The organism is Streptomyces sp. NPDC005533 (assembly GCF_042871845.1).
Lineage (GTDB): Bacteria > Actinomycetota > Actinomycetes > Streptomycetales > Streptomycetaceae > Streptomyces.
Map to the genome: position 1 here is coordinate 1 of NZ_JBIAJH010000041.1, position 57,671 is coordinate 57,671.

Here is a 57,671-nt window from a genome sequence, read left to right on the forward strand (position 1 = left end):
CGGCGCCGCGGGCGCCCCCCCCCCCCCCCCCCGGGCCCCGGCCCCCGCCCCCCCCCCCCCCCCCCCCCCCCCCCCCCCCCCCCCCCCCCCCCCCCCCCCCCCCCCCGACCCCGCCCAAGCGGCGCAGCCAAAGGGCGCCCGCCCCCACCCCAACCGACCCCCCTATCCGGCTAGGCCACGGTGCAACCGGCCCCCGTAGCCCGCCCGAGCGGCGCAGCCACACCGCAGCCAAACGTCACGTCGGGGTGGTGCGGGGGGTGCCTGGGTGGAGGCGGGTCAGCCAGTTGCGGAGGGCGCCGCGACGGACGCGGCCCCCCTCGTCGCGGGGCAGTGCGCCGACGATCTCCAGCCGCGTCGGCAGGAAGGCCTCCGCGACGCCCAGCGCGGCGAGGTGCTCGCGCAGTTCGGCCGGCCCCGGCGGCCGGTCCAGGGCCGTCGGGACCACCACGGCGCAGGGCAGCTCCCCGTGCTCGGGATCGGTGTAGGCGACGACCGCCGCCTCCCGCACCCGCGGGTGGGCCAGCAGCCGCTCCTCCACCTCGGCGACCGGGACCATGAAGATGGCGCCGGTCCGCGTGCCGGCCCGGGCCAGGACCCGTATCCCGCCGTGCCGGTCGGTGGTCGCCAGGTCACCCGTGTCGAGCCAGCCGTCCCCCCGCTCCCAGGTCGCCACCGGCGCCGGGGCGCCGTGGCGCCAGGTGGCCAGGCAGACCGACGGTCCGCGCACCTCCAGCGGCGATGTCGCGTCCGCAGCCGACACCTCCAGCCCGCGCAGCGGGTGGACGCCGTCACCGTCCTCTGGGGTGTCCCCGGAGTGCCCCGAGTCCCCGGAGAGCGCACCCATGCCGAGCTCCGGCGCCCCCCACACGGAGAGCACGGGTACGTCGAACACCGCGCGGAGCTCGGCGGCGAGCGGCGCCGGTGTGCTGGTGCGCCCCCCCGACAGGACCAGCCGCAGCCGGTCCGTCTCCCGCGGGCGCCGGCGCTGCGCGGTGACCAGTTCGGAGAGGTAGGCCGGCTCGGCGTAGACCTGGTCGACGCCGGCCGTGGCCATCAGGTCCAGGCACCGGCCCGGATCCCACACGTCCTGGAGGACTCCTGTCCCGCCCACCGCCAGCGGCCAGCACACCGTGTAGAGCAGTGAGGCCAGCGAGGTGAGCGGCAGTGTGCTGAGGAAGACCTCGCCGGGCCGCCGCCCCGGGCCGTCGGCCCCGCTCTGGGCGGAGATGTTGGCGTACAGGGTGTTGGGGGAGTGCAGCACCGAGGTGTACGCGTCCCGCAGGCCCATGACGCTGATCAGCAGCGCGGGCCGGTCGGCCTGTCCGCCGCGCGGCCGGCTGCGCAGGCCCGCCTGGGTGCGCTCATGGGGGGTGCGCTGGAAGTACGCGGCGAAATCGACCGCTCCGGTCGCCGCCGCGTCTCCCAGCACGACCCGGTGGCGCAGCCACGGCAGTCGCCCGGCGAGGTCCGCGAGGGCCTCGGCGTGCGCGAAGCCCTCCCAGACGTCCGGCACCACGCAGACCCGGGCCCGGGTGCCGTCCAGGATCCGGTGGAGTCCGTGGGCCCGTACCGTCGGCAGTACAGGAACGGCGACCGCGCCGACCCTCAGGCAGGCGAGGGTGAGGGCCGCGGTCTCCCACCAGTTGGGCAGTTGGAAGGCGACCGGATCGCCGGGGGCGACCCCGAGCGAGGTCAGGGCGCCGGCGAAGCGGTCGACGTACCGGGCGAGCTGGGCGTAGCCGAGGGTGACGCGGCGCAGGCCGGCGGGCCGGTGCGCGCGCTCGGAGACGAGGGCGGGGCGCCCGGGCGTGCGGGCGGCCGTACGGTACAGGTCGTCGAGGAAGGTCTGCGGGCGCCACCAGCCGGCCGCCCGGAACCGGGCCGCGACCTCGGGGGGCGGGAGCACGTCCAGTGGCCGCGCCGGGGTGGGCCCGGGGCGCGTGCCCGCCGTACCGCGCGCGGTGGAGCCGGTCAGGCCCATCGGCCCACCGCCCCGGCCACCTGTACCCGCGAACTGCACCCGAGCCGGCGCATCACGTGCCGGACGTGATTGACGACGGTCCACTCGGAGATGTCCAGCTTGGCCGCTATCTGGCGGTTCGTCATGCCTTCGGAGACCAGCAGGGCCACCTGGACCTGCCGTGGGGTGAGCGACTGCGCCTCGGGGGCCGTCCCGGCGGCGGCGCGCCGCGAGGGCGCGGGCGCCGAAAGGGCCTCCGTCACGGCCGTGGGCACGCTCATCCGGACCCCCTCCGCCCAGGCCACCGCGAAGTCCGTCCAGCCGAGGCGCGCGCTCAGCTCCGTACGGGCCCGCTCGGCCGCGGACCGCCACTCGTCCGGCACCTGCGCGCCGCTCTCGCCGCGCAGGGTGTCCGCCGCCGCCAGCAGGCGTACCGCACGCGGCTGCTGGGCGGGCGCGGTGCGGAGCAGCAGCAGCGAGAACTCCTCCAGCGCGTCCGGCAGTTCGGTGCGCTCACCGTAGGCCCCGTACAGCCGCAGGCTCTCCCGCAGCGCCCGGTCCGCCGGGTCCGGCTCGTCGCCCTCCAGGGCGAGCGCGGCCGCGGTCCGCAGGGCGCCCGCGAGCCCCCGCCCGTCCCGGATCCGCCGGAACGTCTCCACAGCCCGGTCCAGCAGCTCCCGCGCCTTGCGCCGGTCGCCCTCGGCGCGCAGGACGGCGGCGAGCGAGCCCGCCGCCTCGGCCGCGCCCCCGGTGACGCCCATCGACTCCAGGGCGTTGAGGGCGGTCACCAGGACCGCCCGCGCGCCCGCCGGATCGCCGGCCCGCAACAGGGCCGCGCCGAGCCGGGCGGAGACGAGCGCGTTCTGCCTGCGGTCCCCGACGGCCTTGCCCAGGGCCAGCGCGTGCCGGTGGCGGCGGACGGCCTCCTGCGGATCGCCCAGGGCGAGCGCGAACACGCCCGACGTGTCGGCGAGCCGGGCCCGTACGGCCTCGGGCAGCGCCGCCCCGCCCGCCTCGGCGGTGTCGTCGCACCACTCCAGGCCCTCCCGCAGCCGCCCCTGCGCCAGCCACGGGAGTCGACAGCCGAGCACCAGGGCGGCTGCCGCCTCGCTGTCGCCGCGCTCGCGCAGTCGCCGCAGGGCGACGCTGACGTTGTCGCCCTCGGCCGCCAGCTCCCGCAGCAGCCGGTCCTGTCCGGTGCCCCGCAGGCCCGGCAGCGCGGCGGTGACCAGCAGCCGGTAGCGCTCCGCGTGCGCGTCGAGCGCCGCCCCCTCGGCGCCCGAATCCGCCAGCTCGGCGCGGCAGTGGGACCGTACGGGCTCGGGCACGGCCAGCCGCGGCTCTCCCTGCTCCTCGCCCACCACGGCGAGCAGCCCGCGGTCCAAGAGGGTCTCGACGGCCGCCTCGGCCGACAGCCCGGCCGCCGACAGGCCGAAGCCGGGCTCGTACACGCAGAGCCGGCCCAGCAGTGCGCGGACGCCGTCGTCCAGGCCGCGGCAGCTCCACTCGGCGAGCGCGGCGAGCGAGCGGTGCCGCTCGGGCGCGTTCGCCGGGCCGCCCGACAGCACGGTCGTACGGCCGCGCAGCCGCCCGGGCAGCAGGTGCGCGGGGAACAGCCGCAGCCGCCGCGCGGCGAGTTCGACGGCCAGCGGCAGGCCGCCCAGCAGCGTGCAGATCTCGGCGACGGCCCCGGCGTTCTCCAGGGTGAGGGCGAAGGAGGGGTCGGCGTCGCGGGCCCGGCGCACGAACAGCGCGACCGAGGCCGCCTCCTGCACCTCCTGCGGATCGACGGCGCCGCCGGCCGTCCCCCGCCGGGGCGCCGGTACGGGCAGCGGCGCCAGCGGCAGCAGCTGCTCCCCGTACACCCCGAGCGGCTCCACCGCGGTGGCCAGCACCACCACCCGCGGATCGCCGGCGAGGGCCTCCACGGTCGCGGCGGCGGCCGGACGCGCCTCGTGGTCGCAGCCGTCGAGCACGACCAGGATCCGGCCGGCCGGACCGTGCACACCGGCCGGACCGTGCGGTTGCGGCAGGTACGGGCGCACGGCCGCCGGGTCCGCGTGCTCCACGCGGGCGAACTCCCCGCCGATCTCCCGTACGACCTCCACGGCCAGCCTGCTCTTGCCCACGCCGGCCCGCCCGGTCACCGTCATCAGCCGCACCGCCGGGTCCCGCAACCGCTCCCGCAGCGCGGCGGCTTCGAGCTCGCGGCCGACGAGCTCCGTCACCGGACCCAGCGGGTGCCCCCACGCCTCCTGCCTCCCGCTCATGCGCGGATCCCGGCCGGATGGATCCGCCAGAGCCCCGGACGGATCTCCACGGCACGCGCCGCAGCCGCGCCGGAAGCGGAACCGGCACCCGCGCCGGGACCGGAGCCCGCGCCCGGCCCGGACGGGGTGCTCAGCGCGCGCAGCGAACGCAACGCGTACACCTCCAGCCGGTGGTCGCGCAGCGTGCCCGCCAGCTCCAGGCACTCGCCGAACCAGGCCCGGGCGCTCTCCGGCCCGTCCTGCGCCAGCGCCAGCAGCGCCCGCGCGCGGCTCGCCTCGTACCGGCCCCGCGTGCGGCCGGGCGCCGACAGGGCGGCGAGGGCCGGCTCCAGCAGGGCGGCCGCGTCCGCCGACTCCCCTGCGTCCAGCCGCAGTTCGGCCAGTCCCACGAGGGCGCGCGCCGCCTCCTCCTCGTCGTCCGCGGCCCGGGCGAGGGCCAGTGCCCCGGAGAACAGCTCGTGGGCCCGCTCCACGCGCCGGTACTGCCAGGCGAGATCACCGAGCGAGCGCAGCATCCCGCTGGATCTGGTCCGCAGGCTGACCGCCTCGGTGCGTTCCACCGCCGCCGAGGCCGGCGTCACGATCGCCGCCGTCGACACCCAGGTCGTCCGCGCCGGCGAGGCCGACCGGGTCTTCGTCACCGCGACCGCCTTCGGGGTGCTCGGCCCCGGCGCACCGGTCCTGGACCTCGACGCGGTCCGGCCGGGGGACCACATCGTGGTGACCGGGCCGCTCGGCAGCCACGCCGCCCACCTGGTCTCCCTGCGCGACGGCCTCGGCTACGAGCACCACGTCCCCAGCGACTGCGCCCCGCTCGGCGGCATGCTGCGGGAGGTGGGCGCCGACCTGCACCACGCCCGCACCGTGGTCGCCGGAGGCCTCGCGGAGGTGCTGCGCCAGTGCGCCGCGGGCCGCGGCCTGACGCTGTGCGTCGACGAGGCCGCCCTGCCCGTACGGTACGAGGCCCGCGTGGCCCTGGGCGCCCGCGGCCTGGCCCCCCTGGACGCGGCCTGCGCGGGCTGCCTGTGCCTGTTCGTCCCGCCGGAGCACACCGGCCGGGTCCTGACGGCGCTGCGCGCCCACCCCCACGGCCGGCAGGCCGCCGTCGTCGGCGAGGTCACGGCCGACCCGATGGGGGACGTGGAGTTCCGGGCCCCCGACGGCCGCCTCCACACGCGCACCGTCCCGGCCGGCTCGGTTCCCGAGCGGCTCCTCTGAACCAGGGAGAGAACCGGCCAAATCCGCTACGGGGGCGGTTGGTTGATCCACCCGTGGGGTGCCCCGCCGACGCATATGCTCGGCTCGTACGGACGTGCGTCCGTGCGTCCGTGTGTCCGTATGTCCGTCCGTCCGTATGCCTCGCGAACCGTAAGGGGACCGCGCCGTGAGCGTCCGCATCCAACCCTCCTCCCAGGTCGACGAGAGCGCCGAGCTCGGTGAGGGGACCACGATCTGGGATCTGGCGCAGATACGGGAGGAGGCCCGGCTCGGACGCGGGTGCGTCGTGGGACGCGGGGCGTACGTCGGTCCCGGCGTGCGGATCGGGGACCACGTGAAGCTCCAGAACTACGCGCTCGTGTACGAGCCGGCCGAGCTCGGCGACGGGGTGTTCATCGGCCCGGCGGCCGTCCTCACCAACGACTTCTACCCGCGCGCCGTCGAACCCGACGGCCGGCTCAAGCGCGACGGGGACTGGGAGCCCGCCGGGGTCGTGGTCGCCGAGGGGGCCTCGCTGGGGGCCCGTTCGGTGTGCGTGGCCGGGGTGCGGATCGGGCGCTGGGCGCTCGTGGCGGCCGGCGCGGTGGTGTCGAAGGACGTACCGGACTTCGCGCTCGTGGCGGGAGTGCCGGCGCGGCGGACCGGCTGGGTGGGCCGGGCGGGCGTCCGGCTGGTGGAGCGCGCGGACGAGCCCGGCGTGTGGGAGTGCCCGCGCACCGGCGCCCTGCACGACGAGAAGGACGGCACGCTCCTCGAGCGAACCTGACGCAACGTCGGCAAACTCCGTCACCGGCATTTCCTCAAAACCGCAATCAACGAACATCCGTGGGCATACCTTGTCCCTGTATACGGGATCTGAGCACGCAACAGGCTGTGCTCAGTGGGGGGTTGTACCACGACGAGGGCATCGCCGGCAGTGTGACGGCGGGCGCGCACACCACGCGCCCACCCGCACTGGCGATCACGCATGCTCCGGTCCGAGGCATCGCTGGGGGGTCCAGACGCAGCCTGCGGACGGCTCGTGACGCCGGTGGGACGACACCGGCGGCACGGGCGTCGCCGTCACGCGCAATCCCCTCCGAGGAACGATCAGAGGGGGTAGGTGTCTTGGTGCCGTACGGCTCGGACATACGGAGTGCGCTGAGCACCCGGGGAATCGGGGTGGGGACCCGATGACCAGCACACGATTAGCGGCACTGGCCGGCGAGGACCTGCCGCTGCACGCACTCGCCGAACGACTCCTCGCGCTGGCCGAGGCGGGACTTCCCGCGATGTACCTGCCGGGCGCCGAGACCTTCGTCTTCACCAGGGCGGGCACCGTCTCGCCCGACGGCACCCGCCGCCTGGAGCAGCGGGGGACCAGCACCCGGTACGCGGCCATCACCGCGCTGGGCGCCCGGTTCCTGCCCGAGGACCGCCAGCGCGCCCTGTTCGGCGGACGCACCGCCGGGGAGTTCGCCGGCCTGCTCGTGGAGCGGCTGCCGGGGGTGGTGAACCTAGGCGACGCGGCCCTCGTCACTTGGGCCGCCGCCGAGACCGGTCACCCGAAGCTGTCCGACGCCCTCGACCGGGTGGCGGAGCTGGACGCGCCCGGGCGGCCGCAGTACACGGTCGAGGCGGCCTGGGTGCTCTCCGCCCTCACCGCCGCGCGCGCCGCGGTGGACGTGGAGGACCGCCTCGCGGCCGCCCGCACCCGGCTGCTGGCGGCCAGGACGGGCGACAGCCCGCTCTTCCCGCACGCCACCGCGCCGGGACTGGTCCCCGGATACCGCTCCCACGTGGCCTGCTTCGCCGACCAGACCTATCCGCTCCAGGCACTGGCCCGGCTGCACGCGAGCGGCGACGACGAGCAGGCCCTCGCGGCCGCCGACGCCTGCGCCGCCCGCATCTGCGCCCTCCAGGGCGACGGCGGACAGTGGTGGTGGCACTACGACGCCCGCCGCGGCGACCTGATCGAGGGCTACCCGGTCTACAGCGTGCACCAGCACGCCATGGCCCCGACCGCCCTGCTCGACCTGGCCGAGGCAGGCGGCACCGACTTCGGCGCCGCCGTCCGCAAGGGCCTGCGCTGGATGACGGACGTGCCCGAACTCGCCGGCCCCACCGGGAGTCCGCGGGAGCCGATGATCCGCGAGGACCACGGCGTCACCTGGCGCAAGGTCCACCGCGGCGACCCGAAGAAGGCCGTGCGCGCCGCCCGCGGACTCACCACCCGGGTCGTGCCGGGCGCGCGCCTGACCCCGCTGGACCGGATCTTCCGGCCCCTCGCGGTGGACCGCGAGTGCCGCCCGTACGAGTTCGGCTGGATGCTCTTCGCCTGGCTCGGGGGGCTGCCGAGATGACCCAGCGGCCCTTCCTCTTCGGGATCGCGCTCGATCCCCTGACCATGGACGAGACCGTGCAGCGCTGCCTCGACGCGGTGCGGCGCGGCGAACAGATCGAGATCGGCATGGTCAACGCCGCCAAGCTGGTCAACATGCGGCGCGACCCCCGCCTCGCCGCGGCGGTCGCCGGCTGCGACCTCGTCCTGGCCGACGGCCAGGCGGTGGTCTGGGCCGGCCGCGTCCTGGGCGTCCGGCTGCCCGAACGGGTCGCGGGCATCGACCTGTTCATGCGGCTGCTCGCGGCGGCCGAGGTGGCGGACATCCCCGTCTACCTGCTCGGCGCCGAACAGTCCGTGCTGGAGAAGATGCTCCGGCAGATCTCCGAACGCTTCCCGCGCCTGCGGGTGGCCGGCAGCCGCAACGGCTACTTCGACGACCGCGACCAGGAGCCGATCGCCGACTCCGTCGCGGACAGCGGCGCCCGGATGCTGTTCCTCGGGATGACCTCGCCCAAGAAGGAGATCTTCACCGCGGGCTACGGCAAACGCACCGGCGCCCACGTCGTCCACGGAGTCGGCGGCTCCTTCGACATCCTCGCCGGCATCACCAAGAGGGCTCCCCTGGTGTGGCAGCGGATGGGACTCGAATGGTTCTACCGCACCCTCCAGGAGCCGCGCCGCCTCGGCAAGCGCTACCTCACCACCAACGCCGCCTTCCTGGCCATGACGGTCCGGGAACTCATCCACCGCACACCGTCTGCCGGTTCCGCGAACAGGAGTCACTGATGCGCGTCGTCGTCGTGGGACAGGGATACGTCGGACTGCCGCTGGCCATCCGCGCCGCCGAGGTCGGACACCAGGTGATCGGGTACGACGTGGACGCGCGGCGGGTCAAGAGCCTCGCCGCCGGCGAATCGTACGTGGAGGACGTCTCCTCCGAACGGCTGAGCCGGGCACTGGCCAACGGCACCTACCGCCCGAGCGAACTGGCCCGGGACTGCGGCGGCTTCGACGTCGCCGTCGTCACCGTGCCGACCCCCTTACAGGACGGCGCCCCCGACCTGCGCTACATCGAGGAGTCGGCCCACACCCTGGCCCGCTTCCTGCGCCCGGGCGCGACCGTCGTCCTGGAGTCCACCACCTACCCGGGCACCACCGAGGAGCTGTTCGCACCGATCCTGGAGGACGGCTCCGGACTCACCGCGGGCGAGGACTTCCACCTCGGCTACAGCCCCGAGCGCATCGACCCGGGCAACACCGTCTGGGGCTTCCAGCAGACCCCCAAGGTGGTCTCCGGAGTCGACGCCCGTTCCCTCAAGGCGGTCGAGGCCTTCTACGGGGAACTCGTCGACACCACCGTCCCGGTCCGCTCGCCCAAGGAGGCCGAGCTGGCGAAACTCCTCGAGAACACCTTCCGGCACGTGAACATCGCGCTGGTCAACGAGATCGCGATGTTCGCCCGCCACCTCGACATCGACGTCTGGCAGGCCATCGAGGCGGCCTCCAGCAAGCCCTTCGGCTTCATGAAGTTCACCCCCGGCCCGGGCGTCGGCGGCCACTGCCTGCCGATCGACCCCTCCTACCTGAACTGGCGGGTCCAGCGCGAACTCGGCCAGAACTTCCGCTTCGTCGAACTCGCCAACGACATCAACAACCACATGCCCGAGTACGTGACCCGCCGGGTGATCGACGCGCTCAACGCCAAACGCCGCTCGGTCAACGGCTCCAAGGTGCTGCTGCTCGGGCTCGCGTACAAGAAGAACACCGGCGACGCGCGGGAGTCGCCCGCCGTCCGCATCGCCCAGCTGCTCCTCGACATGGGAGCCAAGGTCCGCGCGGCCGACCCCCACGTGGTGGAGAGCATCAAGGTCGACGCCCGGCTCGTACGGGTCGAACCGACCCGCAAGGAGCTGGCCGCCGCCGACGTGGTCGTCCTGCTCACCGACCACGACTCCTTCGACTACGCGATGGTGACCGAGCACGCCTCCTTCGTCCTCGACTGCCGCAACCGGGTCTCCGGACCCACGGTGGAGGTGCTCTGACCCCATGACCAGGATCGTCTGCGTGGCCGGGGCCCGGCCCAACTACATGAAGATCAAACCGGTGATGGACGCACTGGAGCGCCGCGGCGCCGAGGTGATCCTCGTCCACACCGGACAGCACTACGACGAGTCCATGAACGACGTGTTCTTCCGCGACCTCGGCATCCGCCCGCCCGACCGCTACCTGGGCGCCGGATCCGGCACCCACGCCCAGCAGACCGGGCGGGTGATGGCCGCCTTCGAGCCGCTGCTCGACGAACTGGCCCCGGACGCCGTGGTGGTGGTCGGCGACATCAACTCCACCCTCGCCTGCGCCCTGGTCACCGCCAAGGCCGGCCCGCTGCTGGCCCACGTGGAGTCCGGGCTGCGCAGCCGGGACTGGAGCATGCCGGAGGAGGTCAACCGGGTCGCCACCGACCGCCTCAGCGACTACCTGCTGGCCCCCTCGCCCGACGCGGCGGCGAACCTGCGCGCGGAGGGCTACCGGGAGGACCAGATCCACGTCGTCGGCAACGTCATGATCGACACCCTCCTCGCCAATCTGGACCGCGCCAGGGCGTCGGACGTGCTGGACCGGTACGGACTCACCCGCGGCGGATACGGCCTGGTCACCCTGCACCGGCCCGCCAATGTCGACGACCCGGCCGCCCTGCGCGGCCTGCTCAAGGCCCTGGGCGAGATCGCCGACCGCTGCCCGCTGCTGCTGCCCGTGCACCCGCGGGCCGCGGAGCGGCTCGCCGAACTGGGCGTGCCCGGCGGCATCCGGCTCGTACCGGCCGCCGGATACCTCGACTTCATCGCCCTGCAGGACTCTGCGCGCCTGGTGCTCACCGACTCCGGCGGTGTCCAGGAGGAGACCACCGCACTGGGCGTGCCCTGCGTGACCCTCCGGGAGAACACCGAGCGGCCCATCACCGTCGACGAGGGCACCAACGTGCTCGCGGGCACGGATCCGGAGCGCATCACGGCCACCGTGAACCGGGTGCTCGACCACCCGCCCGCACCGCGCTGCCCCCCACTCTGGGACGGCCGGGCGAGCGAGCGGATCGCCGCGGTCCTGCTCGACGGGCCGCCCGCGCACACCCGGCCGCGCCCGACCGACCTCGTCCCGCGCGGGGCGGCCACCGATCGACAGCACGTGCTGTAAACGCAATGCGAAGGGGAAGACCATGGATCTCGCGGAGATCTGGCGGGTCATGCGCAGACGCTGGTACGTGCTGCTGCCCGGACTGCTGATCACGGCGGCGCTCACCGCCGCCGTGTACCTGCTGGTCCCGGTGGAGTACCGGTCGCAGAGCACGGTGACCCTGCTCAACTCGAAGAAGGCCACGGTGGCCTTCGACGGCAACCCCTTCCTGAGCACCCAGGCCTCGCTCACCGGGATGGCCGACGGCCTGGCCCGCAACCTCAACTCCGACGGCGCCAAGGCCGACCTCAAGGCCCTCGGCGTCACCGGGGTGCACGAAGCGAAGATCGCCGACAACGCGCTCGGCCCCTACATGTGGCTGAGCGTCGTCGGGACCGACCCGGCCGCCGTGCTGAAGTCGGACGAGATCCTCACCGGCTACGCGGAGAAGCGGCTGCTGGACTTCCAGAGCCAGCAGTCGGTGGCACCCGACGCCATGATCCGGATGTCGACCATCGTGCCGCCCCAGAAGCCGGAGGCCCAGACCAAGGCCAGGCTCCAGTTCCTGGTCATGGCGGGCGCGCTGGGCTTCGTACTCAGCCTGGTGGCCACCTTCTTCGTGGAGGCCCGCAAGCGGCAGCGGTCCTCGCCGGGCCGGCACCGGCCCGCCCCCGGCGAGGGCGGCGAGGCCGGCGGACCGGCCGGGGCCGGCGGGGGGCGCACGGAGGACGCCGGTGACCCGACGGCCACCCTGCGCATGACCGTCGCCCACCCGGCCGGCTCCGGCGCGGCCGGCTCCCGTACGGGCGGCTCGCCGTGACCGCCGCCGGAACGGACACCGGGACCGCCCCGCAGGCGGCGCCGTCGCTGGGACGGAAGGTCGGCTCCGCGGCCAAGTGGAGCCTGGTCAACACCGTGGTCATGCGCCTCGGCAACTTCGTGACCGGGATCATCCTGGCCCGCTTCTTCCTCGGGCCCGAGGCCTGGGGCGTGTACGGGATCGCGCAGACGGTTCTGCTGGTCCTGCTCTCCGCCAACGAACTCGGCGTCTCGCTCGCGATCGTCCGCTGGGAGGGCGACCCGCGCCGCTTCGCCCCGACCGTCCTCACCCTGAGCGCCCTGTCCAGCGGCCTGCTGTACGTGGTGCTGTTCGCGGTGGCCCCCGCGGTGGCCGGCGTACTCGGCTCGCCCGAGGCCGCGGGCGTGCTGCGGGTCATGTGCCTGTGCGTGGTCCTCGACGGTCTCGCCCAGGTGCCCGCCGGCTTCCTCACCCGGGAGTTCGCCCAGGGCCGGCGCATGGCCGTCGACGGCCTCAACTTCGTCCTCAGCACCGCCGTGACCCTGCTGCTGGCCATCGACGGCTGGGGCGCCATGAGCTTCGCCTGGGGCTCCGTCGTCGGCAACGTCGCCGCGCTCATCGGCTGCTGCCTCGCCGCGCCCGGCACCCTGCGGTTCGGCTGGGACCGGGAACAGGCGAAGGCGCTGCTGCGGTTCGGGCTCCCGCTCGCCGGCGCCAGCATGCTCGCCCTCGGCGTGGTCAACGTGGACACCATGGTCGTCGGCTCCGCCCTGGACGCCCTGGCCCTGGGCTTCTACGTGCTCGCCTTCAACATCTCCGGCTGGCCCGTACGGATCATCTCCGAGGCGGCGCGCCGCGTCTCCTTCGCGGGCTTCTCCCGGCTGGCCGACTCCCCGCAGGCCCTGGCCGCCGGATTCGGCCGCGCCCTCGGCGTCGTGATGACGGCCACCGTCCCCCTCTGCGTCCTGCTCGCCGCCCTCGCCGGACCCCTCGTGGAGCTGATCTACGGCGCGCGCTGGCTGCCCGCCGCCCGCGCCCTGCCCTGGCTGATGGCGCTCGGCCTGGTCCGGATCGGCTGCGAACTGGCCTACGACTGCCTGGTGGCCATCGGCCGGCGCCGTTCGCTCATCGGGGTCCAGGGTCTGTGGCTCGCCCTCCTGCTCCCGGCCCTCGTGGTCGGTGCCCGCACCGGCGGGATCGTGGGGGTGGCCCAGGGACACGTCCTGGTCGCCGTCGCCGTCGTGGTTCCCGTCTTCCTCCTCGCCCTGCACCGCGGCGGCATCCGCCTGGGAACCGTCGCCCGCGCCTGCGCCTGGCCGTTCCTCGGCGGGGTGGCGATGACCGTGGTCGTCCTCGGCCTGGCGCGCCACCTCGGCGACGGGGTGCTCCCGCTCCTGGCCGCCGGGACCGCCGGCACGCTCGTCTACGGCCTGTGCGTCCTGCCCAGCCGTTCGTCACTGCGGGGGCGGCCGGCGTGACACAGCACCGGAGGCGTCTGGCCGCCTGGCTGCTCGCCGGGGTCGTGCTGGTCGTCGTACTGACCCTCTACCAGGCGGACCGCACCGGCGTGAGCGATCCCGCCGCCGCGCCGCCCGCCACACCGACCGCCGCACCCTCCGGTACGGCGGCCCCCGCGCCCACCGCCACGCCGAGCCCCTCGGCGACACCCTCACCGACGCCCCGACCGGGGACGGCCGAACCCTCGCCCTCCGGCGCCGCCTCCTCCTGTACGTCGCCCGGAGCCTGCGGATTCCCCGACGAGAACAGCACCGGCCCGCGCATCGCCCTGGAGCGGCACGACACCGGCAACATGTCGGTCAAGAAGGACGGCACGGTCATCAAGGGCTGGGACATCCGCGGCTCGCTCGACGTCTACGCCAACGACGTCACCGTCATCGACAGCAGGATCACCTCCACCAACTGGTGGGGGATCAACCTGCGCCCCGGCTTCAGCGGACTGAAGGTCCTGCACACCACCATCACCGCCGTGCCGGGCAAGGGCCCCGACAACGGCGGCGTGAACTACGCCGTCTCCAACATGGGCGCCAGCTCCGTCGAGGTCGGCTGGTGCGACGTCTCGGTCTTCGGCAACGCCCTGTCCATGGGACAGGGGAACCTGCACGACAACTACGTGCACGACCTCGTGGCCTTCCGCAACCAGGGCGGCGAATGGCAGCACACCGACGCCGTCATCAGCGGCGGCGGCAACAAGGGCCGGCTGGTCCTGCGCCACAACACCCTGCTGAACTCCACCCCGGTGGACCGGGGAGCCACCGCGGCCGTCGGCCTGTTCGCCGACACCGGGGTCGTCTCCTCCGTCGTCGTCGACGGCAACTGGCTGGCCGGGGGAGCCTACGCGCTCTACGGCGGCGGCCCGGGCGCCACCGGCATCGAGGTCACCGACAACGTCTTCTCCACCGAGTACCACCCCGGCGCCGGAGCCTACGGCCCGGTCGCCGCCTGGAACGCGGGCGGCGCCGGGAACGTGTGGAAGGGCAACCGCATGTCCGACGGGCGGCCCCTGACCCCCGAACCACCCGGCTGAGGACGGAGAGTTCATGATGCGTCGGATCGCGCGGGCCCCCTGGGAGCTGCTCAAGCGGGCCTTCGGCTGGCTGGTGCTCTTCGAAGCCAGGAACAAGGTCCTGCTGGCCCCCTCCGCGCTGCGGCTGCGGCGTTTCGAGGACGCCGAGACCGCCCGCCTCGCCGCCGTCCTGGGCCGCCCCCCGGCCGCGCTCGTCGCCACCGTCATCCCCACCCACCGGCGCCCCGAGGGACTGGTCGCGGCGGTCCGCTCGGCGCTGGCGCAGACCGTCACCGACCAGGTGGTCATCGTCGTCGACGACGGCGCCGGCCTGCCCGAACTCCCGCGGGATCCACGGCTGTTCGCGGTGTCCCTGGCCCGCAACACGGCGACCGCCGGAGTGGTGCGCAACGTGGGCATCCGGCTCACCCGTTCCCGGTACGTGGCCTTCCTCGACGACGACAACCTGTGGGAACCCGACCACCTGGAGCAGGCCCTGGCGGTGCTGGAGCCCTCCGGCGGCCCCGACGCCGTCTACACGGCGCTGCGCAGGGTGCTGCCCGACGGCACCGAACGGGACGTCCTGTCGGTGCCCTTCGACCGCCGCCGCGCCGCCCACGAGGCCTTCCTGGACACCAACGCCTTCGTGGCGCGCCGCACCCGGTCCCTGTACTTCAGCCGGCTGCGACGCACCCCCGAGGTGCTGCCCCGCGAGGACTGGGAGCTCGTCCGCCGCTACGCCCGCCGCCACGAGGTGCGCCACCTGCCCCGCCCCACCGTCCGCTACCTGGTCAACCCGGACAGCTTCTGGACCGCCTGGGAAGAGAAGGACTAGGGGCCGGGGGTGGTGCGCAGGGCGGACGGGCTGGCGAGGGCGCGGGCGGCCGCAAGGCTGGCGGGGCGGCCGAGGACCGCCCGGGAGGACTCCCGCAGCAGGACCGCAGCCCGGAAGGCGGCCGTCGCCGCGGCGCCGTGCCTGCGCCCGTAGAGCCGGACCCGGTTGAGCGTCAGCAGGGTCCACAGGCGCGGCGAGACCTGGGAGTCCCCGCCGAGGTGGGTGGCCGAGGCCGCCGGCTCCAGCCGGGTGACGAAACCGCGGTCCCGGGCCCGCAGGCAGTACTCGGTCTCCTCCGAGTACAGGAAGAAGGACTCGTCCCAGGCCCCGCAGGCGTCCAGGCACTCCCGGGACAGGGCCATCAGCGCGCCGGTGGCCCAGTCCGCGACCGTCGCCCGCTCGTACGCGGCCGGGTCGGTGACCAGCTCGCTCCAGCGGGGGAAGCGCCCGGCCCGGCGGTTGCCGATCACCGCCTCGCCGAGGGCCCGGGTCACGCGCGACTCGCGGCGCAGCGAGTGCAGCAGGGTGCGGCCGTCCTCCTCGTACAGCAGCGGGACGCTGATCCCGACCCGGGCGCCCCCGGGAGCCGCGGCGCCGAGCGCGTCCAGGAGCGGCGCGGCGCAGCCCCGCCGCATCCGGACGTCGGGATTGCACACCAGGGCCGCCCGGAAGCCGCCCTCCCAGGCGGCGGCGGCCCCGAGGGCGGCGTTCACCCCGGCCGCGTACCCGGCGTTGCGGCCGGTCTGGACGACCGTCGCCTCCGGGGCCAGGGCTGCGATCACGTCGACGGTGTCGTCGGCCGAGTCGTTGTCGGCGACGACCAGGCGCCAGTCGAGCCCGGCCATGCCCTCCGGCAGCGAGGCGAGGAACTGCGGCAGCACCGGTGCGCTGTTCCAGGTGACGACGACGACGGCTACCGGACCGGAGCCGGGGCCGGGGCCGGGGCCGGGGCTGGAGTCGGCTCCGGGGAGGGGCCGAGGGGGGACGGGTCGGCGGGAAGACATGGGAACTCCACGGATCGGGGCTTCGGCGCCGCGCGCCGGATGAAGCCGAGGTAGCTGCCTCCGGCGGCGATCGTCAGGAAGAACATCCCGGCGAACATCGGGAAGCTGAGTGCGTCGAAGGTGGCGCTGACGACCAGGGCGACGACGGCGGACGCGAAGAACGCCTGCCCGAGCTCGCGGTCGGACTCGCCGACGGCCAGCCGGCGGATCGCCCCGCCCTGGTGGATGCCGGTGAGGAAGAGGAACAGGAGCGCGAACAGCCCCAGGAAGCCCATCTCGGCGAGGGTCAGCATGTACTGGTTGTCGGTGAAGAAGTACAGCTCGGGGATGAAGGTGCCCAGCCCCCGCCCGACGAACGGGCGCTCGTCCAGGTACGGGACGATCGCGCTGTACTTGACCGTACGGGCCTGGGTGCTGCTGTCGGAGTTCGTCAGGAACGACGCGAACAGCGCGGTGATGGTGCCGATCAGCCCCGGGATGATCACCTTGAAGCAGGCCACCGCGCCCAGCAGCACACCGATCGCGCTCCACCTGCGCTGCGGCTTCCAGCGCGGCACCATCACCAGGATCACGAGCAGCGCCCCGATGATCGAGGTCCGCGACACCGTCAGCGGCAGCGCCCCGCCCATCAGCACCACCGGCCCCCAGCGGCGCCACGCCCGCAGGTGCCGGCGTACCGGATCGAAGGCCTGCTGCACGGCGAAGGGCAGCAGCAGCGCCAGCATCCCGCCGAACTCCAGCGGCTGCGCCGTGGTGGACCGGGGCCGGGTGAACGCCCCGCGGTCCAGGGTCGCGATCTGCGGGACGCTCGACTGCAGCCCGGGGATGCTGATGCTGTCGGCGATGTTGGTCGCGGTGAAGAAGTCGTAGAACCCGACGGCGGCCACGATCGTCCCCATCACCACGGCCCGGCGCAGCAGTACGTCCAGGCGCGAGCGGTCCTGGACGCCGGCGGAGACCAGCACCACCAGCGACACCCACACCAGCAGGGCGATCAGCCCGCGGTCCGCGCCGAGCAGCTCCTTGCGCACGCTCCCGCGGCCCGCGTTCGCGATGTAGGAGGCCAGCACCGACACGGCGAGCAGCCACATGGCCACCCGCGGCAGGCGGGTCCCGGGCGCCGGCCGGATCCGGCCGGTGAGCCAGGTCGCCAGGTACCAGAACAGGGCCAGCAGGGCGAACACGTTGGCCGGGGTGCCCACCCCGCCCAGGCCCGGCAGGGTCAGGTTCGACGGGATGAAGAAGGCGAGCGCCAGATACCCGGTGAGCAGCGCGGTGGCGTCCATGTGGCGGCCCCGGGACCTGCGGCGGCCGGCCTTCCCGAGCGCGGTGGCTCCGGCCGTGTTCTCGCGCCTGCGGCGGCGGGCCGCCAGCAGGGCGTCGGCGACGAAGGAGAGGGTGAAACCGCCGCTGACGCCGAGGATGAGGACCCCCAGCACCTGCTGGTAGCGGCTCTTGAGCTGCGGCACCGGGGTCTGCGGCAGCACGACGGGCGCGGTCTGCACGAAGTAGGCGGGCTGGACCTTGGCCGCCGCCTGGAGCGCGTTCAGCTGCTCACCGGCGAAGGCCGTCAGCGTGTTCGTCTCCTCCAGTACCCGTCCCCGGTCGGTGCCCGTGACCGTCATCGTCAGCAGCGGTCCCGAGGTGTTCGCGGCGAAGCCGACCGTGTACGGATCGGTCACGCCCAGGCTGTGCAGGTCGCGGGCGGCATCGGCCCCGGACAGCGTCCTGATCAGGACGTCCGCCGTCACGACCAGGCTGCCGCCGGCGTTGGATATGGGATTGCCGAAGGCGGGCGGCAGCTGGGAGGCCGCGTTGGAGTCGAGCAGCGCCACCGAGCTCTGCGACTGGTACGCCACCGGCACCGACCGGTACAGGTGGAGCGCGGCCAGCACGCTGAGCAGGATCGCCGGCACGATCACGTACCAGCGCCGGCGCAGCACCGCGCCCATGTCACGAAGGCTCACGAACACCCCTGCCGGGTGGCGGATTTGATGGCGGACCTACCCGGGTCCTGCAAAGATCGGTCATGAAGGAAAGGAACCCCGTGTCGCCTGGTGAGTTGGTCCGTGCGCTCCGTCGGCGCTGGTACGTCCTGGTCGTGGCGGTCCTGCTGGCGGCCGCCGGAGCGGCGGCGGTGCTGCGGCCCGAACCGGTCTACTTCAGCTCGGCGATCGTGGTGCTCAAGCCGCCGGTGACCAGCACCCAGCCGAACCAGCTCGCGAACCTCCAGCCGCCGCTCGCCGCCGTCTCGTACGGGGTGGTGCAGCAGCTGGACTCGCCCGCCGGAGCGGCCGAGCTGAAGGCCGCGGGGGTCACCGGTACCTACCGGATGACACCGCGCAACAGCGGTACCAGCGTCACCCCGCGGCACCTGATCCCCTCGCTCCAGATCCAGGTGGAGCACTCCGACCCGGCGGCCGCGGACGCCTCCGTACGGAAGGTCATCGAGGTCTACACCCGCCACCTGAACGATCTCCAGACCCAGCAGGGCATCCCGGCCGGGGCGCGGATGAGCGTGGACCTGCTGGTGCAGCCGCACGCGGTCGCGCGGACCGGCGACCGGGTCCGCGCCCTGGCCGGAGTGGCCCTGCTGGCCGCGGTCGGCGGCGTGGCGGCGACCCTGTGGAGCGACCAGCTCCTGACGCGCCGGAACCGGCGCCGGCGCGAGCGCGCCGACGCCGGCCCGCAGGACCCGCCGGGAGAACCGGTGGAGACGGGGCATCAGATCCCTCGGCGCTTCCACGACCGCCACCACAGCCACTCGCGCCCCCTGTCGGCCACGGCCGACAGCACCAGCGGCTGAAGGTAGGGCATGACGCGAACGCCGACGCGCCGACGCCTGCGCAGCGCCCGGTACTCGGCCAGCGCGGTGTAGCGGCCGGGCAGGCATTCGGCGGCGAACTCCACCAGCTCGTCCACCGGTACCACCGCCGTGCGCCCCCGGTCGTACGCCCGGTAGGCGCGCCGCAGCGCGTACCGGGCGAGCCGGGTGCGCGCCGCCAGCGACAGCTGGTCGGCCCCCGGCAGCAGGTCGGCGCACTTGTCGAGGACCGAGTCGAAGGCGACCAGGCGCTGGCGCAGGTCGTCGAGCTGTCCACCGAAGTCCGTGGTGGACATGTTGCTGCCGTGGACCCGGTAGAAGGCCTGGTCGGCCCCCTGGACGTAGCCCACGTCGGCGTGGGCCGCGAGCCGCATCCACATCTCGATGTCACCGGCGTGCGGCAGCTCGGGATCGTAGCCGCCGACCTTGCGCTGGAGACTCGTGCGGACGACCACTTCGGGTGAGGTGATGCATCCGGTTCCCTCCCGGAACCGCCGGTCCAGCCACCACCGGCCGGGGTAGACGACCGACCCCGTGCTGTGGGTGCGGGCCGCGGGCAGCGGGCCGCCGTGCCGGAAGCGCAGCGGCCGGCCGTAGGCGAAACCCGCCTCCGGATGCGCGTCGAGCAGGGCGGCGGCGCGCACCAGCGCCCCGGGGACCAGGCGGTCGTCGGCCGAGAGCAGGGCCACGTAGTCCCCGTCGGCCCACTCCAGCAGGCCCTCGTTGTAGGTGGCGATGTGGCCCCGGTTCTGCTCGTGGACCCGGACCTCGATCCGCGGGTCGGCGGCCGCCAGGGCACGCGCGACGTCCGCGGAGTCGTCGGGGGACGCGTCGTCGATGATCAGCACCCGGACGTCGACGCCCTCCTGCTCGTCCAGGACGCTCTTGACGCAGTCGGCCAGGAAGTGGCCGTACTTGTAACAGGGGATCACCACGCTGACCGTGCTCACTGGCCGGCCACCTCCGTGGAGCCGTCCGACTGGAGTCCGTTCGGCGCGGTGGTGGTGAAGAGCGGGCCGACCCAGTAGTTCACGGACCCGAAGGTGTTCGTCGGGAACGTGGTGGTCGCACCGTACTTGTAGAGGCCGTTGGCGCCGCCCGTTCCGTCGGCCGGTGCGACCAGCGGGTAGGAGCGGTGCGCTGCGGTGAAGTAGCCGCCGTCCACCGAGTAGTTGCCGTTCGGCGCGTGGTAGGAGGCCACGTACGAGGTGCCGGCGGTGACGGGCACCGGGGTGGCGAACTTGAGCTGCTGCCAGCCGGTCAGGGTCTCGCTGCCGAAGGTTCCGGTGGCGAGCAGGGTGCCGTTGGCGGCCCACAGGCTTCCGGTGTGGCTGCCGGTGTTGCCGGGGCCCTTGTAGAAGGTGACACCGGTGACGTAGCCGGTCACCGCCGACTGGAAACGGGTGCCCAGTTCGACGGAGTTGGCGTCGTCCACCACGTTGGCGGTGCTCGGCGTGGCGGTGTTCGGCCACAGGCCGCACGGACAGTTGACGGCGGGCGGGTGGGGACTGGTGGTGAAGTTCCACGTGACCGGGGCGGTCATCGCGTTGCCCCACAGGTCGCTCACCTGGACCGACAGGGTGTACGTCGCGTTCAGGGCGAGTTCGCTGGAGGGCGTGAAGGTCGCGCTGTTTGCCGCGCCCATCACCTTCGTGCCCGGGACGTTGGCGCCGCCGGAGTCCTTCAGGGTGAACACCAGGGTCTCGGAGTCGACGGCCGTGGAGAAGGTCGCCGTCGCCGAGGCCGTGATCTGGGTGCCGGTCGCCGCGGACTGCGGCGAGGTGGAGGTGACGGTGGGCGGTGTGGTGCTCGCGGCCGAGGTGTCCAGGACCGCGTCGACCCAGTAGTTGCTGCCGCTCGCCGCCGTGTTCGGGAAGCCGCCCGTGCCGCTGTAGCGGTAGACGCCGTTGCCGCCGTCGGTACCGCTCTTGAGCGCGGTCAGCGGGGCGAGCCCCGCGGACCCGGAGGCGAAGGTGTTGTCGAAGGAGTACCCGCCGTGCGGGGCGAAGTACGAGGCGACGTAGGTGGTGTTCGCCTTGACCGGCACGGGGGTGGCGAAGTTCAGCTGCTGCCAGCCCGACGCCGTCTCGTTGGTGAACGTGCCCGTGGCCAGCCGCTGACCGGTGGAGCTCCACAGGCTTCCGGTGTGCGTGCCGGTGTTGGCCGGGGACTTGTAGAAGCGGACGCCCGTGATCGAGCCGGCAGCCGTGGTACGGATCTTCACGCCGAGCTCCACCGCGCTGCCGTCGCCCGCGTTGACGGTCCCCGGTACCGCGGCCGCGGGCCAGACGGTGCAGGGGCACTGCTGGGGACCGACGGTCAGCGGCACCGTGGTGACGGCGCCGATGTTGACGCTGTCGTCCACCGCGCGGACCTTGATCTGCACGGAGCCGGGAGCGGTCGGCGTCCACGTGTAGCTCCACGAGCCGACGCCGTTGGTCGCCTTCCAGGTGGTGCCGCCGTCCGTGGAGACCTCCACCCGGGCCACCACGCCGCCACCGCCGTCGGCCGCCGTGCCGGTGACGGTGACCGGCCGCAGGGCCGGCACGGTGGCGCCGGACGCGGGGCTCGTCACGGTGACGGTCGGCCCGGTGGCGTCGGTGGACGCGGTGGCCGGGAGCAGGTTGCCTTGCAGGCTCTTGGGTTGCACCCCCATGTCGGCGAAGACGTTGACGGTGGCCTGCTGCATCCGCTTGTCCTCGGTGACCACCGCGTCGTCGGGGTTGCCCGTCGGCATGTTGGTCAGGCCCCACGACCACTGCACCGTGCCCGTGCCGAAGACCAGGGCGTGCGAGGTCGGGTCGCGGAAGGCCACCAGGCTGTGCGTCGCGGTGCCGTTCCCGTAGGTGTTGCCGTAGTCCAGCCGGTACTTGCCGTCCTCGATGTCGACGGTGGTGGAGGACATCTTGATCTGCCCCGGCGGCCGCGCCGCGTCCTCGACGTCGGAGTCCCATTCGTAGCCGAGGGTTCCGGTCGGGAAGGTCGCGGTCTGCGAGGGGGTCAGGTTCGCGACCGTGGTGTTCCGCCACAGCCGCATCCTGGCGAAGGCGCCCGGCACGGTGATCGCGTCCGCCCGGTAGCCGTTCACCGTGAACAGCGTTCCGGTCAGCTGGTTCTGGGGCTGGTACGGACGCCCGTTGGTGGCGCTGGCCGGGTCCATGAAGGTGCCCGTCCAGGTGCCGCTCGGGTCGGGGACGCCGTTGGGCACCGGGAAGGAGAGCTTGGTCTCCTTGTAGCAGACCAGTGTCCGGTTGGGGGTGTTGGCGCCGTCGATGCTCGGCGCCAGCCGGGTCTTCCAGAAGATCTCGTTCCCGGCGAAGTACGTCTGGTGCTGGCCGGCGCGCCGGGCGTTCAGGGCGTTGGTGAACTGCTCCTGCGTCCAGTACTCGTCGTGCCCGGAGGACATGAACACCTTGTGGTTCTGCATCAGGGAGGCGCCGCGCACCGACATGTCGATCCCGGACATGTAGCTGAGGTCGTAGCCGTTGCGCTCCAGCCACGAGATCATCTGGTACTCGGAGCCGTAGATCCCGTTCTCCCCGCCGATGTCCATCGGCCGGTTGTAACTCACCTCGTACGCGCGCCCGTCCGGTGCGGGGCCGCCGCCGTCGTAGAGGTCCTGGCCGCCGTAGTTGTTGTACGCCTGCCAGGTCTGGTCGCTCGTCTGCACGAGGATGTCGGAGTGGCTGGAGTCGTTGCGGACGACGAACGGGTACGGCATCAGGCCGTTGCCGTCCGCCTGGTCGAAGTTGGCGATGTACAGGCCGGAGACGGCGTTCGACGGCACGCTCCACGTCGCCGTCACGGGCCAGTTGCCGCAGTCGACCAGGCCCGTCGACGCCTTGGTCGTGCAGCTCTTCGGATTCCCGCCCTGGGAGAAGTTCGCCGGGTAGGTCTGGGCGGCCTGGGCCTCCGTCGACAGCAGCCGGGCCCCGTCGCCCCCGTAGTAGCCCAGCCGGTAGACCGAGACGCGGTACGGGGAGGGGGACTGGACCTTGAACTGCACGGTGTCGCCGGCCTGGACGCTCATCTGGGCGCTGAATCCCTTGATGTCGCCCCAGGCGCTGGGCGCGAACCACTGCGACATCGGCGTGCCCGGCTTGGAGTTCTCGCAGACGACGGCGTTCGACGTCGGACCGCAGGGGTCTGCGGCACCGGCCACGGAGGCCGGTGAGAGGACCGTGGCCACCAGGGCGGCGACCACGGTGAAAAGACCGTACCGGAACCGGAGCAGCCTTCTCCGCTTGTTCATCTGTACCTCATTTGTTTGCGTGAACCGGGAGGCGTCAGCGCAGGGCACCGCTGAGCGCGTCCACGACCCGCTGCTGCTGGTCGGCGGTGATCTGCGGGAAGAGGGGGAGGGAGAGCATCCGGTCCGCGGCCTCCTCGGCGTGCGGGAAGGCGCCGCGACCGTGCCCGAGGTGGGCGAAGGCCGGAGTCAGGTGGACCGGGGCCGGATAGTGCACGCCCGCGCCGATGCCCTCCGCGTTGAGCTTGCCGACGACGGCGTCGCGGTCCGCTCCCGCGACCCGTACGACGTACAGGTGCCACACGTGGACGTTGCCCTGCGCCGTGACGGGCAGGGTGACCCGGCCGGCCGCCGCGAGCTCGCCGAGGAGGCCGTCGTAGCGGGCGGCCGCCGCCCGGCGGGCCGCGTTCCCCTCCGCCAGCCGGGCCAGCTTCGCCCGCAGCACCACGGCCTGCAGGCCGTCCAGCCGGCTGTTGAAGCCGGCCACGTCGTGCCGGTACTTGGCGACGCCGCCGTGGTTGGCCAGGGCCCGGACCAGGTCCGCGCTCTCCTCGTCGTCGGTCACCACCGCGCCCGCGTCGCCGTACGCGCCCAGGTTCTTGCCCGGGTAGAAGCTGGTCGCGGCGATCCCGCCGCTGCCGGGGGAGCGCCCGTCACGCGTCGCGCCCTGGCTCTGCGCGGCGTCCTCGACGATCCGCACGTGCGCCGGCAGCCCCGCGGTCAGCTCGGCGGTGGCGGCGCACTGCCCGTACAGGTGGACCGGGACCACCGCGCGGGTGGCCTTGCCGACGGCGTCCAGCGCGGCCCGCGGGTCCATCAGCAGGGTGTCGGGAAGGCAGTCGACCAGCACCGGCCGGGCACCGATCCGGGCGACGGCGCCGGCGGTGGCGATGAAGGTGTTCGCGGGCAGCACCACCTCGTCGCCCACCCCCACCCCACTGGCCCGCAGCGCCAGTTCGAGGGCGTCGGTGCCGTTGGCGACGCCCACGCAGTGCCCCACCCCGGCGAACTCGGCGTACTCGCGCTCGAACGCGCGGACCTCCTCACCGCCGATGAAGGCGGTGTTCGCGAGGACCCGGTCGAATCCGGCCTGTAATTCCCCCGCCACCTCGGCGTGCGCCGCCTTCAGGTCCACGAGCGGTATCTGGTTCATGCGACTGGGCTCTCCATCCGTGTCCCCGGCCGGCGGCCGGTCATCTCCCCATCGGTCCGCAGCTCGTCGAGCGCCGGAGCGTCCGCGGCGCGCAGCCGGCGGGCCGGGCTCCCGGCCCACACCTCGCCGGCCGGCACATCGGCCAGGACCGTGCTTCCCATACCGGTCAGCGACCAGGCGCCGACCGTCGTGTACTCGCGGACCAGCGAGCCCGCCCCCACATAGGCGCCCCGGCCCAGCCGCACCCCGCCGCCGAGGCGCACCCCCGAGGCGAGCGTGGCGAAGTCCCCGACCACGTCGTCGTGGGTGAGGACGACCTGCGGCATCACCGCCACGTGCGACCCCACCCGGACGGCCGCCGTCAGCACGCAGTGCGCGAGCAGCACCGAGCCCGCGCCGAGCACCGAGGACCCCGACACCACCGCCGTCGGGTGCACCACCGTCGCGTAGCGGGTCACGGGCAGCCCCAGCCGCCGCACGAGGCGGGCCCGTACGGCGTAGTCGCGCGGGCTGCCCACGCAGACCACCACCCGGGCGGCCCCCAGCTCGTGCACCCGGTGGCTGCCGCCGAGGACCGGCGCCCCGTCCACGTCCCGGCCCGCCAGGGCCGGATCGTCGTCGAGGTGCCCGGCGAGCCGCCACCGCGGCGGCAGCCCGCGCGCCACGTCGGCGGCGGCCACGTCCCGGACCGCCTGCGCGGTCTCCCGGGCGAACCCGCCCGCGCCGACGATCAGCAGGTCCTCGGTGTGCCGCGGCCCGTTCATCCGCCGGCCTGTTCCCGCAGCACCGTCACCACCCGGTCCTGCTCGGCTTCGGTCATGGTGTGGAACAGCGGCAGGATCAGCGAGTCGCGGCTGAGCCGCTCGGTCACCGGCAGCGGCGCCGCCCCGTGCCCGGCGTACGCCGGCTCCAGGTGCGAGGCCATGATCCCGCGGCGGGCCGAGACGCCCGCCTCGGAGAGCGCCGCGAGCAGCGCGTCCCGGCCCACCGGGAAGTCCTCGGCGGGCAGCACCCAGTACGACTGGAAGTTGCCCTGGCCGTGGGCCGGGTCCCGGACCGGGGTGATCCCCGGCACCTCGCGCAGCAGCTCCTCGTACCGGGCGGCCAGCGCCCGGCGCCGGGCGACGATCGCGTCCAGCTTGCCGAGCTGCACCAGGCCGACCGCGGCCTGGATGTCGGTCATCCGGTAGTTGTAGCCGACCTCCAGGTAGCTCTCGACGATCGGCTTGCTGCTCGCGTGCCGCTGCGCCGCGGACACGTTCATCCCGTGCTCGCGCAGTCGGCGCAGCCGCTGCGCCCACCGCGCGTCGTCCGTGGTGAGCATGCCGCCCTCGCCGGTGGTGATCACCTTGCGGGGGTGGAAGGACCAGGCGGCGAGCAGCGCGCCGTGGCCCACCGACTTGCCGCCGACCGTCGCGCCGATGCCGCAGGCGGCGTCCTCCACCAGGGCGAGGTCCCAGTCGGCGCAGGCCGCGCGCAGCGCGTGCACGTCCGCGGGCACCCCGCCCTGGTGGACGGCGAGCACCGCCTTCGTACGGGGCGTGCGGACCGCGTCCACGGTGGCCGGCGTGAGGTTGCCGGTGGCCTCCTCGACGTCCGCGAAGACCGGCCGCGCCCCTACGTAGCGGACCGCGTTGGCCGTGGCGATGAAGGACAGCGAGGGGACGACCACCTCGTCGCCCGGACCCAGGTCCAGTGCGACGAGGGCCAGGTGCAGGGCGGTGGTGCAGGAACTCACCGCGATGCCGTGCTCGGCGCCCACCCGCTCCGCGAAGGCCCGCTCGAACTCGGCGACCCGGGGCCCCTGGGCCACCCAGCCCGAGAGCACGGCGTCGGCCGCGGCCTTCGCCTCCTCCTCGCCCAGCCACGGCACCATGACCGGGATGCGGGCGGGCGGTACGGGATCCTGCGCGCTCATCGGCCGGCCTCCCCGGCCGCGGTGTCGGACGCCGCTGCCGCCGCTGCCGCCGCGGCGTCGGCGGTCCGCTCGGCCCGCCACCAGTCGACCAGGTCCCGCAGCCCGGCGCGCAGGTCGATCCCGGCGGTGAAGCCGAGCCGCTCCGCGGCCCGCGCGGTGTCCGCGAGCCGGCGGGTCACGCCGTTCACGGCGCGGGCCGGACCGTGCTCCGGAACCAGGCCGTCCGCGCCCATCGCCTCCAGCAGCCCGTTCGCCAGCTCCAGCAGGCTGGTCTCGGTCCCGCTCGCGATGTTGAACACCTCGTCGGTCAGGTCCGATTCGGCGGCCAGCAGGTTGGCGCGCGCGATGTCCCGCACGTCGACGAAGTCCATGGTCTGGAGGCCGTCCCCGAGGATCAGCGGCGGCTCGCCGGAGGCGATGCGCTCCATCCAGCGGATCAGCACCTCGGTGTAGAGGCCGTGGATGTCCATCCGAGGCCCGTACACGTTGAAGTAGCGCAGGGCGACGTAGTCCAGCCCGTACATGGAGTGGAAGCTGCGCAGCATCCCCTCGTTGAACGCCTTCGCGGCGCCGTAGAAGGTGTCGTTGTTGTACGGGTGGTGGCGCTCGGTGGTCGGGAAGGTCTCGGCCAGCCCGTAGACCGAGGCCGAGGACGAGGCGATCACCTTGCCGACCCCGGCGGCGGCCGCCGCCTCCAGCACGTTGAACGTGCCGTCCACCATCACCTCGTTCGCCAGCCGCGGCTCCTCCGCGCACTGGGTGATCCGGATGGCCGCCAGGTGGAACACCAGCTCGGCGCCCTCGGTCACCTTGCGCACCGCGGCCAGGTCGCGGATGTCCCCCTCGACGACCTCCACCACGCCGCTCGGCAGGGCGCGGGCCAGGTTGGCGGTCCGCCCCCGCACGAAGTTGTCGAGCACGACGACCTCGCGCGCCCCGTTGTCCACCAGCAGGTCCACCACGTGCGAGCCGATGGTGCCCGCTCCGCCGGTGACCAGAATCCTCTTGCCTCGTACGCTGCTCAACGCCGTGCCCCCACTGAGTCGTTCATCGTCATTCGTGTCACGTGACCCGCGAACGGTCAGCGGCCGGTGCGCAGTCCGACGACCGCGCCCTTGAACTCCAGGCTCCGGGAAGCCGCTTCCAGGATGTCCAGCACCTTCAGGCCCGCCCGCCCGTCGGTCAGCGCCGGCCGCCCCGAGCCGATCGCCGCGGCGAACTCCTCGACCATGCTGCGCAGGGCCTCCTTCTCGCCGATCGCGGGCGCCACCATGTCGCCGGTCCGGTAGGAGACGAGCATGTCGCGGCGCTCGTCCGCGCCGATCTCCTGCGGGGTGCTCAGCTCCACGCCGCGGTCGAACACCGCCACGCGCTGGGAGGGGTTGAGGTCGTCCCACACCAGGGTGCGCTTGGACCCGCCGACCATGGTGGTGCGCACCTTCGTCGGGGAGAGCCAGTTGACGTGCACGTGCGCGATGGCGCCGGTGCTCAGCTGGAGCGTCAGATAGGCCACGCAGGACTGTCCGGCCCCGATCGGGTCGGCTCCGTGCGCGGCGACCGCGACCGGCTGCACGTGGTCCGGGAGGATGAAGTCGAGGACCGACAGGTCGTGCGGGGCCAGGTCCCACAGGACGTCGACGTCCTTCTGGACGAGCCCCAGGTTGATCCGTACCGAGTCGACGAAGTGGATCTCGCCGAGTTCGCCGGAGCGGACCATCTCCCGGATGCGGCCCACGGCCGGGGTGTAGCAGTACGTGTGGTCGCACATCAGCGTGAGACCGCGTTCCTCGGCCTCGTCGACGAGCCGCAGCCCGTCCTCGTACGTGGCGGCGAGGGGCTTCTCCACGAGGACGTGCTTGCCGGCGCGCAGGGCGGCCAGCGCGACGTCCAGGTGCGTTCCGGCCGGGGTGGCCACGGCGACCGCGTCGACCGCCGGATCGGCGAGGACCGCCGCGTAGTCCGAGGTCGCCTGGACGGTGGAGTAGCCGCCGAGCACCTGCCGGGCCCGGTCGACGTTCAGATCACAGAGCCAGCGCAGCCGGAACAGCGGACTGGACTGGAAGTTGCGCACGAGGTTGGGGCCCCAGTAGCCCGCACCGACCACGGCGACGCCTAACGGCTCCGCCCGACCGGCGGCCTGCGCGCCGGTGTCCTTCACAGTGTTGGGCTTCACAGCGTTCCCCTTCGTTCCACGCACGCCGACCGGCGTGCAGACAACTCGTGGCCGGGGCGCGTGGAATGGAGGGAAGGCCGTCGAGGGCACGCCGGACGCCTGCGCGACCCGTGCATGACCTGCTCAACGGCGATGGCCCCCCACAACCGATGCTTCGCGTGATTGCGCGTACTACCCCCCGGCCGGCTGCATGTTCCCCCAGGCAGCCGAACCCGTACCTCCTGCCGAAACCGCTCGGCGCCGCTCAATCTAGTCCACCGGGCGTACCCCCGGGCAGAGTTGACGGAATCGCCTGGCTCGGGTGTTCGACCGTGCATACTGCCCGGGTGACCAGCATCGTGATACCGGCCCACAACGAGGGCCGGGTCATCGGCCGGCTCCTGGACGCGCTCCTGGCCGACGCCGACTTCGACTCCCACACCGGCACCGGCACCGACAGCCGCACCCGCGCCCACACCGCCGTAGGCGCCGACGCCCCGGCGGACGGCCCCGACATCGTCGTGGTGTGCAACGGCTGTACGGACGACACCGCCCGGGTGGCGGCCGCACGCGGCTCCCGCGTGCGGGTCGTGGAGATCCCGACTCCCTCCAAACACACGGCACTCCGCGTCGGGGACGAGCACGCACGGGGCTTCCCCCGGCTCTACGTGGACGCCGACGTCGTCGTCGGGGCCGCCGACGTACGGGCCCTGACCGGTGCGCTCGCCGGGAGCCCCGGCCTGCTCGCCGCCGCCCCCGGCCGCGACATCCCGCTGGCCGGCTGCGCCTGGCCGGTCCGGGCGTACTACCGGGTGTGGCAGCGGCTCCCGGCCGTCCGCGAGGGCCTGTTCGGGCGGGGGGTCATCGCGGTGACCGAGCCGGGGCACGCGCGGATCGCCGCGCTGCCCCCGCTGATGGCCGACGACCTGGCTGCGTCCCTCGCCTTCGGGCCGGGGGAGCGGCGCGTGGTCGAGGCGGCCCGGGTCGTCGTGCACCCGCCGCGCACCTGGTCCGACCTCGTCCGGCGACGGATCCGCGCGGCGACCTCCTCCGCCGAGTTCGAGCGCTTCCAGGCCTCGCGGCGGGCGGGTGCGGCCGCGCCGTCCGCCCGTACGGGCACCTCCGACCTGCGGGCCCTCCTCCGGGAGCAGCCGCGGCTGCTGCCCGGGGTGCTGGTCTTCGTGGTGGCCGCGCTCGCCGCCCGCAGGGGGTCCCGCAAGGCCATCCGGAACCAGGACTTCTCCACCTGGCTGCGGGACGAGAGCAGCCGGCAGGGCTGACCGGGGCGATCGGGGTGTCCGGCCGAATCGGGCCGTACGCCCCACCGTTGGCCAGTACAGCCATTAGGGTGCCACTCGCACGTTCGAGTGACTCAGACCGTCGCCACCGGGAGCTCCAGAGCATGTACCTCGCGGACCGCTCCGCGCCCTCGCCCTCGTCCTCAGCCGGGGACACGCAGACCGCGCCGGACGGCAGCCGCTCACGGGCCCGCGCCGTCGGGCCGGCCGTGCTGGCCCTCGGCACGGTCAGCCTGATCACCGACGTCTCCTCGGAGATGGTCACGGCCGTCCTGCCGCTCTACCTGATCGCGGGGCTGGGCCTGAGTCCGCTCGGTTTCGGCGCGCTCGACGGCCTCTACAACGGAGTCAGCGCCCTGGTGCAGCTGACCGGCGGCCACCTCGCCGACCGGGTCCGCAACCACAAACTGATCGCCGGCATCGGCTACGGCCTCTCCGCCCTGTGCAAGCCGCTGTTGCTCTTCGCCCACAGCCTCGGCCCGATCAGCGTGCTCCTCGCGCTGGAACGCACCGGCAAGGGCCTGCGCACCGCCCCGCGCGACGCCATGATCTCCCTCTCCACCCCGGCGGACGCACAGGGCCGCGCCTTCGGCGTGCATCGGGCCATGGACACCACCGGGGCGCTGCTCGGCCCGCTCGCCGCGTTCCTCGTGCTGAGCGTCGCGGTGGACGGCTACGACGCGGTCTTCGGCGTCAGCGCGTGCGTCGCGGTGCTCGGAGTCGTGGTGCTCGTGCTGTTCGTCCCGTCCGGCGGCGGCGGGGCCCTGCCCGCTCCGGCCGGCGCCGGCGGCGCCGCGGCCCGCCCGGACCCCGTAAGGCTGCGCGACGCGTCGGCCCTGCTGCGGCTGCCCCGGCTGCGCGCCCTGGCGCTCTGCGCCGTCCTGCTGGGCCTCACCACCGTCAGCGACGCCTTCGTCTACCTGCTGGTGCAGCGCCGCACCGGCATCGACGACCAGTGGTTCCCGCTCCTGCCGCTGGGCACGGCCGCGGTGTTCCTGCTGCTGGCCGTCCCGGCCGGGAGCCTCGCCGACCGGATCGGCCGGCGCACCGTGTTCCTCACCGGGCACGGCCTCCTGCTGGCCGGGTACGGGCTGCTGCTGTGGGCTCCCGACTGGCCGCCGCTGCCCTACCTCGTCCTCGCGCTGCACGGCATGTTCTACGCCGCCACCGACGGGGTGCTGCCCGCCGCCGTGGCCGCCACCGTCCCGGGGCGGCTGCGCGCCACCGGCCTGGCCCTGGTCGGCACCGGCCAGGCACTCGCCCGCTTCGGCTGCTCCCTGGCCTTCGGCGGGGCATGGAGCCTCTGGGGCACCGGCCCGGCACTCGCCGGCGCCGCGGCCGGGCTGCTGTGCTGCGCGGCCGTCGCCGGACGCGTCCTGCGTCCCGAGGCCCCCGGCGGCGCCCCCGCCGACACGCCCGTCCTTCCGGACCCGACCCGAAGCCCGTGAGGCCCCTCGTATGACGTTGTCGTTGTCACGCCGCCTGCTCGTTCTCGCGGCGGCGGTGCTGCTGCTCGCGGGCCTCGCCGCCGCGCTCGTGGTACGCGCCGCCGACCGCGCCGAGCGGCCGGGGACGGGCGGCCCGGAGATCGCCGCGGGCGGCGGCGTCACGCTCTCCCGCCAGGGCGAACTGCTCTTCCTCAACAGCGGCCAGGGCCCCCGTCGCGGAGCCCTCGCCGCCGTCCCGGCCGGTGCGCCGCAGTCCGCGCGCACCGCCTCCGACCTCGACTGCCGGCGCTTCTACGCCGCCGCGGGCACCGGGGTGTGCCTGCGCTCCTCCCCGGGCGCGCTCGCCCAGGACAACAAGGCCCTGATCGTCGACGCCGATCTGCGCACGGTGCGCAGCCTGCCGCTCGCGGGCACCCCGAGCCGCGCCCGCGTCTCGCCCAGCGGCCGGTTCGCCGCCTGGACCGTCTTCGTCTCGGGCGAGTCCTACGGCTCCGCGTTCTTCTCCACCCGGACCGCGATCCTGGACACGCGCACCGGGAAGCTCGAACCCAGCCTGGAGGAGTTCGCCCTCTCCATGGACGGCCGGGACCACCGCGCCGCGGACGTGAACTTCTGGGGCGTCACCTTCTCCAAGGACGACGACACCTTCTACGCCACCCTCGCCACCGCCGGCCAGACCCATCTGGTCAGGGGGTCGATCTCCCGCCGCACCGTCACCACCCTGGCCCAGAACGTCGAATGCCCGTCGCTGTCGCCGGACGAGACCCGCATCGCGTACAAGAAGCGGGTGCGGCCCGGAGCCACGTTGTGGCGCGAACACGTCATGGACCTGGGCACGCTCCGGGAGCACGCGCTCGCCGAGAAGCGCAGCGTGGACGACCAGGCCGTCTGGCTCGACGACCGGACCCTCGCCTACGCCCTGCCCACCGACGGGGCCGCCGACAGCACGGACCTGTGGACCGTGCCCGCCGATGGCACCGGCGCCCCCCGGCTGCTGACCTCCGGCGCCTCCTCCCCGTCCCGCCCGGGCTGACGGGCCCGCGTACGGACCCGTCACCCCGGGGCGGGGGCGGTCAGATACGGTCCACGAAGGTCCTGACCCGTTCGACGAGCGAGGCGTGGTCCCGGATCCAGTCGTAGTGCCGGCTGCCCCGCACCCCCTCGCCGAGGACCAGCTCCCAGTGCGTCACCCGAGCGCTCGTGAGCTTGTCGCTGAGCCCCCGCACCCCGGCCGGCGGGGCCATCCCGTCGCCCCTGACGGTCACCGCGAGCACCGGCAGGTCCAGCTTGGCCAGCCAGGGCTCGAAGTCCACCGGGGAGGACGGAACGTCGTAGCGGCCCGTCCGGACCTGGGTGGCCATGTCCCGCAGGATCTGCGCGGAGTCGTCGCCCAGCACGCCGATCCGCCGGCCGGGGAAGTACCCGTACGCCGAGGAGAACGCGGCGGCGATCTGGAAACCCGCGAGCATCCCCAGACCCAGGGGGAACGGCCAGCCGCGGTAGTGGCAGGACGGGGCGCCCACCAGGACCGCGCCCGCGGCCATGTGCGGCTCCTGGCTGAGGTAGAGCGTGCCGAGCTGCCCCCCGAGGCTGTGCCCCAGGAGATGGCGCGGCGCTCCCGGGAACGCGGCCGCGACCGTGCGGAACAGCGCGGGGAAGTCGTACGCCACGATCTCGTGGTAGCCGTAGCGCACGCCCCGCCCCGGTCGGACGGAACTGGTCCCCTGCCCCCGCAGCTCACCGACGGCCACCTGGAACCCCGCCCCGGCGAGGGCCTCCGCCAGCGGGGTGTAGGAGGCGGCCCTGGTTCCCATGGCGGGCATGCACACCAGCACGGGAGCCGACGGCTCGTCGGGCCTGCGGTACAGCCGGACGTCGGCCGTGGCGCCGTCCTCGGCGCGCACGGTCTCCGTGGTCGGTTCTGTGGACGGAATTACAGGCCTCCCTCGCTCGTGGCCATCCGGCGCATCTCCCGGAACACGTTCAACAGCTGGATCTCGCTGGACCCTTCGAAGATCGTGAGGGCGCGTGCGTCGCGCCAGCGCTTCTCCACCCCGTAGTCGGCGGCGATGCCGCGCCAGCCGTACAGCTGCAGTATCTCGTTCGACGCGCGTACGGCCAGCTCCGTCGCGGCGTACTTCGCCATGGAGCTCTCCTTGCCGAACGGCAGCCCCTGATCGGCGAGGGCCGTGGCCTCCTCCAGGAGCCGCCGTGCCGCGCAGAGCTCCACGTACAGCCGCCCCAGGGTCAGCTGCACGTGGCTCAGGGTGTCCATGCGGTCGTCGGGGTACACCCGGCGCTCGCCCACCCACGTCAGCGCGTCCGTGAGCATGGCGGCGACGAGCCCGGTGCCGCAGGCGGCCCCGCCGATGCGGATGGTCGCGAGGAGCTCGTTCAGCAGGAACTCGCCGTCACCGGCCCGTCCGATCAGGCTGACCGGCTCCAGGACCACGTCCCGGAAGGTGACCGAGGGCGTGGGAAGGCAGCGGAAGGCCGCCTTCTCGATGTCCTCGCTCACCGTCACACCAGGAGCATCGCGCGGGACGGCGAAGAACGACAGACCGCGTTTGCGGTTGTCCGTCACCGTGTTGGCCAGGACGAGGAACACGTCGGCGACGGTCCCGTTGCCGGACATGCACTTGCCGCCGTTGAGCAGCCACCCCGAGTCCGTCTGCACGGCGCGGGTGGTGGCCGCCAGCAGGTTCGAGCCGTTCTCGGGCTCGGTGAGCCCGAGCGCCGCGTACCCGTTGTCCTTCAGGAGCCGGGTGACGAAGAGCTCCTTCTGCTCCGGGGTGCCGGCGGCGACCACGGGATGCAGGGCGCCTCGGTTGAACACCAGCGTCCAGGTCATCCCGGGGCAGACCGCCGACAGCTCGGCGATGCCCTCGGCGAACTCGGTGTACGAGAGCCCGGCGCCGCCCAGTTCCTCGGGGAAGGCCGCGTTGAGGATGCCCTGGGCCGCCGCCCGTTCGTGGATCGGGACGGGGAACGTCCGCTCCTCGTCGTAGTGGCGTACGTGCGGTGCCATCACCTCGTCCGCAAACGTGCGGAATATCTGCTTCCACTCTGATCGACTGCGCGGTTCTTCCACGACCATCCTAAGAAACGGTGATGACGAACTTGCCGATGTTGTCCCGGTTGCGGAGCCGGGTGATCGCCTGCGGGGCGTCCTCGAGGGCGAAGACCCCACCCACGGCGGGACGGAACACACCCGTGTCGATCAGCTCGACGAGGCGGTCCATCAGGGGCCGGAGCCTGGCCGGATCACGCGCCAGCGCACCGACGTTCACCGTGCAGAACGAGCGGCTGCTCATGAACAGGTCCCGGCCGTTCACGGCCAGGTCGAGCACGCCCGCCGCCCCGATCTCGACGAAGCGGCCCCCCGACCGCAGCAGGGCGAGGCCCTTGCCCACGGCGTCCCCGGAAAGGGAGTCCACGATGAGGTCGAGCCCCTGGTCGGGGGTGATCTCCCGGACCGCGTCGGCGAAGTCCGCCGCCGCGTAGTTGATCGGGTGCTGGACGCCCAGCGCCCGCAGGTGCTCCAGCTTGGCCTCGGTGCTCGCCGTACCGAACACGGTCGCACCGTGGTGCAGGGCCAGCTGCACGCACGCCGTACCCGTCGCCCCGGCCGCGGCCTGCACGAGCACCCGGTCGCCCGCCTCCACGCGCGCCTCGCGCTCCAGGCACGCGACGGCGGTCAGGCCGCTGATCAGCATGGCCACCGCGTCGGTGAAGGAGACACCGGCGGGCAGCGGAGCCACCGTGTACGCCTCCGTCGTCACGCGGGCCGCGTACCCACCCTGCGGGGTGAGCGCGATGACCGCGTCGCCGGGCCGGACGTGCTCGACCGCGTCACCCACCGCGTGCACGACACCGGCCACCTCGTGCCCGGGGACGAACGGCGGGCTGGTGAGGAACGGGTGGAAACCGGTGGAGGCCAGGACGTCGATGAAGTTGACGCCGACCGCGTGCACGTCGATGACGACCTCGCCCGGCGCGGGCCTGCGCACGGGCACGTCCTGCAGCCGCATGTCGAGCCCGGACGCGGTCGCGACGACGGTGTAGCCGCGGACGGTGCTGTGGCGCTCCGTCTCCTCCAGCGTGATCTGCTGCGCGCCCGCCGCCGGCGCCGCCCCGCGGGAACCCTCCCCGGAAGCCGCCCCGGAACCCTCCCGGGAGTCCTCCTGGGGCTCCGCCGCCCCGAGCAGGCCGTCCAGGTGCAGCCCGACGGCGTCCACCGTCCGGTGGTTGAACAGGAACGTCGCCGGCAGTTCGAGCCCGAAGTGGGCACCGATCCTGCGGGTGAGGGAGACGGCCAGCAGCGAGTCGACCCCCAGGCGGTCGAAACGGACCGACGTGTCGATCTCGTCCGGCGAGCGGCGCAGCGCACGGGCCAGCTCCGCCCGCACGAACCCGGCCGCCGCGCCCGCCGCTGCCGCCGAGCCCGCCGAGCCCGCCGCGGCCCGGGCCCGCCGCGCCCCGGCCCCGCCGGAGCCGCGGTTGAAGCGGGCCACCAGGCCGTCCGCGACCTCGTCGCGTACGTCCAGGACCGCCAGCTGCGGGTGGGAGCCGGCCAGGGCGAGCAGGAACGCGCGCGCCCCCTCGGCCGGGGACATCGGGTGCAGGCCCGATTCGAGCAGCCGGGCCTGGTACTTGGGGTCCGCGACCATCCCCAGTTCCGCCCAGGGGCCCCAGTTGACCGTACGCACCGGTGTGCGCCGGCCGCGCCCGGTGCCCGTCAGCGCGTCGAGCGTGGCGTTGCCCGCCGCGTAGGCGCCCTGGCCCGGCGTCACGAACAGGCTGGCCATGGAGGAGAACAGGACGATGAAGTCCAGGTCCTCCGAGGCCACCGCGTCGATGAGGATCCGGGCACCGAGCTCCTTCGGCCGCATGATCGCGTGCATGCGCTCGGGCGGCGTGGACTCGATCAGCGCGTCGTCCAGGATGCCCGCGGTGTGGATCACGCCGTGCAAGGCGCCGAACTGACGCAGCGTCCGGTCCAGGGCGCCCCGTACGGCGGCCGCGTCGGTCACGTCGGCCTGGAGGTAGAGGAGCCGCCCGCCGGCGGCGTCGACCGCCTCCTCCAGCCGCGGGTCGACCTCCTCCCGGCGGCCGGTGAGCACCACGCGGGCCCCCGCCTCACGGGCGAGGGTGACCGCGAGCGTCGAGCCCAGGCCGCCCTGGCCACCGGTGATCCAGTAGACGCCGCCGGGCCTGAGGTCCGCCGGGACGGAGCCGGGCTCCACCGGCGTCAGGGACGGGAGCGTGCGCTCCCCGTGCCGGTACCGGACGAGGAACGCGGCCGGCGGTACGGCGAGTTCCGCGACGACGTCACGGGCGAGCTCGCGCGTCGCCAGCTCGTCCGCCTCGATCCGGATCGCCCGCCCCGACCAGGTCACGGTCTCCTGTTCGAGGGCGCGCAGCAGCGGGGGCAGCGCCACGTCGCTGCTCACCAGCGCGAGCTCGCGGCGGGGCGCCGACCCGGTCCGCGCGGCGCAGCGCAGCAGCGCGAGGAAGGCCTCGCGCTCCGGCTCGACGACGAGCAGGCGCGCGGCCGCCGGCTGCGCCTCCAGGAACGCCACGCCCTCCTCGTCCCCGGGCAGCGGCAGGACGGCGCAGTCGGCGCCGCTCCCGCGCAGCTCCTCCACCAGCGGGGCGCACCGCTGCGCGTCCCCGGTCAGGAGGACGACGTGACGGGGGCGTTCGCCCGGTGCGGCGGGCCGCGCCCGGGGGCGTTCGTCGACGGCGAAGAACCGCAGGGAGTGCCGGGTGCGCATCCGCTTCAGCGACACCCCGGTGAACTGCGCGAGGACCCGGCCCTCGGGGTCGAGGACCGCGACGTCGCAGTCGAAGGTGTCCGCGTCCTCGTCCTCGTCGAGTTCGCCCCGCAGCCGTACGTGGGCCAGGGCCGGACCGGACCACGGCGCGAAGACGTCGACGCGGCGGTAGCCGAACCCGACGAAGGTCCCGTGGGCGCCGGCGTCGAAGGAGAGCCCGGCGATGGACTGCATCGCCCCGTCCGCGACGTCCGCGGGGAGCGGGCGGCCCAGGGTCCGCGACGAGGGCGGCGCGAGCTCGGTGAGCAGCTCCTTCTCGCCCAGCCACATCCCGGTCACCATCCGCATGCTGTCCCCGTACGACAGACCGGAGGCCGCGAGGTGCTCGTACAGGGCCTGCGGCTCGACCGGCCGGGGGCAGCGCCGCCGGATCGCGGACACGTCGACCGCGGGCGGCACGGGCCCGGTGGCCGACCACGAGGCGCTGACGTGCTCCTCCCACGCCGCGCCCCGCTCGTGCGCCGCGCGGCTCTCCACGGACAGGTAGGGCTCGTCCCCCGCGCGCATCCGCCGCGAGACCCGTACGTGCCGGGACTCGCCCTCGGCGACCGCCAGCGAGTGGGTCACCAGCACGTCGTCGAGGCCGTACCCGCCCACCCCACCCGGGTTGAGCTCCTTCAGCGCGGCGTCGAGCATCCACGCGGCGGGCGCGATGGCCCGCTCCTGCACGCGGTGGTCGCGGATCACCGGCAGCGAGCCGGTGACCAGCGTTCCCTCCGCCTGCGGGCCGGGCGGCTCGATCCAGTGCTCCTGACGCTGCCAGGGGTACGCGGGCAACCGCGTGCCGGCCCGGGGCGCGCCGCCGTGGAAGGCGCGCCAGTCGATCTCGCACCCGGCCTCGAACAGCGCGGCGACCGCCTCGTAGGGCGCCCGGTCGTCCGTGCGCCGCATCGCCGGCACGGCCGCCACGGGACGGTCCTCGTCCTCCAGGCACTCGGTCACCGAGACCGACAGCAGGGGGTGCGGGCTCAGTTCCAGGAACACGCGGTGGCCGGCCGCCCCGGCGGCGCGGACGGCGTCGGCGAACAGCACCGGCTCGCGCAGGTTGCGCCACCAGTACTGCGCGGTCAGCCCGTTCGTGTCGAGGCGCTCCCCGGTGAGGGAGGAGTGGAAGGCGATGCCCGCGGGACGCGGTGACAGCCCGGAGAGCTCCGAGAGGAGGTCCTCCCGCAGGTCCTCCAGCAGGGCGCAGTGCGAGGCCACGTCCACCTTGACCCGGCGGCTGAAGACGCCCTTGGCGTCCATGGCGGCGACGAACGCGTCGACGGCCCCGGTCTCCCCGGAGACGATCGTGGTGGCCGGACCGTTGTGCGCGGCGAGCGACAGGCGCTCCCCGTACGGCTCCAGGGCCTTGCGCACGTCCGACACGGGCAGCGAGACCAGCGCCATGGCGCCCTGCCCCCGGTGGCGCATCATCAGGGCGCTGCGGCGGCAGATGATGCGCGCCGCGTCCTCCAGGCGCAGCGCGCCCGAGACGTGGGCCGCGGCGACCTCGCCCATGCTGTGGCCGACGACCGCGGCCGGCCGCACGCCCCAGGACCGGAACACGGCCGCCAGACCCACCTGCATCGCGAAGACCGCCGGCTGGACGACGTCGATCCGCTCCAGCAGCGGGGCGGCGTCCTCCTGCGTCAGGACCTCGCGCAGCGACCACGTGACGTGGGGCGCGAACGCCTGCTCACAGCGCGAGACGGCCAGGTCGAAGGCCGGCTCGGCGGCGAGCAGGGCCCGGCCCATGCCGAGCCACTGGGCGCCCTGGCCCGGGAACACGAAGACGACGCCCGCGTCGTCCGGTACGTGGCGCTCGGCCGTGAACCGCGCCCGTAACCGGGCGAGGAGCTCGTCCTTGTCCTCGAAGGCGAACGCGGCGCGGAACTCCCGACCCCGCGGCCCGCCGCGGCCCCGCAGCTGCGTCGCCGCGGCCGTTCCCCGGCTCAGCTCGTCGCCGCTCAGCCCGTCGGCCCAGGCCGCGTGGTCCGCGGCCTGCGCGCGCAGGGCCGCCTCGGTGCCCGCGGACAGGGCCAGCAGGCCGACGGGGTGCTCCGCGACGGCCACCGGCTCCGTCTGCGGGGCGGGGCCGAGGACCGCGTGCGCGTTGGTGCCGCCGAAACCGAAGGAGCTGACCCCGACCACGCCGACCTCGTCGGGGGACTCCCAGCGCCGCAGCGAGGACTGCACGCGCAGCCCGAGTCCGTCGAAGTCGATGTCCGGGTGCGGCTCCTCGCAGTGCAGGGAGGCCGGCAGGGCCTTGTGCTCGAAGCTCAGGGCCAGCTTGATCAGGCCGGCGATGCCGGCCGCGGCCTCCAGGTGCCCGACGTTCGTCTTCACCGAACCGATCGCGCACGGCCGGTCCGCGGCGCGCCCCCGGCCCAGTACGCTCCCCAGCGCGGCGGCCTCGATCTGGTCGCCGATGGCCGTCCCCGTGCCGTGGGCCTCGACGTAGCCGACCTCCGACGGTGCGACGCCCGCCTGGGCGAGCGCGCGCCGTACGACGTCCTCCTGCGCCTGACGGCTGGGCGCCAGCAGCCCGTTGGTGCGCCCGTCGGAGGTCACCGCCGAGCCGCGGATCACCGCCGAGACGCGGTCGCCGTCGCGCAGCGCCTCGCTCAGCGGCTTCAGGACGACGACGCCCGCGCCCTCGCTGCGCACGTAGCCGTCGGCCCGCGCGGAGAAGGCCTTGCAGCGCCCGTCGGGCGCCATCACGCCCGAGGCGTCGAAGGCCTCGGTGATCGCCGGGCTCAGGATCACGTTGACCCCGCCGACGAGGGCGACGCCGCACTCACCGCGCCGGATCGCCTCGCAGGCGAGGTGGACGGCGACGAGGGACGAGGAGCAGGCCGTGTCGACCGTCAGGCTCGGTCCGCGCAGGTCCAGTACGTAGGAGAGCCGGTTGGCGGCGACGCTGGAGGCCCCGCCCAGCAGGGAGTAGGCGTCCGCGGACGGCGCGTTCGACAGTGCGTCGCGGTAGTCCGAGCTGGAGATGCCGACGAAGACGCCGGTGGGCGAACCGGCCAGGTGGTGCGGGTCGATGCCCGCGTCCTCGACGGCCTCCCAGGCGACCTCCAGCACGAGCCGCTGCTGCGGGTCGATCTTGGCGGCCTCGTGTTCGCCGATGCCGAAGAAGTCGAGGTCCAGGCCGCCGACGCGGTCGAGGAAGCCGCCGAGGCCGGCGCGGTCCGTGCCGTTGTCGCCGCGTCCCCAGCGGGAGAACCGCTCGTCGGGGATCCGTCCGATGGCGTCCACGCCGTGTTCGAGGAGGTCCCAGAAGGCCTCCGGGCCGTCGGCGCCGGGGAACCTGCACCCCATGCCGATGATCGCGATCGGTTCGCCGGGCCGCTGCCCGGCGGCCGGGCGGCCCGGGGCGCTGCGGGCGACCCGGTCGGGCCGCGTGCCCCGGAGGTGGTCCAGGATCTCCGCGAGCGTGGGATGTTCGTACGCGACCGTGGGCGAGACCTTCCGGCCGAGGCGGGCGCCGATCTCACCGGCGAGCGCGACCGCGTCGATCGAGGACAGGCCGTACGCGGCCAGTGGTTCGTGGGCCGAGATGTCGTCGCCCGAACCCATGTGGGCCAGCTCGGCGATGCGCCGGCGCAGCCAGGTTTCCAGCTCCGTGTCCGTCATGTGCTTCCCCCTGTGTCGTGCCGTCGTGCAAGTCAGCGCTTCGTGTTCCACGGATCGAGGCCGGCCAGGTACTCCTTCCGGGTCTCACCGCGCTGCAACTTCCCGCTCGACGTCTTGGGAAGGGTTCCGGCGGGCAGCAGGACGACGTCCCGCGGGGTCAGCCGGTGCTCTTGCATCACGGCGCGCCGTACGGCGTTCGCCACGGTGTCGGGCTCCGCCGCGTCCTTGCCGCCTGCGGCCTCCCGGCGCAGCTCGGCCGCGATCACGACCGCCTCTTCCCCGTCGCGCTCCACGCCGAAGGCCGCCACGCATCCGGGGCGGATCGCCGGGTGGGCGCTCTCCGCGGTCCGCTCGATGTCGTGGGGGTGGTGGTTGCGGCCGCCCACGATGACGACGTCCTTGATGCGACCGCAGACGAAGAGGCCGTCCTCCGTCTGGAAACCGAGGTCCCCCGTGCGCATGTACGGGCCTTCGCCGCTGTCGCCCAGCGTGGCCCCGAACGCCTCGCGGCTGAGGTCGGGGCGCTGCCAGTAGCCGACGGCGACGCTCTCGCCCGCGACCCAGATCTCACCGACCTGCCCCGGAAGGCAGCGGATGTGCTTCTCCGGGTCGACGACGGCCACGTCCAGCGTCCGGCTGACGCCGCAGCTGACGAGCACGCGCGCGCCCGGGCCGCCGTCCGGCACCGGCTCCGCGAAACCGCGCTCCAGCTCGTTCTCGTCGAAGGAGCGGAACGTCCACGGCCGTGCGAGCGGCGCACCGCTCACCAACAGCGTGCTCTCGGCGAGCCCGTACACCGGAATGATGGTCTCCGGACGGAAGCCCGTGGAGGCGAAGGCCTCGGCGAACCGGATCATCGACTCCGCGCGGATCGGCTCGGCGCCGTTCGTCGCGACGGACCAGGAGGAGAGGTCCAGCGTCGCGCGGTCCTCGTCGGTCACCTTTCGCGTGCACAGGTCGAACGCGAAATTGGGGGCCGCCGAAAGCGTCCCCCGGTACGTCGATATCGCGCGCAGCCAGCGCACCGGGTTCTGCAGGAAAGCGACGGTGGGCATCAGAACGGAATGGACGCCCAGCATCGCCGGCATAATGATCATGGAGATGAGCCCCATGTCGTGATAGGGCGGCAGCCAGCCGACCACGACCGTGGACGCGTCGATCCCGAGCGACGTGCGGATGAGGTCGATGTTGTGGGCGAGGTTCCGGTGGGTGACCATCACCCCCTTCGGCTGCCCGGTGGAACCCGAGGTGTACTGCAGGAATGCGAGGGAATCCGGATCCGGGGCGGCGGCGGACCATTGCGCTCCGTCTTCCTCGGGAAGGGTGTCGACCGCCAGCCACGCCGTTTCCCGGATTTCCGGAATGGTGCGTGCCGTCGTCTCGATGACCGCCCGGATGTCCGCGGTGGTCAGCACCGCGGCGGGCTGGGCGTCCTCGGCGATGCCGGCCAGCCGCAGCAGTCCACGGGCGCGCTGCGCGGGGTGCGGGAGGTAGGCGGGAACCGCGACCACGCCCGCGTACAGGCACCCGAAGAACGCGACGACGAAGTCCTGGCCGGGGGTGAACAGCAGGAGCGCCCGGGAGCCGGGCGCCACCTGTGCGCGCAGGTCCGCGGCGACCGCGCGCGCCCTGGCGTCGAGCGTCGCGAAGGTCAGGGAGGGTTCCGCCTCCTCGCCGTCGGGAAGGAAGGTGAAGAGTTCGTCCTGCGGAATGCGGGCGGCGTGGGCGTGCAGGGCGTCGACGACGGTGGCGTAGCGGATTTCGTCCAGGGCAGCGGGCAACGGCGATAATGATGCGTCAAGCATTCTCAGCCTCAATCAGTGCCGGAAGTCGATGCTCGCACCGGGTGCGGGTCGGCGGGCAAAGGGTGAAAGCGACGCGCGACTCCACGAGTGCGGTCGGCGTGAAATGCCCGCTCTTCGATCCGCCCGGGCGGAGTGCAGCAGAGAAGAAGTCAAGCCGGATATGGGGTACTGGGCAGTACTGGTCCAAACCTTAGGTCGGCCCGCGCTACCCGGTCAACTCGCATGGAATGGCCGGATGGTGTCTGCGAATCGATGGGGAGCCGTTTTTTCCGGCCATCCTCGAAAGGCCTGGAAGGATCAGTTCCGCACGCCCTCGGGGCTCCGAGCAGCAAGGACGGTACGGTCATTTACTGACCGCACACGACGCTTGCTGAGCGAAAATGACCGCTTGCGGTGAAGTCATCTCGCCAGTCTGGCGCGATATCTTCACAAAGTGTGGCCTCGCGGGGGGTTCGACGGGCCGCGTGCGGGCAGGTGCCCGACATGACCTTGGAACATCCGGCTGACCAGGGCGGATCGGGGCGGCTCAGCCGCTTCGCGAAGCTCGCGGAACTGGCGTCCAACTTCACCAGCTCCCCCCTCTTCTCCTTCCTGTGCGTCCTGCTGGTGGCCGCCTTCCTCGCGGTCCACTTCGCGGGCCTGGACGAGAGCTGGCAGCACCTGGTGGGCGACGCGATGGGCGCGGTCGCCCTGCTGCTCCTGGCGCTGCTCAAGAACTCCGAGCGGCGCGCCGAGCACGCGATCCAGCTCAAGCTCGACGCGATCGCCGCCGCCCTCCTGGAACAGCAGGAGGGAAGGACGGGCCAGGCGCACAAGGACCTGCGCGAGGCGATCGGCATCGAGGACCGCAACTGAGGCTCCGCGGAGCCGAGTTGGGGCGGGCCTGCGATCGGCGTGGTCAAGGGCGAGGCGGGGCGCGGCTCGGCTGGCAGCGGGAACCGTTCACGCGTGGACGTGTGTCTCCCCGCACACAGCGAGACGTGTCCGGGCGAGTCCCGGCTCGATCCTCAGGGGGGATCTTGACTTCATCGCACCGCGGAAGACTGCGCGCACTGGCCGCCGGCGGGGTACTGGCCCTGGCCGTCAGCGCCCTGACCGCCGCCCCGAGCAGCGCCGCCCCGCAGCCCGGCACACCCGACTCCGCCACAGCCCCGACCTTGGTCGGCCCGGCGGCGGATTCGGCCTCCGAGGCCGCACCGGGCGGCGATCGCACGTACCCGAGCGTCGTCCTGCCCGGCCGCGCCGCGACGCCGGCGCCGGCGGCCGCCGCCAAGCCGCGGCACGACGTCGACGGCGACGGCATCAGCGACCTGATCGTCATGGAGTTCGACCAGACCACCGCCGTCTACCTGTCCTCGATCTCGACCTGGAGCGAGTACACGATCCAGAAGACCGACCCCGACCCCAGCGGCTCGTTCAAGGACCTGCTGCCGGTGGGCGACGTGGGCGGCAGCAGCAAGCCCGAGCTGCTCTCGCTCTCCTTCGACGGGGTGCTCACGCTCTACGAGGCAGGCCTGACGAGCACGTCGGCGCCCCTCTGGTCGGGCCGCGGCTGGCAGATCTACAACCGCGTCATGGCCACCGGCGACCTGACCGGCGACCGCCACCCCGACCTGCTGGCCCGCGACCACGCCGGAGACCTGTGGCTGTACACCGGCACCGGCAGCGTCGCCAAACCCTTCGACGCGCGGGTCAAGGTCGGTTCCGGCTGGGGGGTCTACGACCAACTGGTCGGGGCTGACGACGTCGACGGCGACGGCCTCGGCGACGTCCTCACCCGCACGCTGAGCGGTGAGTTGTGGTTCCACAAGGGGGCCGGCAGCGCCACCGCCCCGCTCAAGGCCCGCGTCAAGGTAGGCACCGGCTGGAACGCGTACAACGTGATCACCGGCTCGGATGACGGCGACGGCGACGGCCTGAGCGACCTGCTCGCCCGCGACCGCGACGGCGTGGAGTACTGGTTCAAGTCGCTCGGTGGCGGCAAGTTCGCCGCACCCGGGTACTTCGGCAGTGGCTACGAGTTCAACAAGTTCATCGTCGGGGCGGGCACCACGCCGCTCTACGGCAAGTCACAGAACCTCGGCACCGAAGCGGACGACGACCTCGCCAAGTACAACGCCCTGGCCAACGGCGACTACCGGACGCCGCCGGTCCGGGTCGGCAAGGAGACGCCCGGGTCCCGCACCGCGTACGCCACCGGGCTCAACAGCCGCAACCACGCGACCTACGTGCAGAACATCGGCAGCGACCTGTTCATCCAGGGCGAGCGGGTCAGCACCACGTGGAACTACCCCCTGACCGTCGGCCCCGGTGACCTCACCGGGGACGGCAAGGGCGACCTCCTCAGCCGCGACTCCGCCGGCGTCCTGTGGCTCCACCCCGGCGACGGCGCGCTGGTGACCAGGTTCGGCGCGCGCGTCAAGGTCGGCACCGGCTGGAACGGCTACGACGCGCTCGTCGGCGCGGGCGACTACTCCGGCGACGGGCGGCCCGACCTGCTCGCCCGGGACACCTCCGGGCGCCTGTTCCTCTTCAAGGGCACGGGGACGGCCACCGCCCCGTTCGCCGCCCGGGAGCAGGTCGGCAGCGGCTTCGACCAGTACGACAAGCTGTTCGTCCCGGGGGACATCGACGGCGACAGCAAGGGTGACCTGCTCTGCCGTCTCCCGAACGGCGTGGTGTACCGGTACTCCTCCACGGGCAAGGCCGGCACCGCGACCTTCGCCGCCCGGGTCAAGTTCGGTACCGGTTGGAACCTGTACAAGAACCTCGTCTGAGTTCCGCGGCCGCCCGGTAGGGCGGCGGCGACGGCACGGGCCCGTCCACCGGACCAGCCGGCTGGAACGGGCCCGTATCCGCGCCCGGCATCCCTCGGGAGAAGGGAACGGCCGGGCCGCCGGGTGCCCCCCGCCCCGTGAGGCAAGCGGCACCTCCCCGAGCTCCCCCTACGGCCGAGCGGCCGTCGTGAGGGGCGCTTTCGAGTGACAACGCCGCGCAGCTTCGGCCGCCCGGGCCCCGGAGTGCTCGACCATCTCAGGCGGCCGGTCATGTTCCGGTCACGCGCGGCCGCTCGGGCCGGGCACCGCCGTATCGCGGCTCCGGGCCGCCGCTGGGAGATGACGTGTACGTTCTGCTCGTCGCGAGCGCGTTCAACAGCCTCACGCAGCGGGTCCACGCCGAGCTGCGCGACCACGGCCACCGCGTCGCGGTCGAACTCGCCCTGCCCGGAGCCCCCCTGGCCGAAGCGGTACGCGGGCACCGGCCCGACCTCGTCATCGCCCCGATGCTGCGGACGGCCCTCCCCGAGGAGGTCTGGGCCGCCCACACCTGCCTGATCGTCCACCCGGGACCGGTCGGCGACCGCGGCCCCTCCTCCCTCGACCGCGCCATCCAGGACGGGGAGACCCGATGGGGCGTCACGGTCCTGCAGGCCAACGCGGAGATGGACGCCGGCGACGTCTGGGCGAGCGTCGACTGCCCGGTGCCGCCCGTCGGCAAGAGCGACCTCTACCGCGGCGAGATCGCCGACGCGGCCCTGGAGGCCGTCCTCCTCGCCGTGGAACGCTTCGCCTCCGGCACCTACGTCCCACGGCCGCAGTCCGGCGGCCGGGCCCGCCCCCTCCTGCGCCAGGAGGACCGCCGCATCGACTGGGAGACGGACGGCACCGAACGGGTCCTGCGGACGCTGCGCGCCGCCGACTCCCAGCCCGGCGTACGGGACGACCTGCTCGGCGGCGAGTGGTTCCTGCACGGCGGGCGCCGCGAGGACCACCTGCGCGGCCGCCCCGGCGAGCTGCTGGCCACCCGCGCCGGCGCGGTCTGCCGGGCCACCGCCGACGGCGCCGTCTGGATCCCCGAGCTGCGCGCCCGCCGCCGGCCCGGCCGGCCGGCCGAGCCCAAGCTGCCCGCGACCGTGGCCCTGGCGGACCGGCTGCCCCCGCTTCCCGAGGTGCCCGCGCCCGCGCACGCCGGCCCCCACCGCCCCACCTGGTCCGACATCGGCTACCACGAGGAGGGCCGGGCCGGCTTCCTGACCTTCTCCTTCCCCGGCGGCGCGATGAGCACCGCGCACTGCCGCCGCCTGCTGGACGCCTACCGGACCGCCTGCACCCGCCCCACCTCGGTGCTGGTCCTGGGCGGCGGCCGGGACTTCTTCTCCAACGGCATCCACCTGGGTGTCATCGAGGCCGCCGCCGACCCTGCCGAGGAATCCTGGGCCAACATCAACGCCATGGACGACCTCGTCGAGGCGGTCCTGACCACCACCGACCGCCTCGTGGTCAGCGCGCTGGGCGGCAACGCCGCCGCCGGCGGGGCCGTGCTCGCCCTCGCCGCCGACGAGGTCTGGTGCCGCTCGGGCGTCGTCCTGAACCCGCACTACCGCCTGATGGGGCTGTACGGCTCCGAGTACTGGACGTACGTCCTGCCCCGCCGCGTCGGCCCCGGCCTCGCGGAGCGCCTCACCGCCGAGGCCCAGCCGCTGAGCGCCGCCGCCGCGCACGGCCTGGGCCTGGTCGACCGTACGGTGCCCTGCGCGCCCGAGGAGTTCACCGCGGAGACCGAGCGCCTCGCCACCCGCCTCGCCGCCCTGCCCGCCACCACGGCCCGGATCGCCGACAAGAAGGCCGCCCGCGAGCGCGACGAGGCGGACCGGCCGCTGGCCGCCCACCGCGAGGCCGAGCTGGCCCGCATGCACCGCACCTTCTTCGACCCGGAGGCGCCGTACCACGCCCTGCGCCGCGCCTTCGTGCGCAAGGAACGCGCGGTCGCCGGGCCGCCCGTCACTGGACTGGCCGCACCAGACGCGGCACCGGGACCGGCCTGCTGTTAGCAAGAAGGGTGAGGACGAGACAGGCCGCCTCTCCGCACCCCCTTCCCGACCCCCTCCCCGAGGAGGCATCCCATGGCCGCAGTGACGAAGGACCCGGTCGAAGACCCCCCGATCCACATCCTCTGGATCAACGCGGGACTGAGCTGCGACGGCGACTCCGTGTCCTTGACGGCCGCGATGCAGCCGAGCATCGAGGAGATCGTGACCGGCGTGCTGCCCGGTCTGCCCAAGATCGCCGTGCACTGGCCGCTGATCGACTTCGAATGCGGGCCGGTCGGCGGCGCCGACACGTTCATCGAGTGGTTCTTCAAGGGTGAGCGGGGCGAGATCGACCCCTTCGTCCTGGTCGTCGAGGGATCCATCCCCAACGAGAAGATCAAGCCCGAGGGCTACTGGTGCGGATTCGGCGACGATCCGGAGACCGGACAGCCCATCACCACCAGCGAGTGGATCGACCGGCTGGCCCCCAAGGCCCTCGCGGTCGTGGCCATCGGCACCTGCGCCACGTACGGCGGCATCCACGCCATGGAGGGCAACCCGACGGGCGCCATGGGCCTGCCCGACTACCTCGGCTGGGACTGGACCTCCAAGGCCGGCATCCCCATCGTGTGCGTACCGGGCTGCCCGATCCAGCCGGACAACTTCTCGGAGACCCTGACCTACCTGCTCTACCAGGCGGCCGGCTCGGCCCCGATGATCCCCCTCGACGACAAGCTGCGCCCGACCTGGCTCTTCGGGGCCACCGTCCACGAGGGCTGCGACCGCGCCGGCTACTACGAGCAGGGCCAGTTCGCCGAGGCCTACGACTCCCCGCAGTGCCTGGTCAAGCTCGGCTGCTGGGGTCCCGTCGTCAAGTGCAACGTCCCCAAGCGCGGCTGGATGAACGGCATCGGCGGCTGCCCGAACGTCGGCGGCATCTGCATCGCCTGCACGATGCCCGGCTTCCCCGACAAGTTCATGCCGTTCATGGACGAACCCCCCGGCGCCAAGGTCTCCACGAAGGCCAGCGGCGCGTACGGGGCCCTGGTCCGCAAGCTCCGGGCGGTCACCGCCCACACCGTGGACGAGGAACCGAAGTGGAGGCACGGCGGCCGCAGCCTGACCACGGGCTACCGCCCGCCCTGGTGACCTCCCGCTCCTCCCTCTCCCGCAGCGCACGCGCAGCAACTCCCGCTCCCCGCACCGAAGAAGGGTCACGGCAGACAGATGGCAGCGAACACGAAGGCGGCCGGCGACGGCAGCGGCCTGGTGGAGATGGCCTGGGATCCGATCACCCGGATCGTGGGCAGTCTCGGCATCCACACGAAGATCGACTTCAAGCAGAAGCGCGTCGCGGAGTGCTACAGCACCTCGTCGGTCTTCCGCGGCTACAGCGTCTTCATGCGGGGCAAGGACCCGCGCGACGCGCACTTCATCACCAGCCGCATCTGCGGGATCTGCGGTGACAACCACGCCACCTGCTCCGTGTACGCGCAGAACATGGCCTACGGGGTGAAGCCGCCCCACCTCGCCGAGTGGATCATCAACCTCGGCGAGTCGGCGGAGTACATGTTCGACCACAACATCTTCCAGGAGAACCTGGTCGGGGTCGACTACTGCGAGAAGATGGTCCGCGAGACCAACCCGGGTGTCCTGGAGCTCGCCGAGCGCACGCCGTCCCCGCACGCGGGGGAGCACGGCTACAAGACCATCGCCGACATCATGCGCTCCCTCAACCCCATCGAGGGCGAGTTCTACCGCGAGGCGCTCCAGGTCAGCCGCTACACCCGCGAGATGTTCTGCCTGATGGAGGGGCGCCACGTGCACCCCTCCACCCTCTACCCGGGCGGCGTCGGCACCATCGCCTCCGTCCAGCTCTTCACGGACTACATGAGCCGCCTCATGCGGTACTGCGAGTTCATGAAGAAGGTCGTCCCCCTCCACGACGACCTCTTCGACTTCTTCTACGAGGCCCTGCCCGGCTACGAGGAGGTCGGCCGCCGGCGCGTCCTGCTCGGCTGCTGGGGCGCCCTCAACGACCCCGAGTACTGCGACTTCACGTACGCCAACATGACCGACTGGGGACGGAAGATGTTCGTCACCCCGGGCGTGATCGTCGACGGCAAACTGGTCACCAACGACCTCACCGAGATCAACCTCGGCATCCGCATCCTGCTCGGCAGCTCGTACTACGACGACTGGCAGGGCCAGGAGCAGTTCGTCACCCACGACCCGCTCGGCAACCCGGTCGACCCCCGCCACCCGTGGAACCAGCACACCATCCCGGCGCCGCAGAAGCGGAACTTCGACGACAAGTACAGCTGGGTGATGTCACCCCGCTGGTTCGACGGCAAGGACCACCTCGCGCTCGACACCGGCGGCGGCCCCATCGCCCGCCTGTGGTCCACCGCCCTGTCCGGGCTCGTCCACACCGACTACGTGCAGGCCACCGGCAACAGCGTCGTCATCACGCTGCCGCGCACGATGACCAAGCCCGAGACCCGCTTCGAGTGGAAGATTCCGAAGTGGAGCAACGCGCTGGAGCGCAACCGCGCCCGCACCTACTTCCAGGCGTACGCGGCCGCCATCGCCCTGCACTGCGCAGAGAAGGGCCTCGCCGAGGTCCGCGCGGGACGCACGCAGACCTGGGAGAAGTTCGAGGTCCCGGACGAGGGTCTCGGCGTCGGCTTCACCGAGGCCGTACGGGGCGTCCTGTCGCACCACATGGTGATCCGCGACGGGAAGATCGCCAACTACCACCCGTACCCGCCGACGCCCTGGAACGCCAGCGTCCGTGACAGCTACGGCACCCCGGGACCGTACGAGGACGCCGTGCAGAACACCCCGATCTTCGAGGAGAACAGCCCGGAGAACTTCAAGGGCATCGACATCATGCGCGCGGTGCGCAGCTTCGACCCCTGCCTGCCCTGCGGCGTCCACATGTACGTCGGCGGCGGCAAGACCGTGAAGACCATGCACGTGCCCACCGGCCTGAGCGGACTGGGCGGATGAGCGCGGTGCTCGACGCCGCCCGCGCGGGGCGCAGGGTCGAGGAGGTGCTCGACCGGATCGCCGCCACCGGCGACCGGGCGGCGTGCGCGGCTGCCGAGGAACTGGTGCGGGTCCTCATGGACTTCTACGGCGCCGGGCTCGCCCGGATCGTCGAGGGAGTGGGGAAGGGCCCGCTCGACGCGGTGCTCGACGACGAACTCGTGGCGAGCCTGCTCTCCCTGCACGGCCTGCACCCCGAGGACGCGCGCACCCGGATCGCCCGCGCCCTCGACTCCGTGGCCGACCCGGTGGAGCTCGTCGGCTTCGACGAGAGCACCGGCGTCCTGCGGCTGCGCCCGGGGCCCGCCTCCGGCGGCTGCGGCTGCGGCAGCGGCGGTCAGGACGCCGCCCGGCGGACCCTGGAGGACACCCTCGCCTGCTTCGCGCCCGAGGTGACGAGCGTGGAGATGGAACCCGCCGCGGCCCCGCCGCCCGCCCTCCTCCAGATCGGCACCCGGCCCCCCAGCCCGGCGCGGGTGTCGTGACCGGGCCCGGAATCCGTACGAACGGCACGCGCGGGCTGCGCAGGTTCGCCGGCCCGCGCCCGCCCCGGCCCGAGACCTGCGAACTGTGCGGGGTGATCGTGCCGGGGGAGTCCCACCGCCACCTGGTGGAGACCGAGAAGCGGACGCTGCTCTGCGCCTGCACCCCCTGCGCCCTGCTGTTCGACCGGCCGGGCGCGGCCACCGGACGGCTGCGGGCGGTACCGGTCCGCTACCTCACCGACCCGGGCCACCGGCTCGACGACGGCGCGTGGGAACTCCTCCAGATCCCGGTCGGGGTCGCGTTCTTCTTCCGCAACGCCGCCCTCGACCGGCTCGTCGCCCTCTACCCGAGCCCGGCCGGCGCCACCGAGAGCGAACTCGCCCCGGAGACCTGGCAGACCGTCCTGGGCACGGGCCGGCTCGCCGAGCTGCTCGAACCGGACGTGGAGGCGCTGCTGCTGCGCCGCTCGGAGGGCCGTACCGAGTGCTACCTCGTGCCCATCGACATCTGCTACGAGCTGGTGGGGCGGATGCGGCTGCTGTGGCAGGGCTTCGACGGCGGCGCGGAGGCCCGGGCCGCGCTGCGCGAGTTCTTCGCGCAGGTGGAGCGCCGGGCCAGGGTCCTGGCGGAGGAAGGGGTCCGGTGACCGCGATTCCATCGAGGCCCGCCGAAGCGGGGACGACGGCGACGGTGCCGTCGGCGACGACGCCGTCGGGGACGGCGGAGCTCGCCTTCTCCTGCACCGGGGTGCGGGCCGACCCCTACGCCGCCGGCCCCACGCTCGTCTTCCGGCTGCGCATCACCGCCGCCGGGGGAGCCCGCGTGCACGCCCTCGCCCTGCGCTGCCAGATCCGCATCGAACCGGCCCGGCGCGGCTACGGCCCCGCCGAGGCCGAGGGGCTGGCCGACCTCTTCGGGGAGCGCTCCCGGTGGGGGACCACGGTCAAGCCCGTGCAGTTCGCCCAGGTCCAGGCCATGGTCCCGAGCTTCACCGGGGAGACCGAGACCGACCTGGTCGTGCCGTGCACCTACGACATGGACATCGCCGCGACCCGCTACTTCGAAGCCCTGGCGGAGGGGGAGGTCCCGCTGCTGATGCTGTTCTCCGGCACCGCCTTCACCGGTGACGGCGGCTTCCGGGTCGAGCCGGTGCCCTGGGACCGCGAAGCCGCGTACCGGATGCCCGTGGCGGTGTGGCGCGAGATGGTCGAGCAGCACTTCCCCGGCTGCGGCTGGCTCCGGCTGCCCCGCGACACCATGGACGAGCTGCTCGCCTACCGCTCCCGCAACGCGCTCGCCTCGTGGGAGGCGACCGTACGGGCCCTGCTGGACGCGGCCGCGCCGCCGCCGCAGCCGCCTCCGCCGGGCGCGCCCCGGCCGGGGGCGGTCCTGCCCCGCCGCACCGGGAGGTCCGCCCCGTGACCGGTTCCCCGACCACCACGACCAGCGCCGCCGAGTCCCGCTTCACCGCCGCCCGGCAGGTGGCCGACGCCGTCCTCTTCGAGGGGTACGTGCTCTACCCGTACCGGGCGTCGGCGGCCAAGAACCGGCTGCGCTGGCAGTTCGGCGTGCTCGTCCCCCCGGCGTGGGGCCACGCGCACGACGAACACGTCTTCCAGCAGACCGAGATCCTGATGGAGCCGCGAGGCGGGGCGACGCTCGCCCTGGAGCTGCGCTTCCTGCGGGCCCAGCGGCGTACGGTCCAAGAAGCCCTGGCCGGCGGCCACTTCGCGGAGGTGGCCGAGCTGCACCTGGACGACCGCGTGCTGGTCCCCTGGGACGAGGGCGTGGAGGAGCGGGTCGAGCTGTCCGTTCCCGTCGCCGAGCTGGTGGCCGGGGAGGTGAGCGTCCCCTTCCACCGCCCCGCCCGCGACGAGGCGGAGAGCGTCCTCGACGCCGACGGGCGGATGGTGGGCCGCCTGGTGCGGCGTACCGAGGAAGCCGACGGCCTCGTCCGGCTCAGCGCCACCGAACTCGACGGCGCCTACCGGGTGTTCAGACTCCGCGCGGTGGTGGAGAACACCAGCCCGTGGGCCCCGCCGCCCGGGTCCGGGAACGGCTCCGCCGACAGGGAGGCCGCCCTGCCGTACTCGCTGGTCGCCGCCCACCTCCTGCTGGGCCTCGACTCCGGCTCCTTCCTGTCCGTGACCGACCCGCCCGAGTGGGCCCGGGAGGCGGTGGCGGCCTGCGTCAACCGCCACACCTGGCCGGTGCTCGCCGGCGAACCCGGCCGCGCCGACGTGGTCCTGTCCTCCCCGATCATCCTGGAGGACCACGCGGCCATCGCCCCCGAGAGCGCGGGCGCAATGTACGACGCCACCGAGATCGACGAGATCCTCGCCCTGCGCACGGCGGCCCTGACCGACCAGGAGAAGCGCGAGGCGCGCGGCACGGACGCCCGGGCGGCCGCCGTGATCGACCTCGCCGACTCCATGCCCCCCGAGGTGCTGGACCGCCTGCACGGCGCGGTGCGCGCCCTGCGGGAGATCACCGGACCGGACCAGCCGCCCCTGCTGACCGAACTCCCCTCCGAGGACACGGTGTTCAGCCCCGACACCCCCTGGTGGGACCCGGCCCGGGCGGAGACCGCGGACCCGGCCCGTGACCGGATCACGATCGCCGGCGCCTCCGTCGGCCCCGGCAGCCGGGTCATGCTCCGCCCCGGACTGCGGCGCACCGACGCCCAGGACCTGTTCCTCCAGGGCCGTGCCGCGCTGGTCGAGGCGGTCCTGCACGACGTCGACGGCGGGGTCCACCTCGCCGTCACCGTGGAGGAGGACCCGGGCGCGGACATCCGCCGCGAGCAGGGCAGGTTCCTCTACTTCCAGCCCGACGAGGTCACCCCCCTGGAGGACGCGTGAGCGACAGGGTCCTGATCGCGGGCATCGGCAACGTCTTCCTCGGCGACGACGGCTTCGGCGTCGAGACCGTACGGGCGCTGTCCGCCCACCCGCTGCCCGACGGGGTCGAGGCGGTGGACTTCGGTGTACGCGGGGTCCACCTCGCCTACCAGCTCCTCGACGGGTACGACACGCTCCTGATCGTCGACGCCACCGCCCGCGGCGGCGAGCCGGGCACGCTCTACCTCATCGAGGCCGACGGGAGCGAGGAGCCGGGCGGCGTCGGCGGCGGCGCAGGGGCCGTCGGCGCGGCGCCCGGCGCACCCGTCCTCGACGGCCACCACATGTCCCCCGACGCCGTCCTCGCCCTGCTCGGCACCCTGTGCGCGGGCACCGGCGCCACCCCGCCACGGCGCACGCTGGTCCTCGGCTGCGAACCGGCCTGCCTCGACGAGGGCATCGGGCTCAGCGCGGCCGTGAGCGCCGCCGTGCCGGAAGCCGTACGCACGGTCTTGGACCTGATCCGCACCCCGGCCCCCGACGAAGCCGGCGGCCCCCATCGCGAACTGAGGAGAACCCCATGAAGAACGCCGTCATCGGCGGGGCCGCGGCCGCCGCCCTCGCCGCGGTCCTGGTCGCGTTCCTCCCCGACCTCAGGCGCTACCTGCGCATGCGCAGGATGTGACGCCACTGCCCCTGCCACGCCCGAATGGCGTACGGGGCGCGCCGCGCACCGGCGTGCCCGACCGTGACGACCCCGTCCCGCCGGTGTAATGAGCCCCGGCAGGACGGAGTCCCATGCACGAGATGTCCATCGCCATGGCCGTAGTGGGCCAGGTGGAAGAGGCGGCCCGGGCGGGCGGCGCGCACGCCGTCACCTCCGTACGGCTGCGGGTCGGCGAGCTGGCGGGCGTGGTGCCCGACGCGCTGGCCTTCTGTTTCGAACTGGCCTGCGCCGGAACGGTCCTCGACGGCGCGACGCTCGTCACCGAGCCCGTGCCCGCCCGCGCCCGCTGCGCCTCCTGCCCCGACACCTGGGCCGTGGGGATGCCCCCCGAACTGTGCTGCCCCGCATGCGGCAGGGCCACCGACGTGGAACTGCTCTCGGGCCGTGAGCTGGAGATCCTCAGCGTGCGCTGGGAGGACGGCCCAGCCGGAGCCCGTACCCGCGAACCGATTCCCGAGGAGGCCTGAACCATGTGCCGAGTGGTCGATCTGCGGCAGGCGGTACTCGCCAAGAACGACATGGCGGCCCAGGTCCTGCGCGCCGAACTCACCGCCCGCGGAACGACGGTGGTCAACCTGCTCTCCAGCCCCGGCAGCGGGAAGACGGCGCTGCTGGAGCGCGAACTGCTCCTCGCCCGTGAGCGGGGCCTCGCCGTGGCCGCGCTGACGGCCGACCTGGCCACCGAGAACGACGCGCAGCGGCTGGCCCGTTCGGGCGCACCGGTCAAGCAGGTGCTCACCGACGGGCTGTGCCACCTGGAGGCCGGGATGCTCGGCCGGCACCTGGACGGCTGGCTGCCCGAGGACACCCGGCTGCTCTTCGTGGAGAACGTGGGCAACCTGGTCTGCCCGGCCTCCTACGACCTGGGTGAGTCGCTGCGCGTGGTCCTGGCGTCGGTGACGGAGGGCGAGGACAAGCCGCTGAAGTACCCGACCGCCTTCGGACTGGCCCAGCTGGTGGTGGTCACCAAGACCGACATCGCGCGGGCCGTCGACTTCGACGAGGCCGCCTTCCGCGCCCACGTCGAGCAGGTCAACCCCGGTGTGGAGGTGGTCCTCACCTCGGCCCGCGCGGGGGAGGGGATCGGGCTGCTGCTCGACCGGGCGCTCGCGGCGGGGGAGGGCGCCGGGACGCACACGCCTGTCATGGCGGGCCTGCAGCAGCCGCACGACCACGACCACGACCACGACCACGACCACGGCCACGACCACGGGGGCGGCCATGTGCACGTCCACGACCACGGCCACGACCACGACCACGGCCACGGCCACGGCCACGGCCACGGCCACGGCCACGACCACGACCCCGATCACGGCCACCCGGACGTGCGTCCCGCCGCGCAGACCCGCTGATGGAGGCCGTGCAGCGCCGCCGGGTCACCGTCCGCGGCGTGGTCCAGGGCGTCGGCTTCCGCCCCTACGTCTACACCCGCGCGACCGGACTCGGCCTCGCCGGGCACGTCACCAACACCCCCGAGGGCGTCGTCGCGGAGGTCGAGGGCGCCCCGGCCGCCGTCCACCGCTTCTGCGAGCGGCTCGCCGCGGACGCGCCCCCGCTGGCCGTCGTGGACGCCGTCGACCACTGCGAGGTCCCGGTCTCGGGCGGCGCCGGATTCACCATCATCGCCTCCCGGACCGGCGGCCCCGCCCGCACCCTGGTCTCCCCGGACGCGGCCACCTGCGCCGACTGCCTGAACGAACTGGCCGACCCGGCCGACCGCCGCCACCGGCACCCCTTCATCACCTGCACCCACTGCGGGCCGCGGTTCACCATCGTGACCGGGCTGCCGTACGACCGCGCCCACACCACCATGGCCCGCTTCCCGATGTGCGCCGACTGCGCGCGCGAGTACGGGGACCCCGCCGACCGCCGGTTCCACGCCCAGCCGGTCGCCTGCCCGGCCTGCGGCCCCCGGCTGAGGCTCCTCACCGGACAGCCGCCCCGCGAGGCCCCGGGCGGCGACCCGGTCGCCGAGGCCCGTCGGCTCCTGGCGGCCGGGGCGATCCTTGCCGTGAAGGGCCTGGGCGGCTACCACCTGGCCTGCGACGCCACCCACGCGGGAGCCGTGGCCGCACTGCGCCGTCGCAAGAACCGCGGTGACAAGCCCTTCGCCCTGATGGCCCGGGACCTCTCCGACGCCGAACGGTTCGCGCACGTCGGCCCCGAGGAGCGCGCGCTGCTGACGGGAGGCGTACGGCCCATCGTGCTGCTGCGCCGGCGCGACGGCGGCGCGGCGGCTCCAGGCGCCCCGGGCGCCCCGGGCGTCCTGGCGGACGAGGTGGCCCCGCGCTGTCCCGACCTCGGCGTGATGCTCCCGTACACCCCGGTCCACCACCTGCTGCTCGGCCTGCCCGGCGCCCCCCCGGGCCCCCACCTGCTCGTCATGACCAGCGGGAACCTCGCCGGTGAGCCCATCGTCACCGACGACGACGAGGCCCTGGACCGGCTCCGCGGCCTCGCCGACGCCTGGCTCACGCACGACCGCCCCATCCACGTGCCCTGCGACGACTCCGTGGTGCGGGTCTGCGACGGCGAGACGATGATCCTGCGGCGCTCGCGCGGATACGCCCCGCTCCCGCTGACCCTGCCGCTGCCGGTCCCCCCGACCCTCGCCGTGGGCGGGGACCTGAAGAACGCCTTCTGCCTCGGGGCGGGGCGCCAGGCCTGGCCGTCCGCCCACGTCGGAGACATGGACGACCTCGCCACCCAGTACGCCTTCGAACGCGCCGAGCGCCAGTTGGAGTCCATCACCGGCGTCGACCCCCTGCGCCTCGCCGCGGACCGGCACCCCGGCTACCGCTCCACCCGCTGGGCGACCCGCGCCGCGGCCGGCCGGCCGCTCGTGCGCGTCCAGCACCACCACGCGCACATCGCCTCCGCCATGGCGGAGCACGGCCTGGACGGTGGCCGTCCGGTCATCGGCGTCGCCTTCGACGGCACCGGCTACGGCGACGACGGGGCCGTGTGGGGCGGCGAGGTCCTCCTCGCCGACTACACCGGCTACACGCGCTTCGCCCACCTCGGGTACGTGCCCCTCCCGGGCGGGGACGCGGCCGTGCAGCGCCCGTACCGCATGGCGCTGGCCCATCTGCGGGCCGCGGGCATCGCGTGGAGCCCGGACCTGCCCTGCACCGCCGCCTGCCCGCCGGACGAACTCCCGGTACTGGAGCGTCAGTTGGCGCGTGGCCTGAACTGCGTCCCGACGTCCAGCATGGGCCGGCTCTTCGACGCCGTCTCCTCCCTCGCCGGCGTCTGCCACCGGGCCGGTTACGAGGCGCAGGCGGCCATCGAGCTGGAGGGCGCGGCCCTCGGCGCGGGCCCGGCCGGCCCCGGCTACTCCTTCGGGCTGCG

Annotated in this window: 44 protein-coding genes (1 of these 44 running past the window's edge); 28 read left to right on the forward strand and 16 right to left on the reverse strand. The window is 73.7% G+C overall.

Annotated elements, in window-relative coordinates:
- Window positions 1-235: 235 nt before the first annotated feature.
- From ACFYP3_RS30020 to ACFYP3_RS30030, 3 genes are read right to left on the reverse strand one after another with little or no spacing between them, the layout of a single operon-like run.
- A complete protein-coding gene (locus tag ACFYP3_RS30020) occupies window positions 236-1,981 on the reverse strand; it encodes an AMP-binding protein (RefSeq protein WP_388839195.1) in 1,746 nt (581 codons plus the stop codon).
- Window positions 1,972-4,230: an ATP-binding protein gene (locus ACFYP3_RS30025; protein WP_388839198.1), complete on the reverse strand. Its 2,259-nt coding sequence runs from the start codon at window positions 4,228-4,230 to the stop codon at window positions 1,972-1,974. The genes ACFYP3_RS30020 and ACFYP3_RS30025 overlap by 10 nt, the downstream gene beginning before the upstream one ends.
- Window positions 4,227-4,790, reverse strand: coding sequence for a hypothetical protein (locus ACFYP3_RS30030; protein ID WP_388839201.1), 564 nt, complete (start codon window positions 4,788-4,790; stop codon window positions 4,227-4,229). Before ACFYP3_RS30030 ends, ACFYP3_RS30025 begins: the two co-directional genes overlap by 4 nt.
- Between ACFYP3_RS30030 and ACFYP3_RS30035 the strand changes: the two genes are divergently transcribed.
- The 10 genes from ACFYP3_RS30035 to ACFYP3_RS30080 all read left to right on the forward strand — a co-directional run bounded on the left by ACFYP3_RS30035 (window position 4,780) and on the right by ACFYP3_RS30080 (window position 15,097).
- Window positions 4,780-5,448 (forward strand): AIR synthase-related protein, encoded by a 669-nt coding sequence (locus ACFYP3_RS30035; protein WP_388839204.1) that lies wholly within the window; start codon window positions 4,780-4,782, stop codon window positions 5,446-5,448. The two genes, ACFYP3_RS30030 and ACFYP3_RS30035, sit on opposite strands and share 11 nt — an antisense overlap.
- A gap of 166 nt (window positions 5,449-5,614) precedes the next feature.
- Complete coding sequence (locus ACFYP3_RS30040) at window positions 5,615-6,214, forward strand: acyltransferase (RefSeq protein ID WP_388839207.1); 600 nt, start codon at window positions 5,615-5,617, stop codon at window positions 6,212-6,214.
- A 406-nt stretch (window positions 6,215-6,620) separates the two neighbouring features.
- Entirely contained in the window at window positions 6,621-7,790 is a 1,170-nt protein-coding gene (locus tag ACFYP3_RS30045) for a hypothetical protein (protein WP_388839210.1), read from the forward strand.
- Entirely contained in the window at window positions 7,787-8,557 is a 771-nt protein-coding gene (locus ACFYP3_RS30050; protein ID WP_388839213.1) for a WecB/TagA/CpsF family glycosyltransferase, read from the forward strand. Before ACFYP3_RS30045 ends, ACFYP3_RS30050 begins: the two co-directional genes overlap by 4 nt.
- Window positions 8,557-9,813, forward strand: a complete 1,257-nt coding sequence (locus tag ACFYP3_RS30055; RefSeq protein ID WP_388839216.1) for a nucleotide sugar dehydrogenase — start codon at window positions 8,557-8,559, stop codon at window positions 9,811-9,813. The genes ACFYP3_RS30050 and ACFYP3_RS30055 overlap by 1 nt, the downstream gene beginning before the upstream one ends.
- A 4-nt stretch (window positions 9,814-9,817) precedes the next feature.
- On the forward strand, window positions 9,818-10,960 hold the full coding sequence (wecB, locus tag ACFYP3_RS30060; RefSeq protein ID WP_388839219.1) for a non-hydrolyzing UDP-N-acetylglucosamine 2-epimerase: 1,143 nt from the start codon (window positions 9,818-9,820) through the stop codon (window positions 10,958-10,960).
- 22 nt (window positions 10,961-10,982) lie between these two features.
- On the forward strand, window positions 10,983-11,759 hold the full coding sequence (locus ACFYP3_RS30065; protein ID WP_388839222.1) for a chain length determinant protein: 777 nt from the start codon (window positions 10,983-10,985) through the stop codon (window positions 11,757-11,759).
- Window positions 11,756-13,216 carry an oligosaccharide flippase family protein gene (locus ACFYP3_RS30070; RefSeq protein WP_388839225.1) on the forward strand — a complete coding sequence of 487 codons (1,461 nt, stop codon included), beginning with the start codon at window positions 11,756-11,758 and terminating at the stop codon, window positions 13,214-13,216. Before ACFYP3_RS30065 ends, ACFYP3_RS30070 begins: the two co-directional genes overlap by 4 nt.
- A complete protein-coding gene (locus ACFYP3_RS30075) occupies window positions 13,213-14,283 on the forward strand; it encodes a hypothetical protein (RefSeq protein WP_388839228.1) in 1,071 nt (356 codons plus the stop codon). Before ACFYP3_RS30070 ends, ACFYP3_RS30075 begins: the two co-directional genes overlap by 4 nt.
- A gap of 13 nt (window positions 14,284-14,296) precedes the next feature.
- A complete protein-coding gene (locus ACFYP3_RS30080; RefSeq protein WP_388839231.1) occupies window positions 14,297-15,097 on the forward strand; it encodes a glycosyltransferase family 2 protein in 801 nt (266 codons plus the stop codon).
- Here ACFYP3_RS30080 and ACFYP3_RS30085 read toward each other — a convergent pair.
- Together ACFYP3_RS30085 and ACFYP3_RS30090 are read right to left on the reverse strand one after the other, a co-directional pair.
- Window positions 15,094-16,101 (reverse strand): glycosyltransferase, encoded by a 1,008-nt coding sequence (locus ACFYP3_RS30085; RefSeq protein ID WP_388839234.1) that lies wholly within the window; start codon window positions 16,099-16,101, stop codon window positions 15,094-15,096. The genes ACFYP3_RS30080 and ACFYP3_RS30085 overlap by 4 nt on opposite strands.
- The gene (locus ACFYP3_RS30090) at window positions 16,011-18,068 is read right to left on the reverse strand and encodes an O-antigen ligase family protein (RefSeq protein WP_388839236.1); all 2,058 of its coding nucleotides are present in this window, start codon (window positions 18,066-18,068) and stop codon (window positions 16,011-16,013) included. The genes ACFYP3_RS30085 and ACFYP3_RS30090 overlap by 91 nt, the downstream gene beginning before the upstream one ends.
- 80 nt (window positions 18,069-18,148) lie before the next feature.
- Between ACFYP3_RS30090 and ACFYP3_RS30095 the strand changes: the two genes are divergently transcribed.
- Window positions 18,149-18,907 (forward strand): hypothetical protein, encoded by a 759-nt coding sequence (locus tag ACFYP3_RS30095; RefSeq protein WP_388839239.1) that lies wholly within the window; start codon window positions 18,149-18,151, stop codon window positions 18,905-18,907.
- Here ACFYP3_RS30095 and ACFYP3_RS30100 read toward each other — a convergent pair.
- Genes ACFYP3_RS30100 through ACFYP3_RS30130 form a run of 7 tightly spaced genes read right to left on the reverse strand, consistent with a single transcriptional unit; the run spans window position 18,826 to window position 28,418 of the window.
- Complete coding sequence (locus tag ACFYP3_RS30100) at window positions 18,826-19,875, reverse strand: glycosyltransferase (protein ID WP_388839242.1); 1,050 nt, start codon at window positions 19,873-19,875, stop codon at window positions 18,826-18,828. The two genes, ACFYP3_RS30095 and ACFYP3_RS30100, sit on opposite strands and share 82 nt — an antisense overlap.
- Window positions 19,872-23,177 carry a DUF4082 domain-containing protein gene (locus ACFYP3_RS30105; protein ID WP_388839245.1) on the reverse strand — a complete coding sequence of 1,102 codons (3,306 nt, stop codon included), beginning with the start codon at window positions 23,175-23,177 and terminating at the stop codon, window positions 19,872-19,874. Before ACFYP3_RS30105 ends, ACFYP3_RS30100 begins: the two co-directional genes overlap by 4 nt.
- Window positions 23,178-23,211: 34 nt before the next feature.
- Window positions 23,212-24,327: a DegT/DnrJ/EryC1/StrS family aminotransferase gene (locus ACFYP3_RS30110; RefSeq protein WP_388839249.1), complete on the reverse strand. Its 1,116-nt coding sequence runs from the start codon at window positions 24,325-24,327 to the stop codon at window positions 23,212-23,214.
- A complete protein-coding gene (locus ACFYP3_RS30115) occupies window positions 24,324-25,091 on the reverse strand; it encodes a NeuD/PglB/VioB family sugar acetyltransferase (protein ID WP_388839252.1) in 768 nt (255 codons plus the stop codon). Before ACFYP3_RS30115 ends, ACFYP3_RS30110 begins: the two co-directional genes overlap by 4 nt.
- Complete coding sequence (locus ACFYP3_RS30120) at window positions 25,088-26,245, reverse strand: DegT/DnrJ/EryC1/StrS family aminotransferase (protein ID WP_388839254.1); 1,158 nt, start codon at window positions 26,243-26,245, stop codon at window positions 25,088-25,090. The genes ACFYP3_RS30115 and ACFYP3_RS30120 overlap by 4 nt, the downstream gene beginning before the upstream one ends.
- Window positions 26,242-27,270: an NAD-dependent epimerase/dehydratase family protein gene (locus ACFYP3_RS30125; RefSeq protein ID WP_388839257.1), complete on the reverse strand. Its 1,029-nt coding sequence runs from the start codon at window positions 27,268-27,270 to the stop codon at window positions 26,242-26,244. Before ACFYP3_RS30125 ends, ACFYP3_RS30120 begins: the two co-directional genes overlap by 4 nt.
- Before the next feature lie 56 nt (window positions 27,271-27,326).
- Window positions 27,327-28,418, reverse strand: a complete 1,092-nt coding sequence (locus ACFYP3_RS30130; protein ID WP_388839259.1) for a Gfo/Idh/MocA family protein — start codon at window positions 28,416-28,418, stop codon at window positions 27,327-27,329.
- A 326-nt stretch (window positions 28,419-28,744) separates the two neighbouring features.
- On the opposite strand from ACFYP3_RS30130, the gene ACFYP3_RS30135 reads away from it, so the two are divergent.
- The 3 genes from ACFYP3_RS30135 to ACFYP3_RS30145 all read left to right on the forward strand — a co-directional run bounded on the left by ACFYP3_RS30135 (window position 28,745) and on the right by ACFYP3_RS30145 (window position 32,176).
- Window positions 28,745-29,677: a glycosyltransferase gene (locus ACFYP3_RS30135; RefSeq protein ID WP_388839262.1), complete on the forward strand. Its 933-nt coding sequence runs from the start codon at window positions 28,745-28,747 to the stop codon at window positions 29,675-29,677.
- Window positions 29,678-29,799: 122 nt separating this feature from the next.
- A complete protein-coding gene (locus ACFYP3_RS30140; RefSeq protein ID WP_388839265.1) occupies window positions 29,800-31,143 on the forward strand; it encodes an MFS transporter in 1,344 nt (447 codons plus the stop codon).
- 16 nt (window positions 31,144-31,159) lie between these two features.
- Entirely contained in the window at window positions 31,160-32,176 is a 1,017-nt protein-coding gene (locus tag ACFYP3_RS30145) for a TolB family protein (RefSeq protein ID WP_388839316.1), read from the forward strand.
- A 40-nt stretch (window positions 32,177-32,216) separates the two neighbouring features.
- Here the strand turns inward: ACFYP3_RS30145 and ACFYP3_RS30150 are convergent, their stop codons facing one another.
- The 4 genes from ACFYP3_RS30150 to ACFYP3_RS30165 are packed head-to-tail and all read right to left on the reverse strand — an operon-like array spanning window position 32,217 to window position 42,382.
- Window positions 32,217-33,047, reverse strand: a complete 831-nt coding sequence (locus ACFYP3_RS30150) for an alpha/beta fold hydrolase (RefSeq protein ID WP_388839268.1) — start codon at window positions 33,045-33,047, stop codon at window positions 32,217-32,219.
- Between the two features lie 29 nt (window positions 33,048-33,076).
- On the reverse strand, window positions 33,077-34,240 hold the full coding sequence (locus ACFYP3_RS30155) for an acyl-CoA dehydrogenase family protein (protein ID WP_388839272.1): 1,164 nt from the start codon (window positions 34,238-34,240) through the stop codon (window positions 33,077-33,079).
- A 1-nt stretch (window position 34,241) separates the two neighbouring features.
- The gene (locus ACFYP3_RS30160) at window positions 34,242-40,601 is read right to left on the reverse strand and encodes an SDR family NAD(P)-dependent oxidoreductase (protein WP_388839275.1); all 6,360 of its coding nucleotides are present in this window, start codon (window positions 40,599-40,601) and stop codon (window positions 34,242-34,244) included.
- Window positions 40,602-40,633: 32 nt separating this feature from the next.
- Window positions 40,634-42,382 carry a fatty acyl-AMP ligase gene (locus ACFYP3_RS30165; protein ID WP_388839277.1) on the reverse strand — a complete coding sequence of 583 codons (1,749 nt, stop codon included), beginning with the start codon at window positions 42,380-42,382 and terminating at the stop codon, window positions 40,634-40,636.
- A 507-nt stretch (window positions 42,383-42,889) separates the two neighbouring features.
- Between ACFYP3_RS30165 and ACFYP3_RS30170 the strand changes: the two genes are divergently transcribed.
- From ACFYP3_RS30170 to hypF, 14 genes are all read left to right on the forward strand, one after another.
- Window positions 42,890-43,261 carry a hypothetical protein gene (locus ACFYP3_RS30170; RefSeq protein ID WP_388839280.1) on the forward strand — a complete coding sequence of 124 codons (372 nt, stop codon included), beginning with the start codon at window positions 42,890-42,892 and terminating at the stop codon, window positions 43,259-43,261.
- A gap of 164 nt (window positions 43,262-43,425) precedes the next feature.
- Window positions 43,426-45,183: an FG-GAP repeat domain-containing protein gene (locus ACFYP3_RS30175; RefSeq protein WP_388839283.1), complete on the forward strand. Its 1,758-nt coding sequence runs from the start codon at window positions 43,426-43,428 to the stop codon at window positions 45,181-45,183.
- A 344-nt stretch (window positions 45,184-45,527) separates the two neighbouring features.
- Complete coding sequence (locus tag ACFYP3_RS30180; RefSeq protein WP_388839285.1) at window positions 45,528-47,237, forward strand: enoyl-CoA hydratase-related protein; 1,710 nt, start codon at window positions 45,528-45,530, stop codon at window positions 47,235-47,237.
- A 72-nt stretch (window positions 47,238-47,309) separates the two neighbouring features.
- Window positions 47,310-48,365 carry a hydrogenase expression protein HypE gene (locus ACFYP3_RS30185; protein ID WP_388839288.1) on the forward strand — a complete coding sequence of 352 codons (1,056 nt, stop codon included), beginning with the start codon at window positions 47,310-47,312 and terminating at the stop codon, window positions 48,363-48,365.
- A 78-nt stretch (window positions 48,366-48,443) separates the two neighbouring features.
- Window positions 48,444-50,228 carry a nickel-dependent hydrogenase large subunit gene (locus ACFYP3_RS30190; protein WP_376613218.1) on the forward strand — a complete coding sequence of 595 codons (1,785 nt, stop codon included), beginning with the start codon at window positions 48,444-48,446 and terminating at the stop codon, window positions 50,226-50,228.
- Window positions 50,225-50,752, forward strand: coding sequence for a hypothetical protein (locus tag ACFYP3_RS30195; protein WP_388839291.1), 528 nt, complete (start codon window positions 50,225-50,227; stop codon window positions 50,750-50,752). Before ACFYP3_RS30190 ends, ACFYP3_RS30195 begins: the two co-directional genes overlap by 4 nt.
- The gene (locus ACFYP3_RS30200) at window positions 50,749-51,399 is read left to right on the forward strand and encodes a DUF5947 family protein (protein WP_388839294.1); all 651 of its coding nucleotides are present in this window, start codon (window positions 50,749-50,751) and stop codon (window positions 51,397-51,399) included. Before ACFYP3_RS30195 ends, ACFYP3_RS30200 begins: the two co-directional genes overlap by 4 nt.
- A 44-nt stretch (window positions 51,400-51,443) precedes the next feature.
- Window positions 51,444-52,175: a DUF6084 family protein gene (locus ACFYP3_RS30205; protein ID WP_388839319.1), complete on the forward strand. Its 732-nt coding sequence runs from the start codon at window positions 51,444-51,446 to the stop codon at window positions 52,173-52,175.
- Window positions 52,172-53,614: a hypothetical protein gene (locus ACFYP3_RS30210; protein WP_388839297.1), complete on the forward strand. Its 1,443-nt coding sequence runs from the start codon at window positions 52,172-52,174 to the stop codon at window positions 53,612-53,614. The genes ACFYP3_RS30205 and ACFYP3_RS30210 overlap by 4 nt, the downstream gene beginning before the upstream one ends.
- A complete protein-coding gene (locus tag ACFYP3_RS30215; RefSeq protein ID WP_388839301.1) occupies window positions 53,611-54,177 on the forward strand; it encodes a hydrogenase maturation protease in 567 nt (188 codons plus the stop codon). The genes ACFYP3_RS30210 and ACFYP3_RS30215 overlap by 4 nt, the downstream gene beginning before the upstream one ends.
- Window positions 54,174-54,278 (forward strand): DUF6893 family small protein, encoded by a 105-nt coding sequence (locus tag ACFYP3_RS30220; protein WP_388839304.1) that lies wholly within the window; start codon window positions 54,174-54,176, stop codon window positions 54,276-54,278. Before ACFYP3_RS30215 ends, ACFYP3_RS30220 begins: the two co-directional genes overlap by 4 nt.
- 113 nt (window positions 54,279-54,391) lie before the next feature.
- Window positions 54,392-54,787 carry a hydrogenase maturation nickel metallochaperone HypA gene (locus ACFYP3_RS30225; protein WP_388839307.1) on the forward strand — a complete coding sequence of 132 codons (396 nt, stop codon included), beginning with the start codon at window positions 54,392-54,394 and terminating at the stop codon, window positions 54,785-54,787.
- A 3-nt stretch (window positions 54,788-54,790) separates the two neighbouring features.
- Window positions 54,791-55,672 (forward strand): hydrogenase nickel incorporation protein HypB, encoded by an 882-nt coding sequence (hypB, locus tag ACFYP3_RS30230; RefSeq protein WP_388839310.1) that lies wholly within the window; start codon window positions 54,791-54,793, stop codon window positions 55,670-55,672.
- Window positions 55,672-57,671, forward strand: the 5' portion of a protein-coding gene (hypF, locus tag ACFYP3_RS30235) for a carbamoyltransferase HypF (protein WP_388839313.1). Its footprint extends 382 nt past the window's final position; 2,000 of the gene's 2,382 nt are visible here — the first part of the coding sequence; its start codon is at window positions 55,672-55,674; its stop codon lies off the right edge, out of view. The genes hypB and hypF overlap by 1 nt, the downstream gene beginning before the upstream one ends.

Excerpts from the sequence above, each read along its gene's own strand:
- ACFYP3_RS30020 (WP_388839195.1), bottom strand. The coding sequence starts at position 1,981 with ATGGGCCTGACCGGCTCCACCGCGCGCGGTACGGCGGGCACGCGCCCC.
- ACFYP3_RS30195 (WP_388839291.1), top strand. The coding sequence starts at position 50,225 with ATGAGCGCGGTGCTCGACGCCGCCCGCGCGGGGCGCAGGGTCGAGGAG.
- ACFYP3_RS30120 (WP_388839254.1), bottom strand. The coding sequence starts at position 26,245 with ATGAGCGCGCAGGATCCCGTACCGCCCGCCCGCATCCCGGTCATGGTG.
- ACFYP3_RS30220 (WP_388839304.1), top strand. The coding sequence starts at position 54,174 with ATGAAGAACGCCGTCATCGGCGGGGCCGCGGCCGCCGCCCTCGCCGCG.
- ACFYP3_RS30050 (WP_388839213.1), top strand. The coding sequence starts at position 7,787 with ATGACCCAGCGGCCCTTCCTCTTCGGGATCGCGCTCGATCCCCTGACC.
- ACFYP3_RS30190 (WP_376613218.1), top strand. The coding sequence starts at position 48,444 with ATGGCAGCGAACACGAAGGCGGCCGGCGACGGCAGCGGCCTGGTGGAG.
- ACFYP3_RS30025 (WP_388839198.1), bottom strand. The coding sequence starts at position 4,230 with ATGAGCGGGAGGCAGGAGGCGTGGGGGCACCCGCTGGGTCCGGTGACG.
- wecB (WP_388839219.1), top strand. The coding sequence starts at position 9,818 with ATGACCAGGATCGTCTGCGTGGCCGGGGCCCGGCCCAACTACATGAAG.
- ACFYP3_RS30055 (WP_388839216.1), top strand. The coding sequence starts at position 8,557 with ATGCGCGTCGTCGTCGTGGGACAGGGATACGTCGGACTGCCGCTGGCC.
- ACFYP3_RS30115 (WP_388839252.1), bottom strand. The coding sequence starts at position 25,091 with ATGAACGGGCCGCGGCACACCGAGGACCTGCTGATCGTCGGCGCGGGC.
- ACFYP3_RS30085 (WP_388839234.1), bottom strand. The coding sequence starts at position 16,101 with ATGTCTTCCCGCCGACCCGTCCCCCCTCGGCCCCTCCCCGGAGCCGAC.
- ACFYP3_RS30105 (WP_388839245.1), bottom strand. The coding sequence starts at position 23,177 with ATGAACAAGCGGAGAAGGCTGCTCCGGTTCCGGTACGGTCTTTTCACC.
- ACFYP3_RS30225 (WP_388839307.1), top strand. The coding sequence starts at position 54,392 with ATGCACGAGATGTCCATCGCCATGGCCGTAGTGGGCCAGGTGGAAGAG.
- ACFYP3_RS30160 (WP_388839275.1), bottom strand. The coding sequence starts at position 40,601 with ATGACGGACACGGAGCTGGAAACCTGGCTGCGCCGGCGCATCGCCGAG.
- ACFYP3_RS30110 (WP_388839249.1), bottom strand. The coding sequence starts at position 24,327 with ATGAACCAGATACCGCTCGTGGACCTGAAGGCGGCGCACGCCGAGGTG.
- ACFYP3_RS30185 (WP_388839288.1), top strand. The coding sequence starts at position 47,310 with ATGGCCGCAGTGACGAAGGACCCGGTCGAAGACCCCCCGATCCACATC.
- ACFYP3_RS30155 (WP_388839272.1), bottom strand. The coding sequence starts at position 34,240 with ATGGTCGTGGAAGAACCGCGCAGTCGATCAGAGTGGAAGCAGATATTC.
- ACFYP3_RS30045 (WP_388839210.1), top strand. The coding sequence starts at position 6,621 with ATGACCAGCACACGATTAGCGGCACTGGCCGGCGAGGACCTGCCGCTG.
- ACFYP3_RS30080 (WP_388839231.1), top strand. The coding sequence starts at position 14,297 with ATGATGCGTCGGATCGCGCGGGCCCCCTGGGAGCTGCTCAAGCGGGCC.
- ACFYP3_RS30065 (WP_388839222.1), top strand. The coding sequence starts at position 10,983 with ATGGATCTCGCGGAGATCTGGCGGGTCATGCGCAGACGCTGGTACGTG.
- ACFYP3_RS30170 (WP_388839280.1), top strand. The coding sequence starts at position 42,890 with ATGACCTTGGAACATCCGGCTGACCAGGGCGGATCGGGGCGGCTCAGC.
- ACFYP3_RS30140 (WP_388839265.1), top strand. The coding sequence starts at position 29,800 with ATGTACCTCGCGGACCGCTCCGCGCCCTCGCCCTCGTCCTCAGCCGGG.
- hypB (WP_388839310.1), top strand. The coding sequence starts at position 54,791 with ATGTGCCGAGTGGTCGATCTGCGGCAGGCGGTACTCGCCAAGAACGAC.